A 52,805-nucleotide genomic window follows, 5' to 3' on the forward strand; every position below is an offset into this window, starting at 1 on the left:
CGGCGAGCCGGCCGGCGGTGCGGTAGACCGCGCGGCCGAACCCGGCCGGGCGCGTCGTGCAGCCCATCGCCACGAGCCCGGCGACCCGCCCTGGGTGCCGCGCGGCGGCGGCGATGCCGACGAAGCCGCCGAGCGACAGGCCCGCGACGAGGGCGCGGCCGCCGAGCGCGTCGATCGTCTCCGCGACGGCGTCCACGGCGCCGTCCATGGTGAACCGCTCCCCGCGCCGCCGGCCGTGCCCGGGCAGGCCGGGCGCGGCGACCCGGTGCCGTTCCCGCAGCCGCTCCGCGAGCGGACCCCACATCGTGCCGCTGACCCGGATGCCGTGCAGCAGCACCACGGGCAGGTTCTCCGTCGCGCCCAGGACGTCTTCACCGCGACCCTCGACCTCCTCACCGCCCGCGGTTTCGACGGGCCGACCATCGAGGGCGTCGCCGAGCGGTGCGGCGTCAACAAGACGACGATCTACCGCTGGTGGCCGTCCAAGGCGGCGCTGGTCGCCGCCGCGCACGCCCGGACGTTCTTCGCCGACCGCCTCGCGCGCGAGCGTCCGGTGTTCGACCGCGCCGCCGCGCGGGGCGAGCTGCCACCGGACGCCGACCCGATGCTGCTCATGGACCTGCTCGCCGGCGCCGTCTGGGTCCGGGTGGCCTTCCGCGGCCTCCCGGTCGGCGACGGCTTCGCCGAGCGGGCGGTCGCCGCCGTCCTCGACGGCGCCGCGGCGCGCCCCTGAACGCCGCCCCGACCACCCCCTTCGGCCCCCGGCGGCCGCCGTCCGGCACGCCGCTCCGCGGAACCGCTTGGAAACCGCCGGTGAGCGCGCGATGCTCTTCGGGGGGACCGGCGACCGCGAGGGGGGAGCATGGAGCCAGGCGCCGTCGACATGGTCGTCGTCGAGGGCGAGCGGCACACCACCGTGCTGCTGAGCGGCGAGATGGACCGGGCGTCGTGCCCGCACGTCCGCTCCCGGCTGCGCCCGCTGACCGGGCGCCCGCTGGTCCTGGACGTCTCCGGCGTGACGTTCTTCGACGCCGAGGGCATGCGGACGGTGTTCCGGTGCGCCCGCGTGTGCGAGGCGGAGGGCGCCGCGCTGGCGCTGGTCGGGGTGCGCCCCTACGCGGCGAAGGTGTTCCGGATCCTCGGGCTGGACCGGGACGTCCCGCTGTGCGGCTCGATGGAGGAGGCGCTGTGGTGCGTCCTCCCGCGCACCGACGAGGAGATCAGGGAGTGGCTTTCCGGCTGAGGTGACGCTCGACGCTCTCGACCTTGGCGTCGAGGGCCCCGGTCACGCCCGGACGCACGTCGGCCTTCACGACGAGGCTCACCCGGGGCGCGCGGGCGGCGACGGCGTCGGTGGCGGCCTTCACCACGGCCATCACCTCGTCCCACTCCCCCTCGATCGTCGTGAACATCGCGTCGGTGCGGTTGGGCAGCCCGCTCTCGCGCACCACCCGCACCGCCTCCGCGACGAGTTCCCCGACGTCCTCCCCCGTGCCGAGCGGGGTCACCGAGAACGCGACGAGCACAGCGCACCTCCTGCCGTCCGGATCGTCCCCCCACGATCTCATCGCCGGGAAGCGGGGTGGACAGGGGGAGCCGTCCGGGTTATGTTGTTCTCAGTCAGAGATTTACTCAGAATGAGAATGACATCGGAGCACTGATGAGCCCGGACCCGCGGCAGGACGAGCGCGACTTCCTCGCGAACTACGACCCCCGCGCCTACGACCCCGTCGCCGTGACGGTGGACGTCGTCGCGCTGACGATCCGCGACGGGGCCCTGCACGTCCTGCTCGTCCGGCGCGGCGAAGCCCCGTACGCGGGGATGCCGGCGCTTCCGGGCGGGTTCGTCCGGGCGGGCGGGCCCCGCCAGGGCGAGGACCTGCCGGACGCGGCCGTCCGCGAGCTCGCCGAGGAGACCGGGCTCGAGGCGGGCGACCCCGAACTGGGCCGCGTGCACCTCGAACAGCTGGGCACCTACGGGCGGCCCGGCCGCGACCCGCGCATGCGCATCGTGTCCGTCGCCTACCTGGCGTTCGCGCCCGAGCTGCCCGACCCGCGCGCGGGCGGCGACGCCGCCGCCGCGGAATGGACGGACGTCGCCGCGCTCGGCCTCACCGAGTCCGGCGACCAGCGGCCCGGCACCACCCGCAGGCTGGCGTTCGACCACGCGCGGATCCTGTCGGACGGCCTGGAGCGGGCGCGCGGCAAGCTCGAGTACACGCCGCTCGCCACGGCGTTCTGCGGCGACGAGTTCACCATCCCCGAGCTGCGCGCCGTCTACGAGGCGGTCTGGGGCGAGGAACTGCACGCCGGGAACTTCCACCGCAAGGTCCTGTCGGTGCCCGGGTTCGTGGAGAGCACCGGCACGACCTCCGACCGGACGGCCGGGCGGCGCGGCGGCCCCCGTCCCCGGCTCTACCGGGCCGGGGACGCCCGGCTGCTGCACCCCGCGCTGCTGCGCCCCGGCCGGGAGGAGCTGATCAGATGACCCCCCTGCACGACGCCCTGACCACGCTCGACGCGGCGCGCACGCCCGCCGACCTGTTCGGCGACGACGCCGTCGAGGCCGCCCGCCGCTACCGGCGGCTGGCCCGCACCGTCCACCCGGACATGACCGGCGGCCGCACCCACGACGCGTTCACCCGGCTGAACGCGCTCTGGCGCGCCTACCGCGCCGCCGGCGCCCCGGCGATCGAGGGCGGGCGGCACGACTACCGCCTCGACGGCGACCCGCTCGACGGGGACGTGGCGCAGCTCTACCCGGCGCGCGCGGGCGGCGAGCGGGTCCTGCTCAAGATGCCGCGCGACCCCCGCGACGGCGACCTGATCGAGCGGGAGGCGGCGGCGCTGCGCCGGCTCGCCACGTACGGCGAGAGCCGGCACCGCGCGTACGTCCCGCACCTCGTCGAGACGTTCCGGCACCGGGACGCCGCGACGGGCGCGCAGCGGCGGGTCGACGTCCTGCGGAGGCTCGACGGCTTCCACGACCTCGCGGGCGTCCGGCGCGCGTACCCCGGCGGCGTCGACCCGCGCGACGCCGCGTGGATGTGGCGGCGCCTGCTGGCCGCGCTCGGGTTCGTGCACCGCGCGGGCGTCGTGCACGGCGCCGTCCTGCCCGAGCACGTCATGATCCACCCGGAGCTGCACGGCCTGGTCCTCGTCGGCTGGTGCCACGCGGTCGCCGACACGGGCGAGCACGTCCCCGCGATGGTCGACCGGCACGCCGGCCTCTACCCGCCCGAAGTGCCCGCCCGCGGGCCCGCGACGCCCGGCACCGACCTGTTCATGGCCGCCCGCTGCATGACCGGACTCATGGGCGGCCGGACGCCCCCGGCGATGCGGGCGTTCGCGCGGGGCTGCACGCTCCCGGCGCCGCACCGCCGCCCGTCCGACGCCTGGCGGCTGCTGGCGGAGTTCGACGACCTGCTCGAACGCCTCTACGGCCCGCGCCGTTTCCGGCCCTTCCACCTGCCCCCGACCGCCTGACCCGCCTGCTGCACGCCCCGGACGACCCGAGGAGAACCCCATGGGAAGCGGACACTGGTCCACCGACGTCTACGCCGCCCGCCAGAGCTACCAGGCGGCCAACGGAATCAGCGCCTTCGCCTACAGCGACGGCGGCGCCACCACCGTCCACCCCGACCTCGACCCGCGCGGCGTCACCGTGCGGGAGAGCCGCGACTCCGCCGACCACCCGGAGTCGCTCGCGATCGCCGTCCTGTTCGACGTCACCGGCTCGATGGGCACCGTCCCCCGCACGCTGCAGACCAAGCTGCCGGACCTGCTCGGCCTGCTGCTGCGCAAGGGCTACGCGGCCGACCCGCACATCCTGTTCGGCGCGGTCGGCGACGCGACCTGCGACCGCGCCCCGCTGCAGGTCGGCCAGTTCGAGGCCGACAACCGGATGGACGACGACCTCGCCAAGATCCTCATCGAGGGCGGGGGCGGCGGGCAGATGCGGGAGTCGTACGAGCTCGCGATGTACTTCATGGCCCGGCACACCGCCATCGACTGCTTCGAGAAGCGCGGGAAGCGCGGCTACCTGTTCATGATCGGCGACGAGCTGGCCTACCCGAAGATCAAGCGCCGCGAGGTCGCGAAGATCCTCGGGGAGGATCTCCCCGCGGACGTCCCCGTCGCCGGCCTCGTCCGCGAACTCCAGCGGATGTGGGACGTCTACTTCATCATCCCCGAGGGCGGCTACCACTCCGGGAAGCCGGAACTCCGCGACTTCTGGCGCGACCTGTTCGGCCAGAACGTCCTCTACCTGGACGACCCGGGCGCCGTCTGCGAGACCATCGCCCTCACCGTCGGTCTCGGCGAGGACGCCATCGACCTCGCCGAGGGCCTCGGCCACCTCGCCGAGGCGGGCTCCGCCGCGGGCCCGTCGGTGTCGCGCGCCCTGGCCCGCCTGGACGGCCGCGTCCCCGCGGCCACGTCCCCGGCCCCGCCCGGCCTCGGCCGCCCCGCCGCGTCCCGGACGACGCGGCTCTGATCGTCCGTCCGGCGGAAGGGAGCGTGCGGCGATGTTCGGCGCGGAGAACGTGATCGTCGTCGATCTCGGGTTCGGGGACGCGGGGAAGGGCACGGTCGTCGACCACCTCTGCGCGGCGTCGCCCGTGCACGCGGTCGTCCGGTTCAACGGCGGCGCGCAGGCGGCGCACAACGTGGTGACCGTGGACGGACGGCACCACACGTTCGCGCAGTTCGGCTCCGGGAGCTTCACGCCCGGGGTGCGGACGCACCTGTCGCGGTTCGTGCTCGTCGACCCGCTCGCCCTCGCCGCCGAGGCGGACCACCTGCGGGCGGTCGGCGTCGGGGACGCGCTCGACCGGCTCACCGTGGACGGCGACGCGCTGCTGACGACGCCGTACCACCGGGCCGCGGGCCGCGCCCGGGAACGGGCCCGCGGCGCGGACCGGCACGGGTCCTGCGGTATGGGGATCGGCGAGACGGCCGCGTACGCGCTCGCGCACGAGGACGCGCCCCGCGCGGGCGACTGCCGGTCGCCCGCGCGGCTGCGGCGGCGGCTCGCCGCGGTCCGCGACCGGTACCGGGACACGTTCCCCGGGAGCGCCGAGGACGTCCCGGACGTGGACGACTGCGTCGCCGCGTTCACCGCGTTCGGCGACCGGGTCCGCGTCGTCGGCGGCGGCCACCTGCGGACGCTGCTCGCCGGGGGGCCGGTCGTGTTCGAGGGCGCGCAGGGCGTCCTGCTGGACGAGTGGCACGGCTTCCACCCGTACACGACGTGGTCGACGACCACGTTCGGCAACGCGGAGGCGCTGCTGCGGGAGGCGGGCGGCGGCGCCGCCCGCCTCGGGGTCGTGCGGGCGTACGCGACCCGGCACGGGCCGGGCCCGTTCGTCACCGAGGACGCGGCGCTCACCCGCGAGCTGCCCGAGCCGCACAACGGGACGGGCCCGTGGCAGGGCCCGTTCCGCGCGGGGCACCTCGACGCGGTCGCGCTGCGGTACGCGCGGGAGGTCACCGGCGGGATGGACGGCGTGGCGGTCACGCATCTGGACGTCGCGGGGGCGCGTCCGGACCTGCGCGTCTGCCACGCCTACCGCGCCGGCGGCACGACGGTGCGCCGCCTCGAACCGAACCCGGCGGGGCGCCTCGACCTGCAGGAGGACCTCACCCGGCGGCTGCTCGCCGCGCGCCCGGTGTACGCGCCGCTCGGGCGCCCGGAGGAGGCCGTCGAGGAGGCCGTGGGGGCGCCGGTGGTGCTGCGGTCGTTCGGCCCGACCACCGCGGACAAGCGCGTCACCGCCGCCGTCTGACGACCGGACGGCCGCCGCCACGGGGGCGGGGGCCTCCGCCATGGCGCGCCCGCGCCACGGCCCCGGGGCCCTCGGCGGCGACGGGTCCGGCTACCGGGGCCGGGCCGGAGGCCTCACCGGACGACCTGGCGGACGACGATGTCGTCGAGGCGGCGCTCGACGATCGCGCCCACCGGCCAGTCGCGCACGAGGCAGCGCAGCAGCGCCGCCTCGTGCTCGGCGTGCGAGGCGTCGCAGCCCTGCTGTTCCAGGCTCGACCGGATCGCCTCCACGTAGTCGGCGCCGGTGAACCCCGGGACGTCCCGGACCATCGCGGTCGTGGTGGCGCGGTGGGAGTTGAGGCCCGCGAACGAGCGGCCGCAGCCGCAGCCGCCGTCCGGGTCGCCGGAGTCGCGGGCGCACACCACGCCGATGTGGACGAGTTCGCCTTCGACGCACCAGTCGAAGTCGTTGTCGCGGAATCCCTGGGTCGAGTTCGTGGCGGTCAGCAGCTTCACGATGCCCCCTCGGCCGGCCGTGGACCCGCCCACGGTACGACGGGGGTCCGACGTTACGCCGCGAACCCGGCGTATCGCCAGGTCGCGGGAGGGGCACCGAGACGCCACCGGAACGCGGGGACGATCTCCCCGAGGTAGGGCGGGCGGGACTCGAACCCGCGACCCAGAGATTATGAGCGAACCGGTGAACTTCACCATCCGGACACCTCAAACTCTAGCTCGGGGCGGGCCCCAACCTCTCCGACTCTGTCGAGTCTGGCGGTCCCTCTCTGCCGCTCTTTGCCCAGGTCCAGGCCATGCGGTGGCGTAGGTTCACGGCGTGCGTCACGGGCTCCAGATGCCCCGGATTCACACACGCCCGGTTCCTGCACCGGTGGTGAAGCTCTAGCCCGTCGGGGATCTCGCCAACCAACGCCCGGTAGGCCAACCGGTGGGCGCGTTGCATTCGCCCGCCCAGCTTGAACCGGCCGTAGCCGCCCCAGTTCTTGCTTGCCCCCCATGCCCAGCAACTAGCCACCGGGTCATCGCCTACTTGCTCGATCTTGGTCCAGAAGCGTTCAGGAAGGATCACGCCAGACAGGAGCGCGGGTGATCAATGCGTCCGTCCCGAACCTCGGTAGATCTATTGGGCTGTGAAAGACGGGCGGGCAACCGCCCGACGTCCGACGTTGCACAGCATCGCAACCAACACCCGCACGTCGCCGCCGTAGGCACGGCGGTAGAGCGCATACAACCGCAGTTCCCACGGCCATCCCTTCAGCGGAGCGTTGCGGAACGCCTGCTTCATCATCGGATCCCTCATGATCGACCCTCCCTCGGGCTCTTGGACTCTTGGGCTTCCCATGCCACCCGGTCGCCGTGGGTCTCACCACCAACCCGGGCCAAAGCTTCTTTGCCCGTTTGGGGGAAAAGTCCCTGAGCGCACCCCCTGCACCCGCGCGGGGAGGCCCGTGCGAGGCCGCCGGTTCGATCTTCCCTTGACGAGCCTGCAACTACCGCCCAGACGCTACGAGGGAGCCCAACGTCAGGGGGTGGTCCCGAGCCAGAAGGCCAGTCACCTCCGGGGGTGATCAGCCCTTCACCGACCATCCCCACTTGGAAACCAAAGACGCGGCCAGCTTCTATGGGATACCCCATCTTTTATTGGTAAGCGATAGCGATGCAGGGGAACGGCCCTAGCGCCTGTAGGTGGCGAACGCCACCGGCTTGTGGGCTAACCACCCAACCCCAACCCTAGGGTGCGGCCATCCTCGCTCGCACAGGACGCCACCCCACAACAAGCCCATCAATCCTCGCCCTCACATCCAACCCCGCACGTACAACACATACACAGGCAGCAACTAGGCACAGTCGCCTCTCGTCTACCCATATTCACCTTCAACCATTCTTCACTCCTTCAACTATTCATGTTTCCCACGCACTCCATCTTCATCACAGTAATCCGACATCGTTCACTCTCAACATGTACACGACACGAAAGTAGCAGAACATTGCCGTTCGCAGTGCACACAAGGATCAACAACACCAAAGCCAAAAGGCAAAGCAGGAAAAAGACAATGTTACTGGAAGGCGTCGCAACCAAGACATGTGAAGCAGCACCCATCGATCAACCAGATGGACTGATGTTCGACATTGAACATGAAGGTGATCGAAGGCGAGCAAGGTGATAAGCGGGAGCAGGTTGGTGACCCTGGGCTAAGGGATCCCTTAGCAGACGCGCTGACAAGGGATCCCTTAGCGGACACTGACCAGGGATCCCTTGGGAGCACCGGGCAAGGGATGCCTTAGGCCGAGCGACAATAGCCCCTTGGACGAAACAGCTTTAAGGGATCCCTTACGATCTGACAGAGGGAACCCCTGCAGAGGCACATCTAAGGGATCCCTTAAAGTAAAGGGATCCCTTAACGACCTCACCACCGTCGCCTCCCAATCAGCAAGGGATCCCTTAAAAGCCTCTTCGATGTAGCACGGATTCCCCCGGGCAGGCACGCGGGACTCACGCCACCAACCAAGGGTAAAAGGTTCGAGGACGCCGCCCCCTTATGATCAGGAAGGGGGCACCCCCCTCCGCGAAGATCATCCGGCCTCCCGGCGGACCCTGCCGTGGCAACTTCCCCCCACTCCGTTATTCCCGACCCAACCCCTAGAATCGCGTTCTAGTTCGGCCACCCCCTCACAGGCTCGCCACCGGCCCCCGCGAAAGGGCCACCCGACCCCCCAACCCTTTCCTTGCCCACCGCGCACCTCGGAAGGTCGCCCCCGAACCTTTCGCCCCCCGCCCTCCTTTGCCTCTCGCCGACCCTCGGACCTCCCGGCCGCCGGGGGGGGGTTGGGCGGAGGGGGTGGTTGGTTGCGTGACACTACCCCCTATCTAGCTCCGCTAACTACCCTGGGCAAACAAAAAGGCCCGGACCCTCACAAGGTGGGAGAGGGATCCGAGCCCTTTCGGGTTCCTATTCTATGCAATCTCGCCGACCATCAAGATAAAGTCGTCCCAATTTGTATCCTCCAGTCAGACCTTTTGCATCAGGCGACCCGCCCAATTCAATTTCCGGGGCGCATTGGGAGTGGTGGACACGCCAACTTCCTCTGTCCACATCCGGGCTGCTGTATTTCGAGCCCCACGTAATACACCGCTCCAAGAAGGGGTGGCTGTCGTCGCATTCTTTCCATGCTCGCCGGCGGGCGCGTGCCTGCTTTAGGTCTACATGAATGATGCCATCGCCACCCACCTGTCGTTTGCACTTTCCACAGAAGTACACCAGCTTGTTTTCGTGCAGTTCGGCCTTCATGCCGCGTTCCTTTCGGTGCGATTCTGTCGGACGTTGATGACCTTGCTAAGAACGTTGTCATTCGTGGCGCCGGAAAGGTGGCTGTGGTCATTCGCTTTCAGCCATTCCTTGGTAGCGCGACGACTAAGGTCGTTCGGAGCCTCCCCTTCGTCCAGAACCATGATGAGAGTTTTCTCTGGGGATGCCCCAGAGGACTTAGGTGGCGAACTCTCCGGGCCGCCCTCAGTGGCCAGCAGGGTCCGGGTGGCCCGGTCGAAGTCGAGGGCGGTCTTGTAGTTGGTATCGCGACCTCGGGTGCTGAAGTAGCGAACCCCCGCTCCCTCCAGAACGGCGATAACGTCCGGGGTCTCTTCGATGACGCTGGCGTCGCGAGCCCGGCCCTTGTCGTCGTGGCCAGTGTGGTAGCTGGCCACCCATTCACTGATGCCCGCTTCGGTCACCAGGGCATTGATGCCGTCCACGATGCTTCCGATGCGGGTGTTGTTGTTGCCGTTGTCGCAGAACGCCCGGAACAGAGGCCCGAACGGATCCACAATGAGGACTTCGGTGTTATGAGCGCGGAGTCGTTGGGCCAGTTGGGCGCGGATTCGGTCGTCGAGGACGTTGAAGGCGGCGGCCCGTCCCCGCAGGTGGACGACGTTGAGCTTGTCCTCGGGGATGCCCAGGTCTTCGACCCATTCCTCGATCATGTCCTCGGTCATCTCGAAGTTGATGAACGTCACCCGACCCTCGACCTTCCGGGTGGCCAGCCTTCCGAGGAACGGCTCTCCGGTCGTCAATGACTTGATGAGGTTGAGAAGGGTGGTCGTCTTGCCGGTCTTCTTGTAGGCGACAAACAGCGTGTAGCCACCGGCGGGCATCAGGTGCTCGATTCGCCACTTGGGCTTTTCACGGGAAACCCGATTATCCATGGCCACGATCTCGAACGCACTGATCTGGTCAGCAGCCCTTTCGCTGGCCACCTCGGTCCGGGCTTGCTCGGCCGCCCGCGCGTCACGCTTTTTGCTGGCCACCAGATGGTCGTAGTCTTTGTAGCCCTTATCGAATTCGTAGGTGTCCACGAACTTCTTGGCAAGGCGCACAGACACCTCGTCGAGGTAAAGGTCACCTCCGCCGTTTTCCTTCTCGTCGTGGTCACGAGTGACTTGGCCAAGCCGGAACAGGGCTTTATCGAAGTCCTTGGGGTTGTCGTCTTGGTCGATGTCGAAGACCTCGAAAAAGGCGTCTAGAACTTCATCGGGGAGACTTGGGATTTCGGGACCAGTCGGACGCTCGACGGCGTTAACGGCTGGTTCGCTAGGAACCGGCTCATCTGCCGAACGATTTTCGCTAGCGGCCTTGGCAGCGAGGTCGGCGGAAAGGTTGGGCATCAGGTGGTATCCTTACTATTAGCGGGTTTCACCCCCCTTCTTTAGGGTCTGGAATGGGGTGGTGGGGCGATGACGAGAAGGTCCGTTCTTCCCCTCGGCGGGGCGGGCCTTCTTCCTTTTAGTTGTCTTCCTTCTGGTACAGGTCTTCGATACGGACGCCCAGCACCTCGGCGAGACGCGGCAGATACATGGCCGCAGGCTGCTTGCCAGCGTCCCAGCCAGCCACCGTCACGGTGCTGACTCCCATTGCGCGGGCGAGCTGGTTCTGCGACAGACCGGCCTTGTAGCGGTGCGGACGAACGTTGATGCGGACGGTGTAGTCGGGCTCAGCAATCACGATGTGTCCCCTTCTCGGTGGCTCTACATAAAGCCTACGTGATAACCGAGCCAATTCGTCATCCAGCCACCGAGTCCCTTGCCCCGTAGGGCTTCCGGCCACCTCGCCCCTCTGGGCTGTGGTCAATCTCGTCGATATAACCCGCACGTTGTGATTGTTGATCTGGCTGGCTGGAGGGCTAGACCGGTCTTCGGGTGGTCTTCCGGTCTGAAGACCGGTCTAAAAGTGGTCTGCGATCTTCTGCATCCCCTACAAATAGGGCGGTCTTCCACAGACCGGTCTCCAAGACCAGAGGGGTGGTCTGGCCTGGTCTGGGGGCCGGTGAAACCGGCCCCAAAGACCAGCCAGACCTCCCCCAAAGGGCCTGGAGGCGAGACCGAAGTCCACCGAAAAACTTTGATCTCAATGTCCGATTTATCCGGTTTCCATTTATAATGGAAGTAACGAGAAAGAAAGGGGTGTCGCATGGAAGTCGTCATCCGCCCAGCCACCGACGGCCGTCGCTTCTCGGTCATCGTTGACAACCTGCTCGCAGGCCAGGTCTTCGATCTACTGGGCGCGGTCGATTACCTTCCGGGGGCTCCGCCCCCCGACGAGATCGAAGAGTGCATCTTCAACCTGGCAGGCCACGGTGGCTAGCGAATCGTACGAGGTGAAGGCAGCCCGAGGTCGCCTTATGGCTTCGTCCCGGTGGGGATCCGACGAAGACCAGAGCTATCACCGGGCCGCCTACTACGCCGCCAAGGCCGTAGACCAGCTCAAGAGCATCGTCGAAGACCTCGGCCCCTACGAGCGCGAGTCCGTCTACAACGCGGTCATCCTCCACGTGGCCGGGCAGCGGAGGAAGCTGTGACCGAAACCAAGTTCGGCGCCACGGAATCTGTCGGCGAGGGCCGCGTCACCGTTCAGTTCGCGACTTTCAACGAGGTCGATTACCACGGCGACATCACCCTCCCCGGGGCCTTCACCGAAGGCCAGGAGGTTCTGGTGTCCAGCTACAACCATGCCTCCTGGAAGGAAGCGTGGCCGGTCGGCCGGGGACGGATTCGCACCGATTCGCGAGCCGCTTACGCAGACCTTCAATTCTTCCTGGACACACTCGCCGGCTCGGAGGCATTCAAGACCGTTCGAGCCACCGGCAACCTTCAGCAGTGGAGCTATGGCTTCAACATCGACAAGCACCGCATTGTCCGGGACGAGGATGGTGACGAAGTCCGAATCCTCGAACGGGTGAACGTTTACGAAGTTTCCCCAGTTCTCCAGGGCGCGGGCCGCTCGACCCGAACGGTTGCGGTCAAGGATTCGCCTTCCGCGGCCCCCGAGGTCCCCGCCGACCTGGCAGCCATCCGGGAATCCCTCTTCAGCGCTGAGGTGTCGAACGCTGAAGCCCTGGCGGTGGCCCACTCGCAGTACCTACTGGACTCGACCTCAACGCTCCTCAGCGGCTCTCACCTAGGCGACGCCACATGAGCACCCCCAGCCCCGAAGACCAGATCCGAGCCGACGAGGAACGGTGGCTGGCCGCCGCCCTCGACGAGATGAGCGATCGGCTGGCCTTTCTGGCCGCCCAGCTCCGCAAGCCCAAGCCCAACCAGCAGGAGGACTGACCCGTGTTCAACCGCCAGGTCGAGAACAAGATGAGCAAGCCCACCGAGAGCAAGGCGCCGGTGGCAAGCGAACCCGAAACCAAGATCGCCGCCGAGATCCCGCAAGTTCCCGAGGACTGGGGCGACCATTGCGCCAAGCTCGGCCGCCGCAACCCGGTGTGCGGCCAGTGCGCCGCCGACCGCGCGTTTCGCCTGTGGGGCCCGGACAAGATCGCCTTCAATGGTCAGGAACTGGCCCTCGTCCACGAAGGGTCGCCCTACCTGCTGCCCTTCAATCCGGTGCGCGAGTCGGAGGCAGTCACGGCCGTTCGCCAGGCATGGGAGCCGCGCTTGGCAAAGGCACGTGAGCAGGCCAAGAAGCGTCAGAGCGAATACATTGACGCCGTCCGCGCCGAGCGCAACGCCCACGCCGAGTACGAAAAGTTTGCGGACGCAATGGCCAATGCCAGCTACGGCGAGCAGATTTCCTTTGGCGGATTCAGATCTCAGAAGTCTCGTCAGGAAAGGGAATTCAACCGGATTTCCAAGGGCCGCAAGCTCCAGCAGGCCAAGGAACAGGCCGAGGGCCTGGCCTCCGCCACCCGGAAGTCTCAGGAGGAGGCTTTCTCCGAACTGCGCGAACTCGAAGCCCAGATGCGCGAGGAGATCGCCAAGGCCGGACGTTCAAGCTAGGCGCAGACAGTAATCTTACGCTTAGCTACAGCCCGGCCCAGAGGGAAGGATCTCGGAAACGAGGGTTCAAACGCCCCGCCATCTCTTGACTCCGAATCTCCGGACCAGAAGGTGGCGGGGCCTGCTTTTACCCGGTTGCGCGTGAAGCACGCTACATGAACGTCATCTGCTGCGAGTCGTTCACGACCCTCTTCTTCGCTTGGAAGTAGGCCGGAAGCGGAGCTGGCATCTTGGGCTGCTTCCCGGAGAGCAGCTCCTCGACGGTGATGATTTGCACCTTCGGATAGTTCTGCTTGTTCACTGGATAGGAGTAGATTCCGGAGCGCTGAGCAGCTTCCAGCATGCCCTTGGTTGGTTTCTTCATGCAGACGAAGATTCCCATCGCCGCACGCTCTGACTCCACTGTTCCGACGAGATCTCGCACGTGGCCCGGGTTGGTTGTTCCGCCTTTAACGGAGATGAGGATCTTGTGGGAGTCCATGCCTTTTGAGTCCAACGGAATGCGGATAACTCCGTCGATCCCCTTGTCGCCAACCTGCTTCTCGTTCGGCTGGCCGTTGGGGAGGAGCATGACGCACCAACGTTCGAACTCGAACGGAGACCTCTCGAACAGAGATCGTGCTCCAGAGAGGTCCTTCGGGATTCCCAGCACCTCATATTGATCCCGTATGGACTCGCCGTAGGTATGGCGTAGACGGGAGTCGATCAAGTCGACGGCGATCGTCGTGATGTCGATCCCTACCCATCTACGACCAAGCTTTTGGGCTGCATCGATACTGGTTCCACAGCCCGCAAACGGATCGAGAACAATATCCCCTGGGTTGCTGCTCGCAGATACGATTCGCTCCAGTAGGGAGACCGGCTTTTGGGTCGGGTACCCGAGACGCTCGGCTGCTTGAGAGTTGATCGGATAGATGTCCGTCCAAACGTCTTGGAGCGGGACTCCTTGCGCCTCGTCCAAGTATTTCTTCTGACGGGGAACCGCACCGGGACTTGGCTGTTCCACCCGCCCATCCGCGAGCATCTGCGCCATACGCTCTTCGGAATATCGCCAGTACCTGGTGACTCCCATGACTTCGTACCTAGGGTTTCCCTTGGCAGCCCCACCCGGACCAGTCATATCCCAGAGGCCGTAGCGCCGCCCCGTCCCCTCCTCTATGCGGGGGTACTTACTCTTCACATATTCGTCGTCGTACGGCGTGAAGAGCGGGTTCCACGTCCAATCCTCAGACTTGCTGTACATGAGAATTACGTCATGGACTCGCCCGAACGCCTTGCGCCCCTGGCCACCGTCACTATGGGCGGTGGTTCGCTTCCATATGATTTCGCTCCGAAAGCGCGTCGGGCCGAATATGGAGTCGAGCGCCATCTTCAGGTAGTGGCTAGCAGTTGGGTCACAATGCAAGTAAAGGGATCCCTCTGGCTTCAACACCCGGTGAAGCTCGATAAGCCGAGCCATCATCATGACCAGGTACGCCAGAACGTCGTTGTCACCCAGCAGCCTGCGCATCGCTTCGAGCGCGTCCTTGACCGCTACAGGAGCCGACCCGTTCAGCAGCTCGATGTAGAGTTCCTCGGTCTCTTGGCTCCATGTCCAAGTGTCGCCGAACGCTTCGATCTGAGCGGGTGAGTCGTCGCCACTCTTCTCCTTGAACAGCACGTTGTAGGAGCGGTTCGAGTTGAACGGCGGGTCTAGATATACGAGGTCGACACTCTCCGTAGCGATGTGCTCTCGGAGTACATGCAGGTTGTCCCCGTAGAAGAGTCGATTCGGCTTGGCTGCTTTCTGTCCCTTGCTCACAAGACCGGATGGTTCCACACAACAGGGATAGCCGTCCGCAGATGACCCACTCTGTGGCAAAGGCGTTACAGTCAGGCCGTCCTCGCCAACGTCGCTGCTAGCCCGAAACTCCATTTATTGCTCGCCTCAAATCCTGTCCCGAGTGGCCGGGAAGCCCAAAAAGGGCCATGACTCTACGTGTCTCTCAGATCATCGGTAGTGATCTCCGCAGGTCACCCCGTGTCGATGGGCATCGTAACAGCGCCGCTGCGCCGCTGCGCCGCTGCGCCGGTGAGCGGGCATCTCGCGCCGGGGTTGCCGAAGCAAAGAAACAAGAGCCCTCCTCCCCCGTTGCTGGGGTGAAGAGGGCTCCAGGTGGGGGCGTCAGCGCAGGTCGAGGTCTCCGCGCTTGATCGCCTCGAACAGGTCGGCGGCTTCGGCCGGGGCGAGGCAGAGCCTTGGACCGCGCGGGTCCTTGGAGTCGCGGGTAGCCAGACCACCCTCTGCGAGCGCGGCCAGCTCGACACAGTTGCCGCCGTTGGCGCCGCTGTAGCTGCTCTTGCGCCACGTGGTGGCGCGCTTCACGGGGTCCATCGTTCCTCTATAGCCTTTCTGATCATTGCGATTGAGTCCGGCTGGCTCAGTGCGTGGGCTCGGAAGCGCTCGAACATCCTGCGAAGGATGGCAACGTTCTCGGCTTCTTCTACGATCTCCGCTTTCAACTGATGGTCCGCATAGGCCACTTCGCTTCCGTCGAAACTGGCGATGACGAACGGAGCGATGAAACCAGCACAGACCCCAGCAGTGAACGGGATGAGGTGAACGAATACGTTCTCCCGCTCGTCCGCAAGGCGGACGAGGTGATCGAGCTGGGCCCTCATGATCGCCGGCCCGCCGATGTTGTTCATCAGGATCGTTTCAGATAGGAGCACGACGATCGTGGGAGGATCGTCGCGAGTGAGTAGCTGCTGACGCTCCAACCTGGCCGCAGTCATCTCTCCGACATCCCCGAGATGCTTGCACATCTCGAAGACCGCTGCCGCGTAGCCCTCGGTCTGAAAGAGACCCGGGACGACGTTGGTCTCGAAGGACAGCAGCGAAGAGGCGCCTTCTTCGATCTGGCGCCACTCTCGCATCCATTCCAGTGGCAGGGCAGCGTTGATCAGCTCCTCACGCAGTCGGCGCAGGATACCCGAGAAGGCGTCGGTTCCGAACAGGTTCTCGACCGCATCGAGGTGATCGGGTTGGGGAACGCGTCGTCCTTTTTCCCACGAACGGATGAGACCTTCGGACACATAGACCGCTTTAGCCACTTCGTCCGGTTTCATCCCGGCTTTCTCACGGGCACGTTTCAGCTCCATAGCAAGGAACTCGCGAGGTGTCCTGTGATTGCCCGTCATGATCTCGTACAGCTCCGTACATCTGGCGCGCGGGTCTTGTTCGGGGGCCGTGCCCGTGCTTTGGCTGCCAAGCGTAGTCGGCTGCGTTCACCCTTGGAAGCGGAGAACTCGCAGGCAGGACGCGGCAGAGGCGGAGAGAGATGAAACAGGACGCGGCGGACACGATCGTTCTACGGGCCGCAGTGGAGTCAGTGAAGGAGGCACGGGACGCCGTCGCCAAGATGTCAGATACATGGGGGATCCCTGGCGAGATCCCATGTCTGGTGGTCAGTGAGCTGGCCACCAATGCCATCGTCCATGGAGCGTCTGGGCCGACTGATCACATCGTGGTGCGCGCGTACGAGATGGACAACGGTAAGCGCGTGATCGAAGTATGGGACCGGGGAGAGACCTGGCCCGAACCGGGGCAAGTGCCTGAGGACGACACAGAGTCCGGCCGGGGGCTGCTGCTCGTGGACGCCCTGACGGATGGGTGGGGAGTCCGGCCGCTGAACGAGGGCGGCAAGGTTGTGTTCGCGAAGCTAAGCCACGCCACCGACGTTTGAAGCGGTCCCCGGATCGTTCGTCCAGGGGATGGCGCCTCCCTTTCAGTGCCGTACGACCGCCTCTTCCTCGGTCACCTCGTACACCACGACGCGGTTGAGATCCCGCACCCATTGGGGAACACGCAAGGCCGCCGTCACGGACGACGTGGGCACCACCAGCGCGTAACGGATGCCGGGGGCGGGGTCGGTCATCCTTCGCAGCAACTGGCCATAGGCGACGTCGGCGTCGATCCCGGCCTCTGAGGTCGTGCCCTTTGCCTCACAGATGAGACGCTCGGGGCCCCGGACGGCTTCGATGTCGGTCCACCGGTCTGTGGGCTCCACGATGCTCCACGACTCGGAGACGAGCCACTGGCTGAACACCTCGACAACGCGTTCTTCCTTCATGGCGCCGGAGTATGGCAGCGACCTCCGACACGTTCACCGGGTGTCCTCCATCAGTACAGCGGCCCCATTCGGCGTGTCGCCTCAATCGCCCGGTTTTCGGCCATGTCTTTCCCGTAGCGCTGCACCATCGAGACCGAGGTCCAACCGTTGCGCTGCATGAGGTTCTCCGCGCTCCCTCCGTTGTCCAGCCAGTCATGACTGAAGGTGTGCCGGAACATGTGCGCGGTGGCGTGGGCGTCGTAACCGGCACGACGGGAACGCCGTGCGAGCATCTGCCGGACGCCGTCGTACTCCCACGGCTTGTGGGTGGCGCCTAGCCACAGCTCAGGAGCGCTCTGGGCCATCGGGTGACGGTGGCGGGCCCTGACGTAACGGTGCAGGTCTCTAGCGGTTTCCAGGGCCAACAGGACGCGCCTGCCGTGGCCATCGGCGTAGGCCAGTTCGCCCTTGCTCGGCACCACCCTCAGAACCGGGTCGGTCAGCGGCGGGACGTCTTCGGGCCGGATGGCGAGCACCTCGCCCACGCGCAGCCCTTCCAGAAGCAGCCGGATGACGGCGCGGTCGCGGACGTCATAGAAGCTGCGGGAGGCGCAGGTGGCCAGCAGGTCGTTGATGAACTCGCGGGCAAGCACCTTCGGCTTGGTCTTGCGGGCTGTGTAGGTGTCGAGGTCACGCGACCGGAACGGGCTGGCCACCCCCTCTTCGCGTTCGATCCAGTTGAACAGGTTCCTTAGGTGCCGTTGCACGAACGCGGTTCCGTTGACGTCGTGCTCTGCGAGGTACCAGCGCAGGAACTCGTTGAAGGTGGCTACGTCGCATGCGGCTGTGAGCGGACGCCCGTCAAGCCACCGGACGAGCAACCGGGCACACCGCAGGTAGTTGTGGATCGTCCCCGGCGAGTAGGGGCGGCCGTTGCGGCTGTTGGATGTGACCAGGTGCTGGGCGTAGTAGTCGAGATCGACCTCGGCCCCCTGAGGGGCGGAGGTGGCTTGCCGGGGCACCCCGGCGTCCACGCGCAGCAGGCTCTTCTTCTTCACCATGGCGAGTCTTCCGAGTCTTGTGGTCGGTGCGACGGTGAAGCGCGCGAGTTCGATCTGCCCAACCGGGCGTTCTGCCAGGTCAGACGCTTGCGAGGTAGGGCGGGCGGGACTCGAACCCGCGACCCAGAGATTATGAGTCTCCTGCTCTGACCGGCTGAGCTACCGCCCCGAGGCTTCCCCCGTGACGGCGGGGGGCGTGCCGCGAGTCATCTTAGCGGCGGCCCGATGACGGCGGCCACCGCGATTTCCCGGCCTCCGTCCACGCCCGGCCGGAGCGGCGATGTCATACCTGAGAGCGAGGACGCGCGCCGGTACCCGTCGGTAGGGTCCCGTCCATGTCCAGACGCATCTTCGCCTTCGTCTCCTTCCTCCTCCTGCTCGGCACGGTCGGCGCGTGCGACGGGGACGGGGGGTCGGGCGGGTCGGAACGGCCGGATTTCGACGGCGCGCAGGTGATCCAGCGGGCGGCGCAGGCCATGGGCGACCTGAAGAGCGTGGCGTTCACCGTGACGACGCAGGACGAGACGCCGATCATGGTGAAGGGCGGCGACCTGAAGCTGCTCCGCAACGGGGACGCCGAGGGCACGCTGACGATCGAGCAGTCCGGCCACGCCGTCGAGATGAAGGTCGTCTCGGTCGGCGAGAGCGTCTACCTGGACGCGGGCACGGGCGGCTGGCGCCGGGCTCCGAAGGCGCTCGCCGCCACGATGTACGACCCGTCGGCCGTCCTGGACCCCGAGCGCGGCATCTCGAGCCTGCTGGCGTCGCTGCAGGCGCCTAAGGCCGAGGCCGTCGAGGAGGTCGGCGGCAAGGAGACGTACCGGGTGGGGGCCACGCTGCCGCAGGACCGGATCGGCGGCCTGATCCCGGGGATCGACGCGGACCTGCGCGGCCAGGTGTGGGTGAACAAGGACGACGGGCGGCTCGTCAAGGTGCGGGGCGCGTTCCCCGAGGGGCGCGGCGCGGTCGTCATCGAGTTCACCGAGTTCGACGCCGCCTACGAGATCAGCGCGCCGCGGTGAGCGGACGGGCGGGCGCGCGGCGCCGCGTCGCGATCGGCGCGGGCGGGGCGGTCGTGCTCCTCGCCGCACTCGACGCCTACGTCGTCACGACCGTCCTGGTCACGATCGTCGACGACCTGGGGCTGCCGGTCAACCGGCTGGAGCGCGTCACCCCGATCCTGACGGGGTTCCTGCTCGGGTACGTCGCGGCGATGCCGCTGCTGGGCCAGCTGTCGGACCGGTTCGGCCGGCGCCCGCTGCTGCAGGCGTGCCTGCTGTTCTTCGCGGCGGGCTCGGTGGTCACGGCGCTGGCGCAGGACGTCCCGGTGCTGGCGGCGGGCCGGGTGGTGCAGGGCGTCGCGGGCGGGGCGCTGCTGCCGGTGACGATGGCGCTGGCCGGGGACCTGTGGGCGGAGCGGCGGCGGCCGGTGGTGCTCGGCGCGGTGGGCGCCGCGCAGGAGCTCGGCAGCGTCCTCGGCCCGCTGTACGGGATCGGCGTCGTCGCGCTGCTGGACGAGTGGCGGGCGATCTTCTGGATCAATCTGCCGCTGACGGCGCTCGCGATGGTCGCGGTGCACGTCGCGGTGCCGGGCGGGCGGCCGGCGGGGCCGCGGCCGGGGGTGGACGTGGTCGGCGGGCTGCTCCTCGCGGCGGGCCTCGGGCTGCTCGTCGGCGGCGTCTACAACCCCGAGCCGCAGGAGTCGGCGCTGCCGCCGTGGGGCGCGCCGCTGCTGGTCGCCGGGGCCGTCGCGCTCGGCGCGTTCGCGCTGTGGGAGATCCGGACGCGCACGCGGCTGCTCGACCTGTCGGGGGTGCGGCGGGGACCGCTGCTGGCGACGCTGGGCGTGAGCCTGCTGTCGGGCGCGGCGCTGATGGTCACGCTGGTGGACGTCGTGCTCGTGGCGCAGACCGTCCTGGACAAGGACGACGTCGAGGGCGCCCTGCTGCTGACGCGCTTCCTGGTCGCGCTGCCGATCGCCGCCGTGGCCGGGGGCATGGCGGCGCGGCGGTTCGGGGAGCGGTGGCCGATGGCGGCCGGGATGGCGGTCGCGGCCGCCGGATACGTGCTGATCGCGGCCTGGCCCGCCGATCTCGCGAACGCGTCGTACGGGCCGCTGCCGCGGATGGACGTCGACCTGGTGATCACCGGGCTGGGTCTCGGCCTGGTGATCGCGCCGGTGTCGTCGGCGGTGCTGCGGCTCGTCCCGGCGGCGCGGCACGGCGTGGCGTCGGCGGCCGTGGTCGTCGCGCGGATGATGGGGATGCTGCTCGGCATCTCGGCGCTGTCCGCCTGGGGCTTCCACCGGTTCCACTCGCTGACGGCCGACCTCCGGCCGCCGCTGCCGTTCACGATGTCGGACGCGGAGTTCGACCGGGCGATGGAGGTGTACCTCGCCGCGGTCGAGGAGGCGCTCCGCACCGAGTACCGGGAGATCTTCCTGATCACGGCGGTGCTGTGCGCGGCGGGCGCGCTGCTGGCGCTGGCCGCCGGGAGCCGGGGGGACGGCGCGGCCCCGCCCGTCCCGCGCGACCTGGAGGCCGGCGCGGCGGGCCGCTGACGCGGACCCGCCGCCGCCGTTTTCGGTCACGGATGCGGAATAGTGGGCTCGATCCGGGAAACGATTCGGCCATGGGCCCCGTGCCGTTCAGCGATCTCGGGAATATCCTGGCAAACGACGAGCAAGGCCCCTTGCCGGGAGGGCGCTCCCCGGGGAGGTGACGAGAGATGCGCAGGTCCGGTTCCGGCCGCGGCGACGGCCATGAGGGCGGGCCGAACCCCCGGCCGCGGGCGGCGGCGCCCGCACCGCCGCGAACGCCGCTGCGCAGGAGACTCGGCCTCGAGCACAACGAGCTGCGCCGCCCGGTCGACCGCGTGCAGCGGCTGCTCGGGTTCGCCCTGCTGCTGATCTTCCTCGGCGTCGCGCCGCCGCTCGCGCTGTGGGCGGGGTCGGAGTCCTACGCGGCGGGTCTCCGGGCCGAGGAGGCCGAGCGGCGGGACCGGCACCGGGTCACCGCGACGGTCACGAAGACGGGCGGGACGTCCGCGTCCGGCGACCGGTTCGTCCACGAGACCGTCCAGGCGACCTGGCCGGGCCCGGACGGCAAGCCGCAGGCCGGGACGCTGCCGAGCCGGCGGGGCGTCGAGGTCGGCGACCGGTGGGCGATCTGGATCGACGGGGCGGGCGAGCCGACCGTGGCGCCGCGCCCGCACAGCCGCACGGTCACCGACGCCGCGTACGCGGGCACGGCGGCCGTCCTCGGCGCCGCGCTGCCCGCCGCGGTGGCGTACGGGCTGGTCCGGCGGCGCTGCGACCGGCGCCGCGACGCGCTGTGGGACGCCGACTGGGCGCGGCTGGACGCCGCCGGCCACGGGCCCCGCTTCTGAGCGGGCGCGCCCCGGTCGGTCAGGTCGGTCAGGTCGGGGCGGTCAGGTCGGGGCGGTCAGGTTCGGGCGGTCCCCGCGAACCGGGCGGCGTCGAGCGCGAGCGACAGCTCCACGACGTCGCGCGGGCGCTGCAGGGACCGGGACGTCAGCTGCTCCAGCCTCCGCAGCCGGTTGAACACCGTGTTGCGGTGGCAGTAGAGGCGGCCCGCGGTGCGCATCGCCGACCCCTCGCATTCCAGCCACGTCTCCAGGGTCTCCAGGAGGACCTCCCGGTCGCCCGCGTCGAGCCCGTCGAGCGGGCCGAGGACCTGGGCGTTCAGCAGCCCGGCCAGCTCCGGCTGGGCGGCGACGAGGGCGCCGGGCAGCCGGTCGTCGAGCCGGACGACCCGCCGCTCCCCCGGCCGGCAGGTGGCCAGCGCGGTCTCGGCGAGCCAGCGGGCGCGGCCGAGCCCGGCGAGCCCGTCCACGACGGTGCTGATGCCGGCCTCGCCCGGGACGAGGTCGCGCAGCGCGGCGGCGACGTCCAGCGGCTCACGGTCGCCGAGCGCGACGACGCCGACCTCGCCGTCGGTGCGCATCCGCCAGACGAACCGCAGCCCGTCCACCTCGTCGGGGCGCTCGAAACCGGGGTCGCGGCGGGCCGCGCGCAGCACCACCACCGCGTACCGGCCGCGTTCGGGCAGGTCGAGGGCGGCGGACGCGGCCTGGGCGAGCCCGCCGTCGGCGCCGCGGCCCTCCAGCAGGGCGTCCAGCAGGGCCTGGACGCGCTCGTCGCTGCGCCGCAGCATCTCCGACTCGGTGCGCCGGTACACCTCTGACGCCACGGTGGACTGCTGCTCGACCGTGTGCCAGACGGTGCTGGCGTAGCGCAGCAGATCGGCCAGCGCGTCGGGGCCCTCGTCGGACACCTCCTCGATCAGCGCCTCCCAGACGACCCGCCCGCCGATGCGGAAGCTGCGCAGCAGCGATTCCAGGGGCATGCCCTGCTCGGCGCGGCGCCGCCCGATCCGCTCGGCCTCCATCAGGTCGGGGCGCCGCCCGCGCCCCTCCTGCCCGCGCTGCACGACGCCGGCCTCGATGCAGGCGCGGGCCGACTCCCAGAACTCCTCGCGGGAGACGAAGTCGGTGTAGAGCGGGTCCTCGGCCAGGACCTCGGCGACGAGCCGGTCGGCGAGCTCGGGGATCCGGTCGTGCATCCGGCCGACGAGCGCCCGCAGCATCCGGACGCGCGCCGCCCGGGCGGCGTCGGACCGCGGGGCGGCCGGGTCGGTGCTCCCGGGACCGGCGCCGGCCGCGGACTCGACGGCGGCACCGGTGTCCGGGGCGGCATCGGCGCTGGTGAGCGGCATGTACGTCCTCCGGTCAGGCATCTGCCGACACAGTGTCACGGATCACACCGAATGAACGCAATGCCCAGTTCCGGAGGCTGTGCTCCGCACACAACCCGAATGCAGTTCGATTGGACGCCTGCCCCGTCTTGCCGCGCGCCCGTAGACGCTCCCGCGGGGCCCGTGCTGGGGTGCCTGCCACACGACTTGCAGGAGGCGCGCATGGCGAACGGGACCCTCGAGGTCCGTGATCTGTCGGTGAGCTACGGCCGGGCCGTCCGGGCCCTGCGCGGGGTATCGCTGGAGGTACCCGCGGGCTCGGTCACGGCCGTGCTCGGCGCGAACGGAGCGGGCAAGACCACGCTGCTCCGGGCGATCTCGGGCACGCTCCCGTTCCACCGCGGCGCGGTGGAGTCGGGCGGCGTCCGGTTGGGCGACCGCACACTCTCCGGGCTGCGCCCGGCGGCCGTCGTGGCCGCCGGGGTCGTGCAGGTGCCGGAGGGACGGCGCGTGTTCGGGCGGCTCACGGTCGAGGAGAACCTGCGGGCCGGCGCCCTCGGCGCCCGCGACCGGTCGGGGACGGCGAAGTCCCGGGCGCGCGTGCTGGAGCTGTTCCCCATCCTGGCGGAGCGGGCCGGGCAGCGGGCGGGCCTGCTGTCCGGCGGCGAGCAGCAGATGCTCGCGATCGGCCGGGCGCTGATGGCGCGCCCCTCGGTCCTGCTGCTGGACGAGCCGACGCTCGGCCTCGCGCCGCTGATGGCCGAGCGGATCGCGGAGACGATCACCGAGATCAACCGGCAGGGCACCGCGATCCTGCTGATCGAGCAGAACGCGGCCCTCGCGCTGGAGCTGTCGTCGACCGCCCACGTGCTCGAGGTCGGTGCGGTGACGCTGCACGGGCCGTCCGCGGAGCTGGCGGCGAGCGACGAGGTCCGGCGCCGCTACCTGGGCGTCGCGGACGACGACGCGGCCGCGGACGCGGCGGAGGCCGAGCGGACGGCGGACACGGCGCCCACCCTCGAGAGGTGGACGGGATGAGCGAGCTGACGGTAACCGGCCTGACGGTCCGGTTCGCGGGGCTGACGGCGCTGGACGACGTCGCGTTCACGGTCGCGCCGGGCAGCGTGCACGCGGTCATCGGGCCGAACGGCGCCGGGAAGTCGACCTGCTTCAACGTCCTGTCCGGCGTCTACAAGGCGACGGAGGGCAGCGTCCGGTTCGACGGGACGGAGCTGACCGCGCTGCGTCCGGACAAGATCGCCGCGCTGGGCGTGGCCCGGACGTTCCAGAACATCGCGCTGTCGCGGAACCTCACGGTCGAGAGCAACCTCATGCTCGGGCGGCACCGGCTCACCAAGGCCGGGTTCGTCGCGGCCGGGCTGCGGCTGCCGCACGCGTGCCGCGAGGACGCCCGGCACCGTGCGCGGGTCCGGGAGATCGCCCGGTTCGTGGGCGTCGAGGAATACCTCGCGGCGCCCGTCGCGGGACTGTCATACGGCGTGCAGAAGCGGCTGGAACTGGCCCGCGCCCTCGCGCTGGAACCGCGCCTGCTGCTGCTGGACGAACCGGTCGCCGGGATGAACGGCGCCGAGCGGGTGCGGATGGCCGAGGTCATCCGCCGGGCCCGCGCGGACCTCGGCGTCTCGATCCTGCTGGTGGAACACGACATGGGAATGGTCATGCGGCTCGCCGACCAGGTGACCGTCCTGAACTTCGGAAAGCGCATCGCGAGCGGCCCGCCCGACGAGGTGCAGCGCGATCCCGCGGTGATCCGGGCGTACCTGGGCGGCGCACACACAGAAACCGGTGCACGGACCGGCACCGAGACCGGCGCGCCGCCCGGCTCGCAGGCCGGCACGGAAGAGGAGAAGGCTTGAGCACCTTCATCGAGCTGGTGATCAACGGGCTCTCGATGGGGGCGGTGTACGCGCTGATCGCCCTCGGCTTCGTGATCATCTTCAAGGCCACCGAGGTGGTGAACTTCGCGCACGCCTCGCTGCTGCTCGTCGGCGGCTTCATCACGGCGAAGCTGCACGAGCACATCGGCTTCTGGCTCGCGCTCGGCGCGGGCATCGCGGGCGCCGCGCTGATCGGCGCGCTCGTCGAGGTGCTGGTGCTGCGGCGGGCGCGCGTCGAGAACCACGCGGTGCTGGCCATCGTCACCATCGGCGTCGACATCGTGCTGACGACCGAGCTGACGCGGCAGATCGGCACCGAGGTGCTGTCGATGGGCGACCCGTGGAAGAACCAGATCGTCAGCTTCGGGGGCGTCAGCATCGCGCAGACCCGCATCGCGGCGCTGTTCGTCGCGGCGCTGCTGATCGCGGTGTTCCTGATCGCGTTCCGCTACACCTCGTGGGGCGTGGCGATGCGGGCCGCCGCCGAGGACGGCGAGACGGCCGCGCTGATGGGCATCCGGCTGACCCGGGTGTCGCTGACCGCGTGGGCCATCGCGGGCGGGCTGGCGGCGGTCGCCGCGCTGTTCCTCACCGTGTTCCCCACGCCGGGCCTGGACCGCAGCACCTCGTTCGCCGCGATGAAGGCGTTCCCGGCGGCGATCCTCGGCGGGCTGGACTCCACGACCGGGGCGCTGGCGGGCGGGCTGATCATCGGGCTCACCGAGTCGCTCGTCACCGGCTACCAGGGCGATCTGACGTTCCTGGGCCGCGGCATCGGCGAGGTCGCCCCGTTCGTGGTCATGATCGCGATCCTGCTGATCCGGCCCGCCGGGCTGTTCGGCACGAGGGAGCTGACCCGTGTCTGAGCGCGCGACCCGCCGCGTCGGCGGCCCCCTGCTCGCGACGGTCGCCGCGACGGCCGTCCTGCTCGCCGTCCCGTTCTACGTGGACGCGTTCTGGTTGCAGACCGGCCTGTTCGCGATGTCCGCGGCGATCGGCGCGATCGGCCTGAACCTGCTGACCGGCGCGACCGGGCAGCTGTCCCTCGGGCACGCGTTCTTCCTGGCGGTGGGCGCGTACGGGTACGTGTACCTGGCGTCGGACTCCGACCCGGACCACGGGCTGAGCGGGCTCGGGATGCCGACGCCGCTCGCGTTCGTCGGCGCGATCCTGCTCGCCGGGATCGCGGGCGGCCTGTTCAGCCCGATCTCGGGACGGCTGCGCGGCACCTACCTCGGCATCGCGTCGCTCGCGCTGATCTTCATCGGGCAGCACGTGCTGTTCAACGCCGAGGGCGTCACCGGCGGCTTCAACGGCCGGGACGTCCCGCCGATGGAGATCTTCGGGTTCACGTTCGCAGACAGTCCCGAGTTCGTCCTGTTCAACGTGCCGCTGGGCGCCCTGGAACGGCTGTGGTTCCTCGCGGTCGCGCTGCTGATCCCGGCGATCTGGATCGCCCGGGGCATCCTGCGCGGCCGGCCGGGGCGGGCGATGAACACGATCCGCGACCACGAGGTCGCGGCGGCGGTCATGGGCGTCCCGGTGGCCCGCTACCGGAGCGGCGTGTTCGTCCTGTCGTCGATGTACGCGGGGGCGGCGGGCGCGCTGCTGGCGCTGGCGTTCCGCCGCACCGTCCCCGAGTACTTCGGCATGTTCCTGTCCCTCGACTACCTCGCGATGATCGTCATCGGCGGACTCGGGTCCGCGGCCGGGGCGGTGGCGGGCGCGGTGTTCGTCTCCGTGCTCCCGCAGCTCCTCACCCGCTTCGGCAACGATCTGCCCCTGGTCGCGGAGCCGGGCTCGGAGGGGGTCTCCCCCGCCGAGGCCGCCCGCATCCTGTACGGCGCCGCCGTCGTCGCCGTCGTCCTGTTCCTGCCCGGCGGACTGGTCGGGCTCTGGACGCGGCTGCGTCTCGCCGCGGCCCGGCGCCGGTCCGCCCGATCCCTCCACCGTCTCGACAAAAAAGAGGAGCAACCGGCATGAAGCGTAAGGTGCGCATCACGGCGGCGGCCGCCCTGGCCCTCGTCCTGCCACTGGGCGTGACCGCCTGCAGCGACAAGGCGACGGGCGGTTCCGGCGGCACCGACGCCAGCGGCGTCAAGGTCGGCACCGGGGTGACCGACGACATCATCAAGATCGGCGTCGAGACGGACCTGACCGGCGTGTACGCGCCGCTCGGCAAGAGCCTCACGCAGGCGCAGCAGATGTACGTCGAGGAGATCAACAAGGCCGGCGGCGTCTGCGGCCGGAACCTGGAGCTGGTCGTCCGCGACCACGGCTACGACGTGCAGAAGGCCGTCTCCGCCTACAGCGAGCTGCAGGGCGAGGTCATCGGCATGCCGCAGTTCATCGGCTCCCCGATGGTGACGGCGCTCAAGCAGCGCATCGAGACCGACAAGATGTTCATCATCCCGAACGCCTGGTCGACGACGCTGCTCGGCAGCAAGCACATCCAGGTCACCGGCACCACCTACGACATCGACATGATCAACGGCGTGTCCTGGCTGGTGGACGAGGGCATGATCAAGAAGGGCGACAAGGTCGGCCACGTCTACTTCGAGGGCGACTACGGCGAGAGCGCGCTGAACGGCTCCAAGGCCGCCGCCGAGAAGTACGGCCTCGAGCTGGTCGAGCAGAAGATCAAGGCGACGGCGACCGACATGACGGCGCAGGCGTCGGCGCTGGAGAGCGCCGGGGTGAAGGCGATCCTGATGAGCGCGGGCCCGCGCCAGTCGGCGTCGCTCGCCGGGATCGTCCGCAGCCGCGGCGTGACCGCACCGATCGTCGCCAGCAACTCCGGGTTCTCCCCGCAGCTCCTGGAGACCGAGGCCGCGCCCGCGCTGCTCAAGGGCTTCTACCTCACCAGCGCCGGCGCGCCGATCGGCTCCGACCTGCCCGCGGTCAAGAAGCTCGCGGACGCCTACGGCAAGAAGTACCCGGGGCAGCCGCTCGACAACGCGGTCGTCAACGGCTACACCAACGCGGTCATCTTCGTGGACGCGCTGAAGGAGGCGTGCGAGGCCAAGGACCTCACCCGCGAGGGCCTCATCAACGCCCACCGGGCCCGCAAGTCCTACGACACCGGCTACGGCACCCCGATGGACTTCTCCACGTGGACCGAGCCCGCCACCCGCAAGACCTACATCCTGCGGACGGACAAGGAGGCCGTCGGCGGCCTGGTCGTCGAGCGGGAGGCCGCGGCCTCCGAGACCGCGACCGGCTACGAGGTCCCGGTCGGCAAGTGACCGGCTGACGAGCCCGCTCCCCGCCCGCGCCCGGCGCCCGCCGTCCCCCGGCGGACGCCGGGCGCGCCCGTTCAGCGCCCGTTCAGCGCCCGGCGGCGAGGCGGGCCGCGATGCGGTCGAGGGCGGCGAGGTCCTCGGGCGGGAGGTCGCGCAGGACGGGCGGCGGGGTGTCGAGGATCCGCTCGGCCTCCGCCGCCGCCGCGCGCCCGGCGGGGGTGACCGTGACGAGCTTCGACCTCCGGTCACCTGGGTTGACGGTCCGCTCGGCGAGGCCGCGGCCGACGAGGTCGTCCACCACGAGGGTCGCGTAGGGACGGTCGGTGACCAGGTCGTGGGCGAGGTCGCGCAGCGTCATCGGGACGGGCGCGGCGGCGATGCGGCACAGCGCCTTCACCCGGAAGAAGCTCATCCCGAGCGCCTCGACGGCCTCGCGGCGGCGGTCGCCGCGCTCCACGATCGCGAGCCGCAGGTTGCGCCAGGCGCGGGCGGCGGGGTCGGGGCCGGGATCGTCCGCGGGATCGTCCGCGGGCGCGGCGCCGCGGCCCGGGGGCCGATCGGTCTCGGTCATCGGGTGCTCGCTCCGGTGCTGGCCCCGGCGGCGGGGCGTTCGGCGGGCTCGAACAGGCCGGCGACGCGCGCCGCGCTGCGTACGGCGCGGCGGCCGGTGGTGACCGTCCCGAGCACGAGCACGGCGGCGGAGCAGCCGACCACCACCCAGTATGCCGGGCGGGCCGCCGCCGCGAAGGCCGGCGCGGCGGACGTCCCGGCGGTTCCGGCGGCGAGCACGGCGCCGATGACGGCGACGCCGAGGGCCTGGCCGATCTGCCGGCTGGTGGAGGTGACGGCGGCGGCGACGCCGGCCTGCGCGCGAGGCATCCCGGACACGGCGGTGTTGGTGATCGGCGCGTTGAGCATGCCGAACCCGATGCCGAACAGCACGTACGCGGTGAACAGCGCGGCGTCGTGCGCCCGGTCGCCGGCGACCGCGAGCAGCAGTCCGCCGGCCAGCATCGCCGCACCGGAGATCTGCAGCGGCGGGCGCGGGCCCCGCGCGGCGACGATCCGCCCCGACAGCGCGGCGCACACGGCCGTCGCCACCGCCATCGGCAGCAGGTAGAGCCCTGCGTGCAGCGCGGACAGCCCGCGGACGTTCTGCAGGTGGATCGTGTTGATGAACAGGAACCCCGCGAACCCGGCGCACCCGGTGATCGCGATCAGCGTCGCGCCGGAGAACGGGACGCTGCGGAAGAACCGCGGGTCGATCAGCGGCTCGGGGACGCGCCGCGCGTTCCAGACGAACGTGCCGAGCGCCGCGGCGGCCGCGGCGGCGGAGCCGAGCACGGCCGGGTGCGTCCAGCCGAGCCCGGGCCCCTCGATGATCGCGAACGTGGTCCCGCCGAGCAGCAGGATCATCATGGCCTGCCCGACCGGGTCGGGACGGCGCGGCCGCTCGGCGCGCGACTCGGGGACGAACAGCGCGGTCAGCGCGAGCGCGGCCAGCGCGATCGGCACGTTCAGCCAGAAGATCGCGCGCCAGCCGACGGAGTCGACCAGCAGCCCGCCGACGAGCGGCCCGAGCGCCATGCCGAGGCCGACGACGGCGCCCCACACGCCGATGGCGCGGGCCCGCTCGCGGGGTTCGGTGAACACGTTCGTGATGATCGACATCGCGACCGGGTTGAGCATCGACCCGCCGACCGCCTGGACGACGCGGGCGGCGACGAGCCAGCCGAGGGACGGCGCGAGGCTGCACAGCACGGAGCCGAGCGCGAACACGGCGAGGCCGGTCTGGAAGGTGCGGCGGCGGCCGAGCCGGTCGCCGGCCGCGCCCGACATGATCAGCAGGGAGGCGAGCACGATCAGGTAGGCGTCGATCGTCCACTGCAGCCCGGACAGCGAGGTGCCGAACTCGCGCTGGAGGGTGGGCAGCGCGACGTTCAGGATGGTGTTGTCCAGGCTGACGATCAGGAGGCTCATCGAGCAGATCGCCAGGACCGCCAGTTTCCGGCGCGGACCGAGTTCGGCCACGGCCCTCCGATCGTTGTACGCCTATAATTGTTTTAAGCGTACAACGATCAAGGGGGCGGCCGTGGCCGCGCTCAGCTCAGGGCGGGCGTCCGGGTGCGGGCGGCCGGGACGACCAGCGGCGTCCCCGTCTCGGGGCAGTCGATCACCCGGCACGGCAGCCCGAACACCGTCTCGACGAGGTCGGCGGTGACGACCTCGGCGGGCTCGCCCTCCGCGACGATCCGCCCGTCCCTCATCGCGATCATGTGGGTGGCGTAGCGGGCGGCATGGTTGAGGTCGTGCAGGACGGCGACGACCGTGCGGCCCTCCTCGTGCAGGCGCGCGCACAGATCGAGGATCTCGATCTGGTGGGCGATGTCCAGGTACGTGGTGGGCTCGTCCAGCAGCAGCAGGGGCGTCTGCTGGGCCAGCGCCATCGCGATCCACACGCGCTGCCGCTGCCCGCCCGACAGCTCGTCCACGCTGCGGTCCGCCAGCGCCTCGACGCCCGTCGCGGCCATCGACTCGCCGACGACCCGCTCGTCCTCCTTCGACCACTGCCGCAGCAGGCCCTGGTGCGGGTACCGGCCGCGCGCGACGAGGTCGGCGACCGAGATCCCCTCCGGCGCGATCGACGACTGGGGCAGCAGCCCCAGCGTCCGCGCGAGCTTCTTGGCGGGCCAGCCCGCGATCGGCTCGCCGTCCAGGACGACCGACCCGGCGGACGGCCGGAGGATGCGGGCGAGCGCGCGCAGCAGCGTCGACTTGCCGCACGCGTTCGGCCCGACGATCACGGTGAACGAGCCGTCCGGGACGACGACGTCGAGGTCGCGCGTGATGGTGCGCTTGTCGTAGGCGAGCGTGAGACCGCTGCCGGACAGCCGCGCGTCCCCGCCGGGACGAGGCTCGTGCTTCATCGTCAAATCCGTCCCCTCTTGCGTTCGGCCACCAGGAGCCAGACCAGATATCCGCCGCCGAGCAGCCCGGTCACGACGCCCACCGGGAGCTGGCGCCCCGGGAAGGCGTTCTGCGCGATCCAGTCGGCGGCCACCAGGAGCGCCGCGCCCATGCACATCGCGGGCAGCAGCCCGGGCCCGGTCGCCCGGGTCAGCCGGCGGGCGAGCTGCGGCGCGGTCAGCGCGACGAACGCGACCGGGCCGGCCGCCGCCGCGGCGAACGACGTCAGCAGCACCGCGGCGCCCAGCATGATCAGCCGGGCGCGCTCGATCGGGACGCCGAGCCCGTGCGCGGCGTCGTCCCCCATCTCCAGCATCCGCAGCGCGCGCCCGCAGCCGATCACCACCAGCGGCCCGAGCACCGCCAGCGCGACCAGGACGGGCGCGGCGTCGGCCCAGTCGCGGCCGTCCAGGCTGCCGGTCAGCCACAGCACCGCCCGGGCCGCCTCGGTGATGTGCGCCTGGGTGAGCAGGTAGCCGTTCACGCCGGTCAGGATCGCGGCCGTGCCGATGCCGACGAGGATGAGCCGCTGCCCGTGCGCGCCGTTCCGCCCGGCCACCGCGTAGATCAGCAGGCCGGTCGCGACGCCGCCCGCGGCGGCGCCGGACGCGACCGCGACGCCGCCGCCCCCGGCCAGCACGATCATCAGCAGGACGCCGGTGGACGCGCCCGAGGTGAAGCCGAGAATGTCGGGGCTGCCGAGCGGGTTGCGGGTGAGCGACTGGAAGATCGCGCCGCCGAGCCCGAGGGCCGCGCCGACGGCCAGGCCGGTCACCACGCGCGGCAGCCGGATCTCGTTGACGATCAGCGACTCGGCCGGGTCGCCCCGCCCGAGCAGCGTGCGGATCACCTCGGCGGGCGTCATCGGGAAGTCGCCGGTGCCGATCAGCAGCACCCCGACGGCGAGCGCGACGGCCAGGCAGCCGCCCGCGACGGCGAGGGCGCGCGGCTGGTAGCGGAGGGAGACCCCGGCGGGCGTGCGCAGGACGGACGTGCGCGCGGTGGGGGCCGTCACGAGGTGACCGCCTTCCGGGAACGGCCCGCCCGCGGGCGGCGGACGAAGTAGAGGAACACGGGCCCGCCCACGACCGCCATGACGACGCCGACCTGCAACTCCGAGGGGCGCACCACGAGCCGTCCGAGCACGTCCGCGCCGAGCATCAGCGCCGGGGACAGCACCGCGCAGTACGGCAGGAGCCAGCGCAGGTCGGGGCCGGTGAGGGCGCGGACGAAGTGCGGCACCATCAGCCCCACGAAGACGATCGGGCCGCACGCCGCCGTGGCCGCGCCGCACAGCAGCGTCACCGTGACGATCGCGGCGCCGCGGGCGCGCGCGGGCTGTGCGCCCAGCGCGCGCGCCGCGTCCTCACCCATCGCCAGGGCGTTCAGCGGACGCGCCAAGAGCAGCGCCATGACGAGCCCGACGGCGACGAACGGGGCGACCCGCACGACGGTGTAGTCCTGCGCGGCGGCGAGGGACCCGACCGTCCAGAAACGCATGCGGTCCAGCGACTCGGTGTCGAGGAGCTGGACGGCGTTGACGTAGGAGAACAGGGCCGCGTTCAGCGCGGACCCGGCCAGCGCGAGCCGCGCCGGGGTGGCGCCGCGCCCGCCGCCGACCGCGTACAGCAGGACGGCGACGATGCCGGCGCCCGCGAACGCGAACCACACGAAGCCGGTGAACGAGGTGATCCCGAGGAACGAGATGGCCGAGACGACGAGGGCGGCGGCGCCCGCGTTGATCCCGAGGATGCCCGGATCGGCCAGCGGGTTGCGGGTGAGCGCCTGCATCACCGCGCCGGCGAGCCCGAGCGCCGTCCCGGCGAGCAGCCCGAGCAGCGTGCGCGGCAGCCGCATCTCGTGGACGACCGGGTAGGCGTCCGACGCCGGGTCGGTGAGACCGTTCCACGCCTCGCCGAGCGAGAGGGGCTTCGCGCCGATCGCGAGGCTCAGCAGCGCGATCACCAGCAGCAGCGCCGCGGCGCCCGCCAGCCCGGCGGCGCGCGCGGATCCGCGCGGCCCCCTCGGCGGGACGTCCACCGGCACGGCCGGCGGGGTCTGCGTCAACGTCACGGTCGATCTCCGGGAACGGCGGGACGCCGCGCGGGCCCCACGCTATGGACAACGGCTTAGGTTAGGTTAACCTAAGCCACCGTCGGGGGCGCAATACGCCCACTTTATTTGATTGAGAGAAAAGTCCGAAATGTCTGATTTCTCTGCTCGCCGGTTCACTCGTCGCGGTTTCCTGGGCGCGAGCGGCGCAGCCGTGCTCGGCGCCGCCCTGGCCGCCTGCGGCGGTGACGGCGGCGGAAGCGTCTCCGCCGGCGGGGGCGCCTGGTCGTTCACCGACGACCGGGGCACGAAGGTCGACCTGAAGGCCCGTCCAACACGCGTCGTCGGCTACGTCGGGACGGCGGCCGCGCTCTACGACTTCGGTGTCGACGAACAGCTCGTCGGGGTCTTCGGCCCCACCAAGCTCCAGGACGGCTCCCCCGACCCGCAGGCGGGTGAGCTCCCGGTGGACCGACTGGAGATCATCGGCAACGCGTTCGGCGAGTTCAACATCGAGAAGTACGCCGCGCTGCGCCCCGACCTGCTCGTCGACAACATGTTCGTCGACGGCGAGCTGTTCTACGTCCCGGTCGAGAGCGCCGACAAGATCTACGCACTGGCCCCGAGCGTCGCGATCTCCACCGGCGCGGTCTCGCTGACCAAGCCGCTCCAGCGCATGGCCGAGCTGGCCGCCGCGCTCGGCGCCGACCTCGACGCCCCCAAGGTCACCGAGGCGAAGGCCCGGTTCGACAAGGCGGCCGAGTCCGTCCGCGCCGCCGTCCAGGCCAACAAGGGCATCCGGGTGCTCGCCGCGTCCGCGAGCCCCGACCTGTTCTACGCGTCCAGCCCCGCCAAGAACAGCGACCTCATCTACTTCAAGGAGCTCGGCGTCGAGCTCATCACCCCCGAAAAGCCCGGCGCGAACGGCTACTTCGAGGAGCTGAGCTGGGAGAACGCCGACCGCTACCCCGCCGACCTCATCATGCTGGACAGCCGCACCCAGGCCCTCCAGCCCAAGGACCTCGGCGACAAGGCGTCCTGGAAGGACCTGCCCGCCGTCAAGGCCGGCCAGGTCGTCCCGTGGGAGGCCGAGCCCCGCTTCTCCTACCTCGGGTGCGCCCCGATCCTCGAGAACCTGGCCAAGGCCATCGAGTCCGCCAAGAAGACCGGCTGAAAGGCTCCGTCATGACGACTCCCACGCACCCCTACGGCCTGTTCGACCTGCACGTCCTGCGTTCCGAGCGGCTCGGGCCGTCCATGGTCCGCGTCACGCTGGGCGGGTCCGACCTGGACGGCTTCGTGTCCGCGGGCCGCGACCAGCGCATCAAGCTGTTCTTCCCGCACCCGCACCAGGACGCCCCCGTCATGCCGGCGAGCTGGACGGCCGAGACCTGGTTCGAGGACTGGCGCGCGATGGACCCGGACGAGCGCGGCATCATGCGCTCCTACACCGTCCGCGACCAGCGCCCCGGCGAACTCGACATCGACTTCGCCCTGCACCTGGACGGCGGCGCCGGGCCCGCCGCGAACTGGGCCGCGTCCGCCGCGCCCGGCGCCCGCATCGCCGTCCTCGGCCCCACCGGCCCCGACAACGGCGGCTACGACTTCCGCCCGCCCGAGGGCGCGCCCGTCGTCATCGCCGGGGACATCACCGCGCTCCCCGCCATCGCCGGGAACCTCGCCTGGCTGCCCGCCGGCACCCCCGCCCAGGTGTTCGTCCACGTCCCCCACGAAGACGACCGCCAGGACCTGCCCACCAAGGCCGACGCCGAGATCGCCTGGGTGGACGACCTGCTCGCGGCCGTCCGCGCCGCCGACGTCCCGGACGGCGCCTACGCGTGGATCGCGGGCGAGTCGTCGGTCGTCAAGTCGCTGCGCCGCCACCTGGTGAACGAGCGCGGCATCGACCGCCGCTCGGTCGCGTTCTGCGGCTACTGGCGGCGCGGCGCCAGCGAGGAGGACCTGCTCGCCGAGGTCGTCGCCGGCGGCAGCCCCCACACCGAGGAGTGACCAAGGGGGGTGCGGACCGCCCGCGCCCCCGTCACCCGGGCGGTCGGCGCAGGAGACGCACGGTCGCCCCGGTCTGCGCCGGCAGGGAACCGTCTCCGGGGACGAGGCGCGCGGGCTCCTCCTCGTACATGAGGGCGTCCTCGTCCGGCGCGACGCCCGCCGGCTCGCCGCATGCGAACGTCCACCTCGTCAGGCCGGTCGCCGCCTCCAGCGCGACGATCGTGCCGTCCCCGGTGACGACATGGACGGCTCCGCCCGCGCCGACCGGTGATCCGACCGGGACGCCCGGCGGCGCTCCGCACCAGACCGGCTCGCCCGTCCGGGCGTCCAGCGCGGTCAGCGACGTCTCGTCGGGCCCGTCCTCAAGGTGCGCGGCGTCGGCTTCGAGCGCCGCCGACGCCGTGACGCACGGAGATGCCCGCACCGGCGTATTCACCGGTGCGGCGGGCCCTACCGAAAAGGTGCTCATCCCGGGCGCCTTCAGCGGCCGACGTCCCCGACCCACGACCGGACGAGCGCCGCGTGCGACAGCGGCGTCCGCTCGTCGGCGACGTCCCCGTTCACGGTGTAGTCGAGCAGGACGACGTCCCCCATCCCCCGCAGCCTCTCGACCAGGTCGCCCAGCCGGTGCTCGAGCACCCACCGGTACGTCGGCAGGTAGATCTCGCGCCGGGCGCGCTCGTACGGGACCAGTTCGTCCCCGAGCCGGTGCCCGAGCACGGGCCCGTACTTGCGGACCGTCCGTTTGAGTCCCTTCATCGACGTCACGCGGAACTTCGACGCGTCAACGTCTTCCCCCTCGAAGACCTTCAGCCCCTGCCACACGCCCTCGACCGACGCGCTGACCACTCCGGGCATCCCCGGGACGGGCACGTCGCCGTGCGGCCAGAACGGGCTGAACCGCACCCAGGGCTCGGGCCCCCGCGACGTCACGTCCACGACGGCCGCGCCCGGAAACTCCGCCTCCAGCGACTTCGCCCCCCGCCGCCGGCTCGCCACCCAGATCGCCATCCCCCCACGCTCCCACCCGCCTCCGACATCGCCGCCCTTCCTAGCTTGCTAGCATGCTAGCATCGCCGCCATGGGCGACGCGGAGGTCAAGCAGTTCAACGTGTACCTGCCGGTCGAGCTGATCCGGCAGGTCAAGCATCACGCGATCGAGACGGGTTCGTCGTTGTCGGCGCTGGTCGCCGAGGCGCTGCGCGCCTACCTCGACGACGCCCGCGAGCAGCGAGACAACACCTCGGACAAGGAGTCGTGACATGACCGAAGGAATCGAGGCGGTCTTCCTGGAGACCCGCAACTGGGGCAGATCAGCCCAGTTCTTCCAGGCGCTCGGGTACGAGCTCGAGGTCTCCGAGGGCGACGGCTCGGGCGTGTTCCGCAACGGCGACGGCCCCTACATCGTCGTCGTGGAGGTCCCCGCCGACCGGGAGCCCGGCATGCAGGTGGCCCTGAAGGTGCCGGACGCCGACGCGTTCGACCCCGGTGCCGTGGACGTCGTCACGCCGTTCGAGGACACCCACTACGGGACCCGCGAGATGACCGCCCGCGACCCGGACGGACGCGTGTGGAGCCTCCAGGCCCCCGCGAAGAACTGACCCGGCCCGCGCCCCGTCCGGTGCCGCCGCCGGACGGGGCGCCGGCAGACGCAACGGTGGAGGACGCATGCGCAGATGGCGCGGCAACCCGTGGGCGGTACTCCTCACGCTCAGCCTCGGGTTCTTCATGACGCTGCTGGATCTGACGGCCGTCAACGTCGCGATCCCCAGCTTGATGAACGACCTGGACGCCTCGCTGGACGAGGTCCTCTGGGTCGTCAACGTCTACATCCTGATCCTCGCCGCACTGCTGATCACGTGCGGCCGCCTGGGCGACGTGTTCGGCCCCCGCACCATGTTCCTCGCCGGCGTCGCGCTGTTCACCGCGGCGTCCCTCCTCTGTGCCGTGGCGCGGGACCCGGCCCAGCTCATCGCCGCCCGCGCACTCCAGGGCCTCGGCGCGGCCGCGCTGGCGCCGCAGACGATGACGATCATCATCGGAACGTTCCCGGCCGAACGGCGCGGGGCGGCCCTCGGCGTCTGGGGCGCCGTCGCGGGCGTCGCCACGATCGCCGGTCCCGTCCTCGGCGGGTTCCTGGTCAGCGCGGACGGCTGGCGCTGGATCTTCCTCGTCAACCTGCCGATCGGCGCGCTCGTCCTCGCGCTTGCGGCCGCGCTCGTCCCGGACGTCCGGCACGACGCCCGGCACCGCCTGGACGTCCCGGGCGTCGTCCTCGCCACCGCGACGCTGGCCTGCCTCACCTTCGCGCTCACCGAGGGCGAACGCTACGAGTGGAACGCATGGATCTGGACCCTTCTGGCCGCGTCCGTCCTCCTCCTGGCGGCGTTCCTCCTCCACCAGCGCACCCGCCAGCACCGCGAACCGCTCCTGCCCTTCGCGCTCTTCCGCGACCGCGACTACGCGGTCATGGGGTTCGTGTCCGCGACCGTCCAGGTGGGGATGCTCGGCCTGTTCCTGCCGGTGATGATCTACCTGCAGTCGGTGCTGCACTTCAGCGCGCTCCAAGCCGGACTGGTGATGGCGCCCGCGATGATCCTGTCGGCCGTCCTGTCACCCCTCGCGGGCCGCACGGCGGACCGCCTCGGCGGCAAGTACGTCCTCATGACCGGCCTGGCCCTGTTCGCGATCGGCATGGCGGGCCTCGCCGCACTCGCCGACACCGGCCGCACCTGGTGGGAACTCCAGCCACCCCTGGTCGTCGCCGGAATCGGCATCGGCTGCGTGTTCGGCCCGATGGTCACGGTCGCGATGTTCAACGTGGAGCCCCGGATGGCGGGCGCCGCCTCGGGCGTCCTGAACACGATCCGGCAGACCGGCACGATCCTCGGCAGCGCCGCCGTGGGCGCGCTGCTCCAGAACCGCCTGGCGGCCTCACTCCACACGGAGGCGGCCGAACGGGCCGCGACCCTCCCCCCGGACGTCCGCGCCCGCTTCATCGCCGACTTCGACCACGCGTCCACCGGCCTGGAGATCGGCGCCCGCCCCAGCGCCACACCGCCGCCGGGAACGCCACCGGACCTCGCCGACCACCTGCGGCAAGCGGCGGCGTCCGCGTACGAGCACGGCATCGTCGACGCGATGGTCCCGACCCTCGCCCTGCCCATCGCGGTGATCGCCCTAGGCGCCCTCGCCTGCCTCCTGATCCGCCACCAGGGCACCCGCGCCCCGAGCGCCCCGAAGACGCCCACCACCGAAACCCCGGCACGCACCCACAAGTGACCGTCGAGAGGACGCCCCTAGGGGTGAGAACGTCAACGCTTCAACGTGGCCAGCAGCGCCAGGAAGGCATCCCGCCCCAACGTCAGATGCCCCGCCTCCGGCGCCTTGGAGTCACGAACGCCGATACCAACGGCAAGCTGCGCCACACAGCGTCCATCGCGGACCTCCGAGCGTAGTTCGGTCGAACCGGCCGAATCAACGCTTCAATTCGGCCAGCAGTGCCCGGAAGGACTGGCGCTCCAGCGTCAGGTGTCCGGCTTCCGGCGCCTTGGAGTCGCGCACCCCGATGCCTTCGGCGAGATTCGCGACTTCTAGGCAGTTACCGCCGTTATCGGTGCTTCGGGACGACTTGCGCCACTTCGCGTTCTTCACGTCCATCGTTCGGAGACCACCTTACGAATGAGATCGATCGACTGGTCGACGGGAAGCGCCACCGCTCGCATGGATGAGAACGAGGTCGCGAGGCGGGTCACGTCTTCGGCATCACTCATGGTGAGGCCGCGAGCAGCTGAGTCCACGTGGGCGATTTCACTACGGTCGGCCAGTGTGGCGATAGTGAACGACCCCGAGATGCCTCGGTGCTGACGCGACGGGAGGATCTGGATGCTCGTCGTATCCGACTGCATGTCGATCAGGTGGTCCAACTGTTCCCGCATGACGCCCGGGTCGCCTACCTCTCGATAGAGGACGCCACGGTCCAGCAGTAGCGAGAACCGAGGAGGCTGCGCACGGCGCAGGATCTCTTGCCGTCTGAGCCTGGCTTCGACTGCATCCTCATTGCCTTTGAGTAGATTCGCCGCGTACGCCCTAGTCTGCGCCAGGCCGTGCACGACGGCCAACTCGAACGCGTCGAGGGAGATGGCCTCCGCCTCGACCGGCACCCAGTCAAACCAGGTCGGGTAGGCGGATTCCAGGACGAGATCCTCCCAGAGGTCGACGAGCTTCCCACCCGCTCCCAGCAGCTCGTCGGCGAACATGGCGAACTCCCGGGTGCAGCGCGTCCGTCCGCTCTCGACCTGGCTGACGTATTGGGGCGTGACGCCGCGCCCGCCGTTCGCACGCTGGGCGACTCGGTCCTGCCCAAGGTTCTTGGCCTCCCGGTAACGACGGAGTTGCCTGCCGAACGCCAGGAGGGTCGGAGATACGTTTCCGCGCTTCTGTCGAGCGGCCATGTCCGTCCTCTCTCAAGCAGCATAAAAGTACGCCTCAAGCATCCGGGCCGCCTTCGCCTCGACTTCCAAAGGTTCGGCCTGCGGTTAATCACCCACGGTACGCCCGAGGTGACTTACTGATGCCGCCATCCGAACAACGAGGTCGAAAGGTCACGCGCATGTCAGGTACGGCGATCGCGCCCGAGGTCCCCACGCTGGTGCTCGCGGCGGACGAGCGGGCGCCGGGGGCGGCTCGGCGGTTCGTGTCCGGGGTGTTCCGGGAGTTGGGGATCCGCGACGACTTCACGGGGCGGCTCGTGGTCTGCGAGCTCGTCACGAACGCGCTGCGGCACGGCGCGAGCCCGATCGTCGTCCGGGTGTTCCGGGACGAGCGGGACGGGCTCGTCGTCATCGACGTCTGGGACGCCGGGACGGGACGTCCGGTGGTGCGGCCGGAGAACCACGCGGCGACGTCGGGGCGGGGGCTGCCGCTGGTGTCCGCGTTGACGCGTGCGTGGGGCGTCCGGGAACTGAACGGGGGCGCGAAGGCGGTGTGGGCGAAGTGCGACTGCTGACCGGTCCCGTCCGCTTCCTCGTCGTCCGCTACCTGCGGCGGGAGGCGATCGGGCGGATGCACGAGGCGTTCGACCTCGCCGAGCGGGGTGACGCGACGGGCGGGGTCGAGCGGTACTCCTCCGCGAGGTTCCTGTGGCTATGCGTCGAGGCCCTGTCTCCCGGGCAGGGCGTCGTGCAGGATGGCGCGGAAAGTGGGGCATTCGGTGTGGCGGGGCGCGGGGCAGGCGGCGGCGTGGCGCAGGGAGTCGCGCAGGACGGCGAGTTCGGCGATCTTCCGGTCGAGTTCGTCGGCCTTCGCGGCGAGCGTCTCGCGGTCGAGGTCGGGGCGGCCGTCCGGGCCGAACATGCGGGCGATCTCGTCCAGGGAGAAGCCCGCGGCGCGGCCGAGGGCGATGAGGGCGAGCCGTTCCAGCACGGCGGGGTCGAACTGGCGGCGCAGGCCCCGCCGTCCGGTCGAGGCGATCAGCCCTCTGCTCTCGTAGTACCGCAGGGTCGAAGGGGGGACGCCGGCGCGTCGTGACACCTCGGCGATGTCCAGATCCATGTTGACCTCAAGTCGGCTTCAAGTAGCAGAGTGGTGGCAACGGAACGCGGAGTCAAGGAGGCGGACGTGGCGGAAGAGGCGTCGCACTGGAACAAGAACGCCGGGCAGGCGTGGGTCGAGACCCAAGACCTGATGGACGGGATCTTGAAGCCCGTCGAGGAGCTGCTCGTCGAGATGGTGCCGGCCGGGGGCGCGGTGCTCGACGTGGGGTGCGGGACGGGCGCGACGACCGTGGCCGTGGCGCGGCGTTCGGAGTGCACGGGCATCGACATCTCGGAGCCGATGATCGAGGCGGCGCGGGCCCGCGCGGAGCGGGCGGGCGTCGCGGCGCGGTTCGTCCGCGCCGACGCGGAGGACCACGCGTTCGAGCCGGGATCGTTCGACACGGTGATGTCGCGCTTCGGCGTCATGTTCTTCGGCGACCCGGTGCGGGCGTTCGCGAACCTGCGGCGGGCCACGCGGGACGGGGGCGCGCTGCGGCTCGTGGTGTGGCGCGGGCCGGAGGAGAACCCGTTCATGACGACGGCCGAGCGCGCGGCGGCGCCGCTGGTGCCGAACATCCCCGAGCGGCGGCCGGACGCGCCGGGCCAGTTCGCGTTCGCCGACGCGGGCAAGGTCCGCGGCATCCTGGAGGACGGCGGCTGGGGCGACGTCGACATCCGGCCGGTCGACGTGGAGTGCGTCATGCCCGAGAAGGAACTCGTCACGTACATCACGCGGTTCGGGCCGCTGGGCCTGGTGATGGACGAGGTGGACGAGGCGGCGCGCGAGGAGGTCGTCGAGACGGTGCGGGCGGCGTTCGACCCGTACGTCCACGGCGACGAGGTCCGGTTCACCGCGGCCCTGTGGACGATCGCGGCGCGGGCGTCCTGAAACGTGCGACGCCCCGTCCGGACGAGCCGGGCGGGGCGCTCGGCCGGCTCTATGCGGTCCTCCTCGGCTGGAGCAGCGGCGGCATCCAGACGCGGGCGTCGATGCGCATGCCCTTGCTGACGACGCGGAGCCGCTCGTACGCCTCGGGCATGATGAGCCCGCCCTGCCCGGCCGCCTCGTCGAACAGCCGGTCGGGGACGATCAGGCCCGCCTCGGCGTCGGGGTGCGCGGCCAGCAGGTTCTTGAACGCGCGGGCGTCCAGGAGCCGGAACAGCTCCAGCGCGGTGTCGCCGGCCACGCCGTGGGCGTCGCGGACGACGGGCCCGTGGTGGACCGCCAGACGGAGCCGCAAGCGCGCGTTCGGCCCGGCGTAGCGGTTCTCGCGCCGCAGGACGGCGGTCAGATGGTGCGCGAGCGGGTCCAGGAGGACGTTCGGGTCGGTGTCGGACGGGAACACGATGAGCGCCCCGTCGCCGCGGTCCTCCCGGTGGCAGTCGGCCAGCGTCAGCCCGGTGATCTTCAGGGCGTCACCGAGCACCTGGTACATGACCAGGCGCAACCGCCCCCGCAGTCCCGCGTCGCGCGGCCGGGCACCGAAGCCGACGATGTCGACGGCGACCAGAGATGTGCGCATGTGACTCCCCTTCGAGTCGATATGGACGGCCGGTGCTTCGTCGTCGGCCCAGAAATCCTCGAGCTGCCCGCGGGTCAGTTCCGACACCGGTACATGCGGGAGGGCGCGACCGGTTCGGACGGCCCAGGAGCTGAACAGCAGCCGAGCCACATCCCGCCAGCACGCCTCATCGGCGTCGAACACCGGCAAACTGGGCAACACGGACGGACCTCTCTGGCCGACGCATCGAAGATGTGAGGAATCTTGGAGGCATTCGGTCCGGTTCGTACCGACTTCCCGCACATGGAGAAGAAGAGAGAAGAACGATCTTGAAAGCGGGCGGGCCTTCGGGAAAGGGCCTCCACCGGCCCCCAATCAGAATCACGTTCTATGTCAGATGACGCTGTCTGCCCGCCGCGTCACTGGGACACTACGCTCGACCCGGAGCAGTCACCCATGAGAACGAGATTTGTCCTTGGACCCACGACGCGCCGAGATCCTCGCCGAGTTCCGCGGTTTCCTCGAGTCGGCCATCGAGATCGCGAAGGTGAACTTCGCCACCGCCGAACGGTTCTCCCAGCAGCTCACCGGAAGGCCGGGCGCCCACGGAGCGCCCCTGAAGTTCGTCTCGAAGTCGACGCTGCACGCCCACGTGCGCGGCACGCGGCGGCAGAAGCTGCCGATGTGGCCGTGGGTGGTCAACCTGTGGGCGGTTCTCGTCGCGGCGGCCGTCGAGAACAAGGTCGATCCGGCTCCGCTCGGCACGCTGAAAGACTGGCAGGACGTCTACGACAGGACCGAGAGCGGGCTGCGCGGGCTCGGCAAGGAGACCCCCGCGGCGGAGAGCAGGCCGCCGGCACCGCCGCCCGATCCGGACTTCGAGCTGGTGCCGAGCTGGTGGACCTCGTACGCGGACGTCGTGGATCCATCGTTCCGGCGCTACCTGAACCTCGAACCGCTCTGCGGGGACGTCCGCTGCTATGAGAACGTCTACATCCCCGGGCTCCTGCAGACCGAGGAGTACACCGAGGCGGTCGTCCGGCTCCGGCACGGCGACGCGTCCGACGCCGAGGTCCGCCGACGGGTGGAGCTGCGGATGCTGCGCCAGAAGCTCATGCCGTACGGCGGCCGCCGGGTGTGGGCGCTCCTCCACGGAACGGCACTGGCGAACCCGGCCATCGACCCGGCCGTCATGCAACGGCAGTTGCGGCACCTGCTCGACGCGCCTTCCCACATGCCGGTCCAGGTCGTCCCGCTGAACGCCCGTGCCGCCCATCTGGCGAGCGGGCCCATCACGGTTCTGCGCTTCGACCACGGGGGCATACCCGACACCGTCTATCTGGAGCACGACGATGGCGCGCTGTATCCGGCCGACCTCCATATACGTGCGGAATACCTCAAGCGATTCAACAACCTCGCGATCCTCGCGCATCCCCGCCACGTGTCCCGGCACATCATCGAACGGCTGATCAACGCGATGTGAACGGCCGTCACCGGTCTCCTCCACGGGGTTGCCCGCACGGTGGGCACCGCAGAGGATGGGTCTCCCCTCACTTTGGAGAGCACGTGACGAACGGCGACTTCGCCTGGTCCGAGGCCGAAAACGAGCTGTCCGAAATCGACACTTCGGTTCCGCACTCCGCGCGCATCTGGAATTACTGGCTCGGCGGTAAGGACAACTTTCCGGTCGACCAAGCGGCCGGTGACGAGTACGTCCGGACGTTCCCCGGCATTCTCGACATCGCACGGCTGACCCGCGGCTTCCTCAAACGGTCGGTGCGGTTCCTGGCCGGCGAGCGCGGCATCCGCCAGTTCCTCGACGTCGGCACGGGGCTGCCCACCGTCGACAACACCCACGAGGTCGCCCAGCGCGTCGCCCCCGACGCGAGGGTCGTCTACGTCGACAACGACCCGCTGGTGCTCGCGCACGCGCACGCCCTGCTCACCGGCACGTCCGAAGGCGCCACCGACTACGTCGACGCCGACATGCACGCCCCGGAGAGGATCCTGGAGGCGGCTGAGCGGACCCTCGACCTGAGCCGCCCGGTCGGGCTCACGTTCATGGGCGTGCTCGGCCACGTCACCGACGACGACGAGGCGCGGCGCATCGTCGGCGCCCTCATGGACGGCCTCGCCCCCGGCAGCCACCTGGCCGTCTGCGACGGCTACGCCGTCGCCTCCCCCGAGTTCGCCGCCGCGCAGCAGGGCTACGACGAGGGCGGCTCGGTCCCCTACAAGCTCCGCGACGGCGAGCAGATCGCGACGTTCTTCACCGGACTCGAACTTCTCCCGCCGGGCCTGGTGGCCGCGTCCGAGTGGCGTCCCGAGACGGAGCCCGTCGGCGAGCCGCCCCAGGTGCAGCCACTAGGCGGAATCGGAATGAAGCACGCTCGGTAGCGCCACCCCACGACTGACGTGTGACGCCCCGCTCGACGAACCGGGCGGGGCCGCTTCCGAGCCCAAGGCCCACCGAACGAGAAAACCCCCCGACCGAATCGGGGGGTTCCAGGGGGGTCGCCCCCGGGCAAGCACTGCGGACCCCGGCGAAGCCGAAACCCGAAGGGTTCGGCGAGCGGGCACGGCCGCCTCGGCTCCCGCGATTGGACTCGAACCAATAACCTGCCGGTTAACAGCCGGCTGCTCTGCCGATTGAGCTACGCGGGATCGTCTGGCGCGTCGGGGGTTTCGGTCCCCCTCGGCGCGTCTAGGTTAGCGCATCTCGGGGGTGGTTCGCGCACGCGTTATGGGTGGCGGCGTCGATCGTGGGTATGGGCCCGGACATCATCCGCTCTTACCCGGGGGTTGGAACCACCATGAAGCATCGCATGACGTTCATCGCGGGCGCCGCGATCGGCTATGTCCTCGGGACGAAGGCCGGTCAGGAGCGCTACGAGCAGCTCAAGCAGTTCACGCGGCAGCTGCAGGAGAACCCGAACGTGCAGGAGGCCACCGGCATGCTGCGGGCCAAGGGCGAGGAGTTCGCCGGGGCCGCGAAGAGCAAGGCCGGGAACATGCGCAACTCGAAGGAGCACGTGCCGGAGCAGGCCGAGCACCGGGAGCGCCCGACGGTCCACCCCGGCTAGAGGCCCGTCTGGCGCCGCAGGTCCTCGAGGATCTGCTCGGCGCGGGCGCGCAGGCCCGGGTCGTCCGGGTCCATGCCCGCGTCGAACACGAACGTCCAGCGCACGTCGCCGCCGGTGGCCGGGCGGCGCCCGGCGATGCGGACCCCGCCGCCGGGCAGCTCGGCCCGGTGGCTGACGGCGACGGTCGCGGTGACGCGCTCGCGGATCGTCTCCGGGACGGAACCGGGATCGGTGAGCCGCACGTGGTGCGCGGCCCGGGACGTCTCGGTGACGTGCAGCCAGCCGTCCTTCCACGCGGCGGTGTCGATGCGCTCGTAGGGGACGCGGACGAACCCGCCCTCGGGGTTCGGCAGGTGCAGGGCCGTCGTGGTGGCGGCGACGTGCGATCCGCCGCGGGTGGGGGCGTGCGCGAGGACGCGTTCGCCCCGCTCGAGCGGCAGCGCGGCGCGGAGACCGGCGGGCAGGGAGCCCCGGAGAAGACGCATGCCCCGAATGTAGGCGATCAGGCGGCGCGGGGGGCGCGGCGGGCGCCGAGGAGGTCGAGGACGAGCGCGGCCGACCACGAGTGGTCGTGGCCGCCGCGGCCGGAGCCGTCGAACGGGTCGAAGAACTCGCGGAAGCCCGACTGGCGGACGAGCCGGAGCGTCGAGCCGTACAGCAGGTCGGCGACGACGGGGAGCCCGTGCACGAGGGCGCCGTACCAGATCAGCCAGTTCGTGCTGATCCAGGTGGGTCCGCGCCAGTAGCCGGTGCGGTCGAACGAGGGCGACTGGATGTCGCAGGTGGGGACCGGGTACCCGGTGGCCCCGGCGAAACGGGCGGACAGCAGCAGGTCGACGAGGGTTCGGACGATCGGGGCGGGCAGTTCGGGGTCGAGCAGCGGGCCGAACGCGTTGATCGTCACGGTGGGGAGAAGCCGGTCGCCGCGCAGGTCGCGGGCGCGGAAGCAGCCGGTGTCGGCGTCCCAGAGACGGTCGAGGAGGGCGTGGTGGACGCGCGCGGCGCGCTCGCGGTGGGGCGCGGGGTCGGCGCCGACGATATCGGCGAGTTCGGCGAGGGCGTGCGTGGACGCGAGGTAGGCGGCGTTGACGAGGGGGTCCTCGACGGCGAACGGGTGCGTCTCGCGGATGTGGGCCGGGCTGTACGCCGTGTCGCGGAGCAGCGTGACGAGCCGGACGTACCGGTCGTAGTCCTCGCCGGTGGGGAGCGCGCGGGGGGCGCGGTCCGGCGCGAACGCGTCCGGCGGCAGGTCGAGGGCGCCGAGCGGCCGGTCCCAGGCGGGGCTGTTGTCGAGGCCGGACTCCCACGGGTGGCAGATCGCGATGAGGCCGCTTGACTCCAGGTCGCGCACCTGCGCGAGGTAGCGGTGCTGGGCGGCGAGCATCGGGTAGATCCGCGCGGCGAACGCGCGGTCGGGCGCGGCCTGGTGCAGGCGCAGGGCGACGAGGGCGTGCAGCGGCGGCTGGGTGAGGCCGGACGTGCGGACGCCGCGGGGCGCGGCGGGCTGCCGGTCGCTGCGCCACAGTTCGGGGCCGGGGAAGAACGCGCGCCGGTCGAGGTCGGTGTTGAACACGATGTGCGGCAGCATCCCGTCGGCCCACTGGCCGCGGAACAGCGACAGCAGCTCGCGGCGGGCGCGGTCGGGGCGGTGCCGGGCGAGGCCGAGCGCGGCGAACGCCGAGTCCCAGCTCCACTGGTGCGGGTAGAGGCCGGGCGACGCGGCCGTCGCGGCACCGGTCCAGTTGGCGTCCAGCACGCACGCCGCGGCCTGCCACAGCGCGGTCTCGTCTCCGGTCAGCCGGGAGCTCATGTGTTCAGAGCGCCTCCTCACTCACGATTGTGACGCCATATCGGTGCCGCGACGAGCCCTCCGCGGAAGTCGGTTCTCCACGGGGCAGGGGGCGGGCCCGTGATTTTTCACGGTGCGGTGGCGCGCGACAGGAGCCATTCCGCGATCTCCTGCCCCGCGAGGACCCCCGCGGACGCGGTCACGCTCGTGTTCGGGGACGTCCGGCCGGTGTCGTGGAGTTCGCCGTGCGCGGGACGGACGGCGGCGTCGGCGGCGTCGAGGAGTTCGAGGTCGAGGAGGGAGTCGCCGGCGGCGAGCATGGTCGCGGCGCCGGTGCGGCGGGCGACCTCCGCGGCGGCGGCGGCCTTGGTGAGCCCGGACGGCAGGCAGTACACCTTGCGGCCCTGCAGGGACGTGCGCCAGCCGCGGTCGGCGCACCAGCCGGTGAGGTCGTCCACCCAGCCGGCGGGCAGCGCGGCGCGGTCGACGACGGTGTAGGCGAACAGGTCGGAGGCGGTGCGGCGTTTGAGGACGAAGTCACCCGAAACGCCGGTGAGGTGGGCCTGGACCTCGGCGAGCGGCGCGCACTCGCCGGCCACGCGGGACCGGACGGACGCGGCCCAGTCGGGGTCGTCGGCGCCGTCCACGAGGAGGTGCCCGCCGTTCGCGCAGATGGCGTACGCGGGCGGCTTGTCGAGGAGGTGGACGCGCCCGTACTGCTCGGGCGTGCGCGTCGTGGCGGGGACGAACACGGAGGCGGCGGCGAGGGACTCCAGCGTCCGGGCGGCCGTCTCCGTCATGTAGGAGAGCGGCTTCCCCTGGTAGAACTCCACGCACAGGAGGCGCGGCATCGTCTCGTCCGGGCCGTCCAGGGCGAACGCGGCCTGCGAGTAGATGAGCGTGCGGTCCAGGTCGGAGCACACCAGGACGGTCACTGAACGGCCCCCTTGCCGAACTTGGGGTGGATGAAGCCCATGCAGGCGTACGGGAAGGCGTCCGGGGCGACTTCCTCGACGGGGACGCCGCGTTCCCGGGCGAGGAGCCGGATGTGCGTCACTTCCGGGCCGGCGTCGGAGCGGACGAGGATCTTCCAAGGGACGCGCCGCAGGAGGACGCGGGTCGTCTCCCCGATCCCCGGTTTCACGAGGTTGAGGTCGTCGGTGCCCTGCGCGCGCGCCCAGCGCCGTACCGCCTCCCAGCCGGTCCAGTCGGGCGTCCGGTCGGCGGCGCGGAGGCCGGGCAGGTCCTTCGCGACGCGTTCGGCGACGTCGCCGAAGCGTGCGCACACGGTGTCGAGGAAGTGCGCGGAGACGTCGTCGGCGGCGAGATCCGCGTAGAACTTCGCGCCGTGGAAGTCGCCGGGCCCGATCAGGCGGGCGTTCAGGACGGTGCGGCTGACCAGGCCGGACACCGTCGAGTTGAGGCAGGCGGACGGGATGAGGAAGTCGTCGCGGGTGCCGTGCAGCGGCGTGCAGCGCCCGGGATCGGCCAGGACCGCGAGGTCGGGACGGAACGGGGTCCCGCGCAGCGCCGCAGTGAGCTCCCGGGTGATCGCGCCCTTCCCCGTCCACCCGTCGACGAACATGACGCCGGACGGGTCGTGGTGTCCGGTGAGGTACCGCAGGGCGACGGTGTCGATGCCGCGGGCGCGGACGATGCTGATCGCGTAGTGCGGCAGGTCGAGGCCGTGCGCGTACCGCGCCCAGCGCCGCATCAGGATCCCGACGGGGGTCCCGGCGCGGGCGAGGGAGGCGAGGACGGTGTCCGGGCCGCGCTCGGCGAGGACCAGCTCGGTCACCAGGCCCGTCGCGTACGCGATGCGCTCGGCGGAGGCGTCCAGGGCCTCGTGGAAGAGCCGCCGGTACTCGGGGCCCGGCTGGTACTCGACGGGCAGGGACTCGGCGTAGTGGGCGCGGCCCGCCTGGATCGCGGCCTCGCGTTCCTCGGTCGGCGCCTCCAGCGCGGCGTGGGAGAGGTCCTTGAGCAGCCACGTGACGTCCTCGGCGGGGTAGCTGCCGAACTCCGGGCCGTGCAGCGGCTTCACGCTGCCCTCCCGCGGGACGGGACGGTGGCGATCGTCACCGGGGCGAGGGCGCGCAGCCGGGCCGCCGCGCCGCCGGTCAAGAGGCCGGTGTCGCCCGCGTCGTCCACGACGAACACGATCCGGTCGAACCGCGAGGACACGTTGTAGGCGTACCGCTCCCCCGGCCCGTCCGCGGGGTCGTCGTGGGCGGGGAACGCGAGCCGCGTGCGGATGGCGTACCCGGGGTCGTCCACGGCGAGGACGGGCGAGCGCGTCGTGGTCGAGTACCGGACGTCCGCGTCCGGCAGGGCGTCCGCGAGCGTCTCGGCGAGCCGCAGGGGCGCGTACATCAGCTCCTCGAAGCCGAGGACGAGCACCCGGGAGAAGCCGTCGCCGAGAGCGTCCGCGAGCACGTCGGCCATGCGCGGCAGGTCCTTCTCCAAGCGGGCGCGGTGCGGGGGCAGGAACCCGTGGCGCCCGCCGTCGGGGAGGCCGGGCGGCCAGTCGAGCCGCGCGCGCGTCACCGGGAACGCGCCGGCGGCGGGGGCGGCCGCGGGTTCCGGGAGGCTCGCCGCGAGCGCCCGCCCGGCGTCCAGGATGCCGCCGGGCAGGTCGACGCGCCCCGCGGCGAGCGCGACGGCGTCGATGCGGGCGTCCAGGCGGGCGGCGAGCGCGTCCATGCGGGCCCGGTCCGCGTCGCCCCGGAGGTCGACGAGGGCGGCCACGACGTAGCGGCGGCGAGGGCGGACGGCGTGCAGCGCCTCGATCGTGTTCAGGACGGTGCGTCCGGTCGACAGCTCGTCGTCCACCAGGACGACGGGCACGTCGCGGTCGAGGTCGGCGGGGTCGGCGGGGAGCAGCAGGTGGCTCGTCGCGTGGCTGTGCTCCTCCTCGAAGCCGCCGTACGCGGTGAAGCCGGGGACCGGGCGGCGCGTCGAGTGCAGGTAGTAGGCGCCGCCCAAAGCGTCCGCGACGGAATGCCCCAGCGCGGTAGCGGTCTCCGCGTAGCCCAGCACGACCGCGTCCAAAGGTTCTTGGGGCTCACGCAGGACGTCCCGTAGTGCGGCCGCCGCTCCCGGTGCGCCGCCCAGGGCTTCCACGAGGAGCGAGCCCGCACGGGACGGCACGTCCAAGCCGTGCAGGCGCGCGCGCACGAGATCGCCCAGCAGCAGCCCCGCCCCGTACACCAGGCGGGGGTCGGTGGGGACGTGTTTGCCCAACACCGCCGACACCAGCAGGTGGGCGCGGCGCGGGTTCCGGCGGACCGCGAGGCCGACGAGGTCGGACAGGCCGGCGCCGACCGGCCGCGCGCCGTCGGTCAGCCGCACGCCGAGCCGTTCGGCGACCCACGCGCCAGCCCACCTCGTCTCGGCCCACCTCGTCTCGGGCCGCGTCATCTCGCGCCGCGTCATCCCGGGCCGCCTCCCCACGTCCACGTCATCGCACGTCTGCCGCTTCGAGCAGCTCGACGAACGTGACGTCCTCGGCCGCGACGCCGAACACCCGGGCGCGCAGCATCAGCCGCTCGGCCCACGCCCGGTGCGGCTTCGCCTCGTTCATCTTGTTCGCGTAGGCGCTCGCCATCGCCCCGCCCCCGGCGACGCCGAGGATGTCGGCGGCGTCGCAGTACTCCTCGTGCGTGACGACCGACAGCGCGTGGACGGCCGCGACGTGGCTCGGGTGGATCACCGTCTTGCCGGTGAGGCCGTTGGCCTTGTCGAGGTGCACCTCGCGGATCAGCCCGTCCAGGTCGGCGGTGATGAGCCGCTGCCGCAGCGGCGCGGCCCGGTGCTCGTCGAACGGGGTGCGGCGCAGCTGCGGCTTGAACATCCGCTCCCCCGCCGAGAAGTACTCCCACACCGGCCCGGTGATCACGAACCCGGTGCCGTCGGCGCGGCCGAGGACGTTGACGACGTCGCTGATCACGCCCGCGACGGGCCGGATGTCGTAGATGGTCAGGTCCGGCGGGCGACGCAGCCCGTACGCGGCGGACATGTCCGTCGCGCCGAGCCGGACCGCGAGGATCCGGTCGCGGTGCTTGGCGAGGAGCCGCGCGATGTCGTCCAGCATCCCGGCCCGCGTCTCGGCGTACACCGTCTCGGGGTTCTCGATGACCGGCATCGCCAGCAGCCGCAGCCCCGTCCGGGCGGCGGTGTCGGCGAGCGCGTCCAGGAACGCTCCACCGGTGGACACCCCGAACTTCGGCAGCACGAAACCGGTGACCAGCTCGGCGGCGGCGCCGAGCCGGTCGATCAGGTCCCCGATCTGCCGGGGGGTGCGGACGCGGACGAACAGCAGCGGCGCCGCGGAGCCGCGCGCGTGCAGGCCCGCGAACGCGGCGACCAGGTTCGCCTCGCCCCGGACGACGTCGGTGTCGGCGATCGCGTCCTCCAGGCACACGACCATGCTCTTCACGCCGCGCCGCGCGGCCTTCACCATGTCGTCGGCGAGGGACGGCCGGGTGGCCGGGGTGTAGAGCGTCGCGCCGAGCGCGACGGCGAGCACCGCCGGGTCGTCGTGCCGGGTGAACGGCCGCGGATGCCGGTAGAACAGGTGCTTGCGGCGGGCGGCGTCGACATGGTCGAAATGCCGCATCGCCGGCCGCCGCGCGCACGCGTCCGGCGTGGCGGGCCGTTCCGTGCCCGGGTCGTGCATGCCCGTCACTGCCGGATCGGGTCGCTCACAGGTGCGCCGACACGGCGGGCAGCAGGTGCTGGAAGGTCCGCCCGGTCGCGGTCGCGCCGATCGCCGTCATCGACCAGCCGCTCCCGTCCCGGGACACCTTCGCCATGATCTGCGCGTTGTGCCGGCCGCCCTCGCTCAGCTCGTAGCGGGCGATCTCCTGCCCGGTGGCCTCGTCCACCAGCCGGCAGAACGCGTTCGCGATCTGCGAGAAGTCCTGGCCGGTGAACGAGTTCACCGTGAAGACGAGCTGCTGGACGTTGTCGGGGACCCGCTGGAGGTCGACGTTGATGACCTCGTCGTCGCCCTCGCCCTCGCCGGTCAGGTTGTCGCCGGTGTGACGGACGGCGCCGTCCTTGCTCTGCAGCTGGCGGAACCACACCTGGTCGGCGAGGTTCCCCGCGGCGTCGAACAGCAGGCACGACGCGTCCAGGTCGATGGACTGGGCGCGGCTCTTGCCGAACAGGCCCTTCTTCGCGACGGCGTCCCAGCCCAGGCCCATCCGGACGCGGGTGAGGCTGCCGCCCCCGGGCTTGGCCAGCGAGACCTTCTGCCCCTTTTGCAGCGAGATCGACATCGTCGGCTCCTTCGGTGATCGATGCGGGATTCGCGTGGGTCGTCGGACGGGGGGCGGGCAGGGCGGGGGTTCCGGGTCAGACCTTTCCGGCGTGGAGCGGCTTGTCCTCGCCGGAGGCGGCGGCCGGGGTCCCGCCCGATCCCCGGTTGCGCAGGATCGAGCTGATGAACGCGGCGATGATGAGGCCCGCGCCGAGCCCGCCGGTGATCCACTCGGGCACGTGGCCGCCGATGCCGACCAGCATGCAGACGGCGAGGGCGCCGATCGCCCAGTGGGCGCCGTGCTCCAGGTAGACGTAGGTGTGCAGGGTGCCCTTGCGGACGAGGAACACCGTCAGCGACCGGATGTACATGGCGCCGATGCCGAGGCCGAGCGCGATGACGATCGGGTCGGTGCTGATCGCGAACGCGCCGATGACGCCGTCGAAGCTGAACGAGGCGTCCAGCACCTCCAGGTAGAGGAACAGGAAGAAGCCGGCCTTGCCGGTGGCCTTGGCGAGGTCGCTCGGGCCGGAC

General features: G+C 70.8%; 64 protein-coding genes and 2 tRNA genes (1 of these 66 running past the window's edge). 30 read left to right on the top strand and 36 right to left on the bottom strand.

Going from position 1 to position 52,805, the window contains the following annotated elements:
* The coding region (locus ACFQ11_RS15070; protein WP_378299011.1) for an alpha/beta fold hydrolase at positions 1-304 on the bottom strand (304 nt) is incomplete at its 3' end.
* A 21-nt stretch (positions 305-325) separates the two neighbouring features.
* On the opposite strand from ACFQ11_RS15070, the gene ACFQ11_RS15075 reads away from it, so the two are divergent.
* A complete protein-coding gene (locus ACFQ11_RS15075) occupies positions 326-733 on the top strand; it encodes a TetR/AcrR family transcriptional regulator (RefSeq protein ID WP_378298933.1) in 408 nt (135 codons plus the stop codon).
* A gap of 129 nt (positions 734-862) precedes the next feature.
* The gene (locus tag ACFQ11_RS15080) at positions 863-1,243 is read left to right on the top strand and encodes an STAS domain-containing protein (protein WP_378298934.1); all 381 of its coding nucleotides are present in this window, start codon (positions 863-865) and stop codon (positions 1,241-1,243) included.
* Here the strand turns inward: ACFQ11_RS15080 and ACFQ11_RS15085 are convergent.
* Positions 1,221-1,526, bottom strand: coding sequence for an MTH1187 family thiamine-binding protein (locus ACFQ11_RS15085; protein WP_378298935.1), 306 nt, complete (start codon positions 1,524-1,526; stop codon positions 1,221-1,223). The genes ACFQ11_RS15080 and ACFQ11_RS15085 overlap by 23 nt on opposite strands.
* 134 nt (positions 1,527-1,660) lie before the next feature.
* On the opposite strand from ACFQ11_RS15085, the gene ACFQ11_RS15090 reads away from it, so the two are divergent.
* From ACFQ11_RS15090 to ACFQ11_RS15105, 4 genes are read left to right on the top strand one after another with little or no spacing between them, the layout of a single operon-like run.
* Positions 1,661-2,488: an NUDIX hydrolase gene (locus ACFQ11_RS15090; RefSeq protein WP_378298936.1), complete on the top strand. Its 828-nt coding sequence runs from the start codon at positions 1,661-1,663 to the stop codon at positions 2,486-2,488.
* Entirely contained in the window at positions 2,485-3,486 is a 1,002-nt protein-coding gene (locus ACFQ11_RS15095) for a protein kinase family protein (RefSeq protein ID WP_378298937.1), read from the top strand. Before ACFQ11_RS15090 ends, ACFQ11_RS15095 begins: the two co-directional genes overlap by 4 nt.
* A 40-nt stretch (positions 3,487-3,526) precedes the next feature.
* Positions 3,527-4,495, top strand: coding sequence for a hypothetical protein (locus ACFQ11_RS15100; protein ID WP_378298938.1), 969 nt, complete (start codon positions 3,527-3,529; stop codon positions 4,493-4,495).
* A gap of 31 nt (positions 4,496-4,526) precedes the next feature.
* Positions 4,527-5,786, top strand: a complete 1,260-nt coding sequence (locus ACFQ11_RS15105) for an adenylosuccinate synthetase (protein WP_378298939.1) — start codon at positions 4,527-4,529, stop codon at positions 5,784-5,786.
* 113 nt (positions 5,787-5,899) lie between these two features.
* On the opposite strand, the gene ACFQ11_RS15110 is transcribed toward ACFQ11_RS15105, so the two are convergent.
* The 6 genes from ACFQ11_RS15110 to ACFQ11_RS15135 form a co-directional block, all read right to left on the bottom strand.
* Positions 5,900-6,283, bottom strand: a complete 384-nt coding sequence (locus tag ACFQ11_RS15110) for a DUF7715 family protein (protein ID WP_378298940.1) — start codon at positions 6,281-6,283, stop codon at positions 5,900-5,902.
* Positions 6,284-6,497: 214 nt separating this feature from the next.
* Entirely contained in the window at positions 6,498-6,728 is a 231-nt protein-coding gene (locus ACFQ11_RS15115) for an HNH endonuclease signature motif containing protein (RefSeq protein WP_378299012.1), read from the bottom strand.
* 177 nt (positions 6,729-6,905) lie between these two features.
* Complete coding sequence (locus ACFQ11_RS15120; RefSeq protein ID WP_378298941.1) at positions 6,906-7,085, bottom strand: hypothetical protein; 180 nt, start codon at positions 7,083-7,085, stop codon at positions 6,906-6,908.
* A 1,651-nt stretch (positions 7,086-8,736) separates the two neighbouring features.
* Positions 8,737-9,075: a hypothetical protein gene (locus ACFQ11_RS15125; RefSeq protein ID WP_378298942.1), complete on the bottom strand. Its 339-nt coding sequence runs from the start codon at positions 9,073-9,075 to the stop codon at positions 8,737-8,739.
* Positions 9,072-10,445: an AAA family ATPase gene (locus ACFQ11_RS15130; protein ID WP_378298943.1), complete on the bottom strand. Its 1,374-nt coding sequence runs from the start codon at positions 10,443-10,445 to the stop codon at positions 9,072-9,074. The genes ACFQ11_RS15125 and ACFQ11_RS15130 overlap by 4 nt, the downstream gene beginning before the upstream one ends.
* A 118-nt stretch (positions 10,446-10,563) precedes the next feature.
* Positions 10,564-10,782: a helix-turn-helix transcriptional regulator gene (locus ACFQ11_RS15135; protein ID WP_378298944.1), complete on the bottom strand. Its 219-nt coding sequence runs from the start codon at positions 10,780-10,782 to the stop codon at positions 10,564-10,566.
* Positions 10,783-11,247: 465 nt separating this feature from the next.
* On the opposite strand from ACFQ11_RS15135, the gene ACFQ11_RS15140 reads away from it, so the two are divergent.
* From ACFQ11_RS15140 to ACFQ11_RS15160, 5 genes are read left to right on the top strand one after another with little or no spacing between them, the layout of a single operon-like run.
* Complete coding sequence (locus ACFQ11_RS15140) at positions 11,248-11,421, top strand: hypothetical protein (protein WP_378298945.1); 174 nt, start codon at positions 11,248-11,250, stop codon at positions 11,419-11,421.
* Positions 11,422-11,458: 37 nt separating this feature from the next.
* A complete protein-coding gene (locus ACFQ11_RS15145; protein ID WP_378298946.1) occupies positions 11,459-11,635 on the top strand; it encodes a hypothetical protein in 177 nt (58 codons plus the stop codon).
* Positions 11,632-12,252, top strand: coding sequence for an HK97 family phage prohead protease (locus ACFQ11_RS15150; protein ID WP_378298947.1), 621 nt, complete (start codon positions 11,632-11,634; stop codon positions 12,250-12,252). The genes ACFQ11_RS15145 and ACFQ11_RS15150 overlap by 4 nt, the downstream gene beginning before the upstream one ends.
* Entirely contained in the window at positions 12,249-12,389 is a 141-nt protein-coding gene (locus tag ACFQ11_RS15155) for a hypothetical protein (RefSeq protein WP_378298948.1), read from the top strand. Before ACFQ11_RS15150 ends, ACFQ11_RS15155 begins: the two co-directional genes overlap by 4 nt.
* A gap of 3 nt (positions 12,390-12,392) precedes the next feature.
* Positions 12,393-13,061, top strand: coding sequence for a hypothetical protein (locus tag ACFQ11_RS15160; protein WP_378298949.1), 669 nt, complete (start codon positions 12,393-12,395; stop codon positions 13,059-13,061).
* Positions 13,062-13,212: 151 nt separating this feature from the next.
* Here the strand turns inward: ACFQ11_RS15160 and ACFQ11_RS15165 are convergent, their stop codons facing one another.
* The 3 genes from ACFQ11_RS15165 to ACFQ11_RS15175 form a co-directional block, all read right to left on the bottom strand.
* A complete protein-coding gene (locus tag ACFQ11_RS15165; RefSeq protein ID WP_378298950.1) occupies positions 13,213-14,862 on the bottom strand; it encodes a DNA methyltransferase in 1,650 nt (549 codons plus the stop codon).
* 363 nt (positions 14,863-15,225) lie between these two features.
* Positions 15,226-15,435, bottom strand: a complete 210-nt coding sequence (locus ACFQ11_RS15170) for a DUF397 domain-containing protein (RefSeq protein ID WP_378298951.1) — start codon at positions 15,433-15,435, stop codon at positions 15,226-15,228.
* Positions 15,423-16,241, bottom strand: coding sequence for a helix-turn-helix domain-containing protein (locus ACFQ11_RS15175; protein ID WP_378298952.1), 819 nt, complete (start codon positions 16,239-16,241; stop codon positions 15,423-15,425). The genes ACFQ11_RS15170 and ACFQ11_RS15175 overlap by 13 nt, the downstream gene beginning before the upstream one ends.
* Positions 16,242-16,381: 140 nt before the next feature.
* On the opposite strand from ACFQ11_RS15175, the gene ACFQ11_RS15180 reads away from it, so the two are divergent.
* A complete protein-coding gene (locus ACFQ11_RS15180; protein ID WP_378298953.1) occupies positions 16,382-16,786 on the top strand; it encodes an ATP-binding protein in 405 nt (134 codons plus the stop codon).
* A 42-nt stretch (positions 16,787-16,828) separates the two neighbouring features.
* On the opposite strand, the gene ACFQ11_RS15185 is transcribed toward ACFQ11_RS15180, so the two are convergent.
* The 3 genes from ACFQ11_RS15185 to ACFQ11_RS15195 all read right to left on the bottom strand — a co-directional run bounded on the left by ACFQ11_RS15185 (position 16,829) and on the right by ACFQ11_RS15195 (position 18,382).
* Complete coding sequence (locus tag ACFQ11_RS15185) at positions 16,829-17,173, bottom strand: hypothetical protein (protein WP_378298954.1); 345 nt, start codon at positions 17,171-17,173, stop codon at positions 16,829-16,831.
* Between the two features lie 50 nt (positions 17,174-17,223).
* A complete protein-coding gene (locus ACFQ11_RS15190; protein WP_378298955.1) occupies positions 17,224-18,213 on the bottom strand; it encodes a tyrosine-type recombinase/integrase in 990 nt (329 codons plus the stop codon).
* A gap of 95 nt (positions 18,214-18,308) precedes the next feature.
* Positions 18,309-18,382, bottom strand: a tRNA-Ile gene (locus ACFQ11_RS15195).
* A gap of 166 nt (positions 18,383-18,548) precedes the next feature.
* Between ACFQ11_RS15195 and ACFQ11_RS15200 the strand changes: the two genes are divergently transcribed.
* The 3 genes from ACFQ11_RS15200 (at position 18,549) to ACFQ11_RS15210 (ending at position 21,600) form a co-directional block, all read left to right on the top strand.
* Complete coding sequence (locus tag ACFQ11_RS15200; protein WP_378298956.1) at positions 18,549-19,235, top strand: LppX_LprAFG lipoprotein; 687 nt, start codon at positions 18,549-18,551, stop codon at positions 19,233-19,235.
* Entirely contained in the window at positions 19,232-20,773 is a 1,542-nt protein-coding gene (locus ACFQ11_RS15205; protein WP_378298957.1) for an MFS transporter, read from the top strand. Before ACFQ11_RS15200 ends, ACFQ11_RS15205 begins: the two co-directional genes overlap by 4 nt.
* Before the next feature lie 167 nt (positions 20,774-20,940).
* Positions 20,941-21,600 (top strand): Rv1733c family protein, encoded by a 660-nt coding sequence (locus ACFQ11_RS15210; RefSeq protein WP_378298958.1) that lies wholly within the window; start codon positions 20,941-20,943, stop codon positions 21,598-21,600.
* Positions 21,601-21,656: 56 nt separating this feature from the next.
* Here the strand turns inward: ACFQ11_RS15210 and ACFQ11_RS15215 are convergent, their stop codons facing one another.
* On the bottom strand, positions 21,657-22,970 hold the full coding sequence (locus tag ACFQ11_RS15215) for a PucR family transcriptional regulator (protein WP_378298959.1): 1,314 nt from the start codon (positions 22,968-22,970) through the stop codon (positions 21,657-21,659).
* 180 nt (positions 22,971-23,150) lie between these two features.
* On the opposite strand from ACFQ11_RS15215, the gene ACFQ11_RS15220 reads away from it, so the two are divergent.
* From ACFQ11_RS15220 to ACFQ11_RS15240, 5 genes are read left to right on the top strand one after another with little or no spacing between them, the layout of a single operon-like run.
* Positions 23,151-23,966 carry an ABC transporter ATP-binding protein gene (locus ACFQ11_RS15220; protein WP_378298960.1) on the top strand — a complete coding sequence of 272 codons (816 nt, stop codon included), beginning with the start codon at positions 23,151-23,153 and terminating at the stop codon, positions 23,964-23,966.
* Positions 23,963-24,805 carry an ABC transporter ATP-binding protein gene (locus ACFQ11_RS15225; RefSeq protein ID WP_378298961.1) on the top strand — a complete coding sequence of 281 codons (843 nt, stop codon included), beginning with the start codon at positions 23,963-23,965 and terminating at the stop codon, positions 24,803-24,805. The genes ACFQ11_RS15220 and ACFQ11_RS15225 overlap by 4 nt, the downstream gene beginning before the upstream one ends.
* Positions 24,802-25,692 (top strand): branched-chain amino acid ABC transporter permease, encoded by an 891-nt coding sequence (locus ACFQ11_RS15230; RefSeq protein WP_378298962.1) that lies wholly within the window; start codon positions 24,802-24,804, stop codon positions 25,690-25,692. The genes ACFQ11_RS15225 and ACFQ11_RS15230 overlap by 4 nt, the downstream gene beginning before the upstream one ends.
* Positions 25,685-26,809, top strand: coding sequence for a branched-chain amino acid ABC transporter permease (locus ACFQ11_RS15235; protein ID WP_378298963.1), 1,125 nt, complete (start codon positions 25,685-25,687; stop codon positions 26,807-26,809). Before ACFQ11_RS15230 ends, ACFQ11_RS15235 begins: the two co-directional genes overlap by 8 nt.
* Entirely contained in the window at positions 26,806-28,071 is a 1,266-nt protein-coding gene (locus ACFQ11_RS15240; RefSeq protein WP_378298964.1) for an ABC transporter substrate-binding protein, read from the top strand. The genes ACFQ11_RS15235 and ACFQ11_RS15240 overlap by 4 nt, the downstream gene beginning before the upstream one ends.
* Positions 28,072-28,153: 82 nt before the next feature.
* Here the strand turns inward: ACFQ11_RS15240 and ACFQ11_RS15245 are convergent, their stop codons facing one another.
* The 5 genes from ACFQ11_RS15245 to ACFQ11_RS15265 all read right to left on the bottom strand — a co-directional run bounded on the left by ACFQ11_RS15245 (position 28,154) and on the right by ACFQ11_RS15265 (position 33,108).
* Positions 28,154-28,639 carry a MarR family winged helix-turn-helix transcriptional regulator gene (locus ACFQ11_RS15245; protein WP_378298965.1) on the bottom strand — a complete coding sequence of 162 codons (486 nt, stop codon included), beginning with the start codon at positions 28,637-28,639 and terminating at the stop codon, positions 28,154-28,156.
* A complete protein-coding gene (locus ACFQ11_RS15250; protein ID WP_378298966.1) occupies positions 28,636-30,099 on the bottom strand; it encodes an MFS transporter in 1,464 nt (487 codons plus the stop codon). The genes ACFQ11_RS15245 and ACFQ11_RS15250 overlap by 4 nt, the downstream gene beginning before the upstream one ends.
* A gap of 71 nt (positions 30,100-30,170) precedes the next feature.
* Entirely contained in the window at positions 30,171-30,995 is an 825-nt protein-coding gene (locus ACFQ11_RS15255; RefSeq protein ID WP_378298967.1) for an ABC transporter ATP-binding protein, read from the bottom strand.
* Positions 30,996-30,997: 2 nt separating this feature from the next.
* Positions 30,998-32,050 (bottom strand): FecCD family ABC transporter permease, encoded by a 1,053-nt coding sequence (locus ACFQ11_RS15260; protein ID WP_378298968.1) that lies wholly within the window; start codon positions 32,048-32,050, stop codon positions 30,998-31,000.
* Positions 32,047-33,108, bottom strand: coding sequence for a FecCD family ABC transporter permease (locus ACFQ11_RS15265; RefSeq protein ID WP_378298969.1), 1,062 nt, complete (start codon positions 33,106-33,108; stop codon positions 32,047-32,049). The genes ACFQ11_RS15260 and ACFQ11_RS15265 overlap by 4 nt, the downstream gene beginning before the upstream one ends.
* Positions 33,109-33,238: 130 nt before the next feature.
* Here ACFQ11_RS15265 and ACFQ11_RS15270 point away from each other — a divergent pair, with 130 nt between their 5' ends.
* Together ACFQ11_RS15270 and ACFQ11_RS15275 are read left to right on the top strand one after the other, a co-directional pair.
* Positions 33,239-34,261, top strand: coding sequence for an ABC transporter substrate-binding protein (locus ACFQ11_RS15270; RefSeq protein ID WP_378298970.1), 1,023 nt, complete (start codon positions 33,239-33,241; stop codon positions 34,259-34,261).
* An 11-nt stretch (positions 34,262-34,272) separates the two neighbouring features.
* Complete coding sequence (locus tag ACFQ11_RS15275) at positions 34,273-35,097, top strand: siderophore-interacting protein (protein WP_378298971.1); 825 nt, start codon at positions 34,273-34,275, stop codon at positions 35,095-35,097.
* 31 nt (positions 35,098-35,128) lie between these two features.
* Here the strand turns inward: ACFQ11_RS15275 and ACFQ11_RS15280 are convergent, their stop codons facing one another.
* Complete coding sequence (locus ACFQ11_RS15280; protein ID WP_378298972.1) at positions 35,129-35,521, bottom strand: outer membrane protein assembly factor BamB family protein; 393 nt, start codon at positions 35,519-35,521, stop codon at positions 35,129-35,131.
* Positions 35,522-35,577: 56 nt separating this feature from the next.
* On the bottom strand, positions 35,578-36,108 hold the full coding sequence (locus tag ACFQ11_RS15285; RefSeq protein ID WP_378298973.1) for a DUF6939 family protein: 531 nt from the start codon (positions 36,106-36,108) through the stop codon (positions 35,578-35,580).
* A 70-nt stretch (positions 36,109-36,178) separates the two neighbouring features.
* Between ACFQ11_RS15285 and ACFQ11_RS15290 the strand changes: the two genes are divergently transcribed.
* From ACFQ11_RS15290 to ACFQ11_RS15300, 3 genes are all read left to right on the top strand, one after another.
* The gene (locus ACFQ11_RS15290) at positions 36,179-36,358 is read left to right on the top strand and encodes a ribbon-helix-helix domain-containing protein (protein WP_378298974.1); all 180 of its coding nucleotides are present in this window, start codon (positions 36,179-36,181) and stop codon (positions 36,356-36,358) included.
* Between the two features lies 1 nt (position 36,359).
* Positions 36,360-36,698, top strand: a complete 339-nt coding sequence (locus tag ACFQ11_RS15295; RefSeq protein ID WP_378298975.1) for a VOC family protein — start codon at positions 36,360-36,362, stop codon at positions 36,696-36,698.
* A gap of 67 nt (positions 36,699-36,765) precedes the next feature.
* The gene (locus ACFQ11_RS15300) at positions 36,766-38,379 is read left to right on the top strand and encodes an MFS transporter (RefSeq protein WP_378298976.1); all 1,614 of its coding nucleotides are present in this window, start codon (positions 36,766-36,768) and stop codon (positions 38,377-38,379) included.
* A gap of 32 nt (positions 38,380-38,411) precedes the next feature.
* Here ACFQ11_RS15300 and ACFQ11_RS15305 read toward each other — a convergent pair whose 3' ends face one another.
* The 3 genes from ACFQ11_RS15305 to ACFQ11_RS15315 are packed head-to-tail and all read right to left on the bottom strand — an operon-like array spanning position 38,412 to position 39,551.
* Positions 38,412-38,525 carry a DUF397 domain-containing protein gene (locus tag ACFQ11_RS15305; RefSeq protein WP_378298977.1) on the bottom strand — a complete coding sequence of 38 codons (114 nt, stop codon included), beginning with the start codon at positions 38,523-38,525 and terminating at the stop codon, positions 38,412-38,414.
* A gap of 49 nt (positions 38,526-38,574) precedes the next feature.
* Positions 38,575-38,757 carry a DUF397 domain-containing protein gene (locus tag ACFQ11_RS15310; RefSeq protein ID WP_378298978.1) on the bottom strand — a complete coding sequence of 61 codons (183 nt, stop codon included), beginning with the start codon at positions 38,755-38,757 and terminating at the stop codon, positions 38,575-38,577.
* On the bottom strand, positions 38,748-39,551 hold the full coding sequence (locus ACFQ11_RS15315) for a helix-turn-helix domain-containing protein (RefSeq protein WP_378298979.1): 804 nt from the start codon (positions 39,549-39,551) through the stop codon (positions 38,748-38,750). The genes ACFQ11_RS15310 and ACFQ11_RS15315 overlap by 10 nt, the downstream gene beginning before the upstream one ends.
* A gap of 158 nt (positions 39,552-39,709) precedes the next feature.
* Here ACFQ11_RS15315 and ACFQ11_RS15320 point away from each other — a divergent pair, with 158 nt between their 5' ends.
* Positions 39,710-40,105 carry an ATP-binding protein gene (locus ACFQ11_RS15320; RefSeq protein ID WP_378298980.1) on the top strand — a complete coding sequence of 132 codons (396 nt, stop codon included), beginning with the start codon at positions 39,710-39,712 and terminating at the stop codon, positions 40,103-40,105.
* Between the two features lie 137 nt (positions 40,106-40,242).
* Here the strand turns inward: ACFQ11_RS15320 and ACFQ11_RS15325 are convergent, their stop codons facing one another.
* Positions 40,243-40,650: a helix-turn-helix domain-containing protein gene (locus ACFQ11_RS15325; RefSeq protein WP_378298981.1), complete on the bottom strand. Its 408-nt coding sequence runs from the start codon at positions 40,648-40,650 to the stop codon at positions 40,243-40,245.
* A gap of 66 nt (positions 40,651-40,716) precedes the next feature.
* Here ACFQ11_RS15325 and ACFQ11_RS15330 point away from each other — a divergent pair, with 66 nt between their 5' ends.
* On the top strand, positions 40,717-41,523 hold the full coding sequence (locus tag ACFQ11_RS15330) for a class I SAM-dependent methyltransferase (RefSeq protein WP_378298982.1): 807 nt from the start codon (positions 40,717-40,719) through the stop codon (positions 41,521-41,523).
* A 49-nt stretch (positions 41,524-41,572) separates the two neighbouring features.
* On the opposite strand, the gene ACFQ11_RS15335 is transcribed toward ACFQ11_RS15330, so the two are convergent.
* Positions 41,573-42,157 carry a hypothetical protein gene (locus ACFQ11_RS15335; protein WP_378298983.1) on the bottom strand — a complete coding sequence of 195 codons (585 nt, stop codon included), beginning with the start codon at positions 42,155-42,157 and terminating at the stop codon, positions 41,573-41,575.
* Between the two features lie 454 nt (positions 42,158-42,611).
* Between ACFQ11_RS15335 and ACFQ11_RS15340 the strand changes: the two genes are divergently transcribed.
* Both ACFQ11_RS15340 and ACFQ11_RS15345 read left to right on the top strand, forming a co-directional pair.
* A complete protein-coding gene (locus ACFQ11_RS15340; RefSeq protein WP_378298984.1) occupies positions 42,612-43,619 on the top strand; it encodes a DUF5753 domain-containing protein in 1,008 nt (335 codons plus the stop codon).
* Positions 43,620-43,702: 83 nt separating this feature from the next.
* Positions 43,703-44,533, top strand: coding sequence for an SAM-dependent methyltransferase (locus ACFQ11_RS15345; RefSeq protein ID WP_378298985.1), 831 nt, complete (start codon positions 43,703-43,705; stop codon positions 44,531-44,533).
* 194 nt (positions 44,534-44,727) lie between these two features.
* Here ACFQ11_RS15345 and ACFQ11_RS15350 read toward each other — a convergent pair.
* A tRNA-Asn gene (locus ACFQ11_RS15350) sits at positions 44,728-44,800 on the bottom strand.
* A gap of 149 nt (positions 44,801-44,949) precedes the next feature.
* Here ACFQ11_RS15350 and ACFQ11_RS15355 point away from each other — a divergent pair.
* Positions 44,950-45,219, top strand: a complete 270-nt coding sequence (locus ACFQ11_RS15355) for a YtxH domain-containing protein (RefSeq protein ID WP_378298986.1) — start codon at positions 44,950-44,952, stop codon at positions 45,217-45,219.
* Here ACFQ11_RS15355 and ACFQ11_RS15360 read toward each other — a convergent pair.
* The 8 genes from ACFQ11_RS15360 to ACFQ11_RS15395 all read right to left on the bottom strand — a co-directional run.
* The gene (locus ACFQ11_RS15360; protein ID WP_378298987.1) at positions 45,216-45,704 is read right to left on the bottom strand and encodes a hypothetical protein; all 489 of its coding nucleotides are present in this window, start codon (positions 45,702-45,704) and stop codon (positions 45,216-45,218) included. The genes ACFQ11_RS15355 and ACFQ11_RS15360 overlap by 4 nt on opposite strands.
* A 17-nt stretch (positions 45,705-45,721) precedes the next feature.
* Positions 45,722-47,029, bottom strand: coding sequence for an amylo-alpha-1,6-glucosidase (locus ACFQ11_RS15365; protein ID WP_378298988.1), 1,308 nt, complete (start codon positions 47,027-47,029; stop codon positions 45,722-45,724).
* 107 nt (positions 47,030-47,136) lie between these two features.
* A complete protein-coding gene (locus tag ACFQ11_RS15370) occupies positions 47,137-47,943 on the bottom strand; it encodes an HAD family hydrolase (protein WP_378298989.1) in 807 nt (268 codons plus the stop codon).
* Positions 47,940-49,052, bottom strand: coding sequence for a cysteine protease StiP family protein (locus ACFQ11_RS15375; protein ID WP_378298990.1), 1,113 nt, complete (start codon positions 49,050-49,052; stop codon positions 47,940-47,942). Before ACFQ11_RS15375 ends, ACFQ11_RS15370 begins: the two co-directional genes overlap by 4 nt.
* Complete coding sequence (locus ACFQ11_RS15380; protein ID WP_378298991.1) at positions 49,049-50,443, bottom strand: phosphoribosyltransferase family protein; 1,395 nt, start codon at positions 50,441-50,443, stop codon at positions 49,049-49,051. The genes ACFQ11_RS15375 and ACFQ11_RS15380 overlap by 4 nt, the downstream gene beginning before the upstream one ends.
* A 25-nt stretch (positions 50,444-50,468) precedes the next feature.
* Positions 50,469-51,686 (bottom strand): HpcH/HpaI aldolase/citrate lyase family protein, encoded by a 1,218-nt coding sequence (locus ACFQ11_RS15385; protein ID WP_378299013.1) that lies wholly within the window; start codon positions 51,684-51,686, stop codon positions 50,469-50,471.
* Positions 51,687-51,711: 25 nt separating this feature from the next.
* On the bottom strand, positions 51,712-52,290 hold the full coding sequence (locus ACFQ11_RS15390; RefSeq protein WP_378298992.1) for a TerD family protein: 579 nt from the start codon (positions 52,288-52,290) through the stop codon (positions 51,712-51,714).
* Positions 52,291-52,366: 76 nt separating this feature from the next.
* Positions 52,367-52,805 carry the end of a DUF475 domain-containing protein gene (locus ACFQ11_RS15395; RefSeq protein ID WP_378298993.1) on the bottom strand. The gene runs 680 nt beyond the window's last position, so only the last 439 of its 1,119 coding nucleotides appear in the window; the start codon falls outside the window, past its right edge; it ends in the stop codon at positions 52,367-52,369.

Source organism: Actinomadura sediminis, from assembly GCF_042675525.1.
Lineage (GTDB): Bacteria > Actinomycetota > Actinomycetes > Streptosporangiales > Streptosporangiaceae > Spirillospora > Spirillospora sediminis.

What these genes read in the sequence shown, in the direction of transcription:
- ACFQ11_RS15220 (WP_378298960.1), top strand. Translation starts at nt 23,151, where the DNA reads ATGGCGAACGGGACCCTCGAGGTCCGTGATCTGTCGGTGAGCTACGGC.
- ACFQ11_RS15270 (WP_378298970.1), top strand. Translation starts at nt 33,239, where the DNA reads ATGTCTGATTTCTCTGCTCGCCGGTTCACTCGTCGCGGTTTCCTGGGC.
- ACFQ11_RS15190 (WP_378298955.1), bottom strand. Translation starts at nt 18,213, where the DNA reads ATGGTGAAGAAGAAGAGCCTGCTGCGCGTGGACGCCGGGGTGCCCCGG.
- ACFQ11_RS15120 (WP_378298941.1), bottom strand. Translation starts at nt 7,085, where the DNA reads ATGAGGGATCCGATGATGAAGCAGGCGTTCCGCAACGCTCCGCTGAAG.
- ACFQ11_RS15130 (WP_378298943.1), bottom strand. Translation starts at nt 10,445, where the DNA reads ATGCCCAACCTTTCCGCCGACCTCGCTGCCAAGGCCGCTAGCGAAAAT.
- ACFQ11_RS15300 (WP_378298976.1), top strand. Translation starts at nt 36,766, where the DNA reads ATGCGCAGATGGCGCGGCAACCCGTGGGCGGTACTCCTCACGCTCAGC.
- ACFQ11_RS15335 (WP_378298983.1), bottom strand. Translation starts at nt 42,157, where the DNA reads ATGCGCACATCTCTGGTCGCCGTCGACATCGTCGGCTTCGGTGCCCGG.
- ACFQ11_RS15325 (WP_378298981.1), bottom strand. Translation starts at nt 40,650, where the DNA reads ATGGATCTGGACATCGCCGAGGTGTCACGACGCGCCGGCGTCCCCCCT.
- ACFQ11_RS15140 (WP_378298945.1), top strand. Translation starts at nt 11,248, where the DNA reads ATGGAAGTCGTCATCCGCCCAGCCACCGACGGCCGTCGCTTCTCGGTC.
- ACFQ11_RS15225 (WP_378298961.1), top strand. Translation starts at nt 23,963, where the DNA reads ATGAGCGAGCTGACGGTAACCGGCCTGACGGTCCGGTTCGCGGGGCTG.
- ACFQ11_RS15240 (WP_378298964.1), top strand. Translation starts at nt 26,806, where the DNA reads ATGAAGCGTAAGGTGCGCATCACGGCGGCGGCCGCCCTGGCCCTCGTC.
- ACFQ11_RS15355 (WP_378298986.1), top strand. Translation starts at nt 44,950, where the DNA reads ATGAAGCATCGCATGACGTTCATCGCGGGCGCCGCGATCGGCTATGTC.
- ACFQ11_RS15145 (WP_378298946.1), top strand. Translation starts at nt 11,459, where the DNA reads ATGGCTTCGTCCCGGTGGGGATCCGACGAAGACCAGAGCTATCACCGG.
- ACFQ11_RS15185 (WP_378298954.1), bottom strand. Translation starts at nt 17,173, where the DNA reads ATGAAGGAAGAACGCGTTGTCGAGGTGTTCAGCCAGTGGCTCGTCTCC.
- ACFQ11_RS15090 (WP_378298936.1), top strand. Translation starts at nt 1,661, where the DNA reads ATGAGCCCGGACCCGCGGCAGGACGAGCGCGACTTCCTCGCGAACTAC.
- ACFQ11_RS15200 (WP_378298956.1), top strand. Translation starts at nt 18,549, where the DNA reads ATGTCCAGACGCATCTTCGCCTTCGTCTCCTTCCTCCTCCTGCTCGGC.
- ACFQ11_RS15245 (WP_378298965.1), bottom strand. Translation starts at nt 28,639, where the DNA reads ATGACCGAGACCGATCGGCCCCCGGGCCGCGGCGCCGCGCCCGCGGAC.
- ACFQ11_RS15100 (WP_378298938.1), top strand. Translation starts at nt 3,527, where the DNA reads ATGGGAAGCGGACACTGGTCCACCGACGTCTACGCCGCCCGCCAGAGC.
- ACFQ11_RS15380 (WP_378298991.1), bottom strand. Translation starts at nt 50,443, where the DNA reads ATGACGCGGCGCGAGATGACGCGGCCCGAGACGAGGTGGGCCGAGACG.
- ACFQ11_RS15385 (WP_378299013.1), bottom strand. Translation starts at nt 51,686, where the DNA reads ATGCACGACCCGGGCACGGAACGGCCCGCCACGCCGGACGCGTGCGCG.
- ACFQ11_RS15105 (WP_378298939.1), top strand. Translation starts at nt 4,527, where the DNA reads ATGTTCGGCGCGGAGAACGTGATCGTCGTCGATCTCGGGTTCGGGGAC.
- ACFQ11_RS15295 (WP_378298975.1), top strand. Translation starts at nt 36,360, where the DNA reads ATGACCGAAGGAATCGAGGCGGTCTTCCTGGAGACCCGCAACTGGGGC.
- ACFQ11_RS15255 (WP_378298967.1), bottom strand. Translation starts at nt 30,995, where the DNA reads ATGAAGCACGAGCCTCGTCCCGGCGGGGACGCGCGGCTGTCCGGCAGC.
- ACFQ11_RS15115 (WP_378299012.1), bottom strand. Translation starts at nt 6,728, where the DNA reads ATGCAACGCGCCCACCGGTTGGCCTACCGGGCGTTGGTTGGCGAGATC.
- ACFQ11_RS15360 (WP_378298987.1), bottom strand. Translation starts at nt 45,704, where the DNA reads ATGCGTCTTCTCCGGGGCTCCCTGCCCGCCGGTCTCCGCGCCGCGCTG.
- ACFQ11_RS15215 (WP_378298959.1), bottom strand. Translation starts at nt 22,970, where the DNA reads ATGCCTGACCGGAGGACGTACATGCCGCTCACCAGCGCCGATGCCGCC.
- ACFQ11_RS15175 (WP_378298952.1), bottom strand. Translation starts at nt 16,241, where the DNA reads ATGACGGGCAATCACAGGACACCTCGCGAGTTCCTTGCTATGGAGCTG.
- ACFQ11_RS15310 (WP_378298978.1), bottom strand. Translation starts at nt 38,757, where the DNA reads ATGGACGTGAAGAACGCGAAGTGGCGCAAGTCGTCCCGAAGCACCGAT.
- ACFQ11_RS15275 (WP_378298971.1), top strand. Translation starts at nt 34,273, where the DNA reads ATGACGACTCCCACGCACCCCTACGGCCTGTTCGACCTGCACGTCCTG.
- ACFQ11_RS15320 (WP_378298980.1), top strand. Translation starts at nt 39,710, where the DNA reads ATGTCAGGTACGGCGATCGCGCCCGAGGTCCCCACGCTGGTGCTCGCG.
- ACFQ11_RS15180 (WP_378298953.1), top strand. Translation starts at nt 16,382, where the DNA reads ATGAAACAGGACGCGGCGGACACGATCGTTCTACGGGCCGCAGTGGAG.
- ACFQ11_RS15390 (WP_378298992.1), bottom strand. Translation starts at nt 52,290, where the DNA reads ATGTCGATCTCGCTGCAAAAGGGGCAGAAGGTCTCGCTGGCCAAGCCC.
- ACFQ11_RS15170 (WP_378298951.1), bottom strand. Translation starts at nt 15,435, where the DNA reads ATGGACCCCGTGAAGCGCGCCACCACGTGGCGCAAGAGCAGCTACAGC.
- ACFQ11_RS15210 (WP_378298958.1), top strand. Translation starts at nt 20,941, where the DNA reads ATGCGCAGGTCCGGTTCCGGCCGCGGCGACGGCCATGAGGGCGGGCCG.
- ACFQ11_RS15290 (WP_378298974.1), top strand. Translation starts at nt 36,179, where the DNA reads ATGGGCGACGCGGAGGTCAAGCAGTTCAACGTGTACCTGCCGGTCGAG.
- ACFQ11_RS15080 (WP_378298934.1), top strand. Translation starts at nt 863, where the DNA reads ATGGAGCCAGGCGCCGTCGACATGGTCGTCGTCGAGGGCGAGCGGCAC.
- ACFQ11_RS15095 (WP_378298937.1), top strand. Translation starts at nt 2,485, where the DNA reads ATGACCCCCCTGCACGACGCCCTGACCACGCTCGACGCGGCGCGCACG.
- ACFQ11_RS15285 (WP_378298973.1), bottom strand. Translation starts at nt 36,108, where the DNA reads ATGGCGATCTGGGTGGCGAGCCGGCGGCGGGGGGCGAAGTCGCTGGAG.
- ACFQ11_RS15365 (WP_378298988.1), bottom strand. Translation starts at nt 47,029, where the DNA reads ATGAGCTCCCGGCTGACCGGAGACGAGACCGCGCTGTGGCAGGCCGCG.
- ACFQ11_RS15155 (WP_378298948.1), top strand. Translation starts at nt 12,249, where the DNA reads ATGAGCACCCCCAGCCCCGAAGACCAGATCCGAGCCGACGAGGAACGG.
- ACFQ11_RS15125 (WP_378298942.1), bottom strand. Translation starts at nt 9,075, where the DNA reads ATGAAGGCCGAACTGCACGAAAACAAGCTGGTGTACTTCTGTGGAAAG.
- ACFQ11_RS15315 (WP_378298979.1), bottom strand. Translation starts at nt 39,551, where the DNA reads ATGGCCGCTCGACAGAAGCGCGGAAACGTATCTCCGACCCTCCTGGCG.